Origin of the sequence: Streptomyces sp. NPDC046557, assembly GCF_040645975.1 — a bacterium.
GTDB lineage: Bacteria > Actinomycetota > Actinomycetes > Streptomycetales > Streptomycetaceae > Streptomyces.
The window spans coordinates 1-55,315 of the sequence record NZ_JBEYZH010000001.1; the positions used below are offsets into that span (position 1 = coordinate 1).

53 protein-coding genes and 1 pseudogene (1 of these 54 cut by a window edge) are annotated in these 55,315 nt (G+C 73.5%); 29 read left to right on the forward strand and 25 right to left on the reverse strand.

All coding sequences use genetic code 11. The features are described 5' to 3' along the window. Positions 1 to 117 precede the first annotated feature (117 nt). Entirely contained in the window at positions 118 to 714 is a 597-nt protein-coding gene (locus tag ABZ934_RS00005; protein ID WP_361306788.1) for a GNAT family N-acetyltransferase, read from the forward strand. 97 nt (positions 715 to 811) lie between these two features. On the opposite strand, the gene ABZ934_RS00010 is transcribed toward ABZ934_RS00005, so the two are convergent. After that, entirely contained in the window at positions 812 to 1,303 is a 492-nt protein-coding gene (locus ABZ934_RS00010) for a flavin reductase family protein (protein WP_361306790.1), read from the reverse strand. Between the two features lie 373 nt (positions 1,304 to 1,676). Between ABZ934_RS00010 and ABZ934_RS00015 the strand changes: the two genes are divergently transcribed. Next, positions 1,677 to 1,880, forward strand: coding sequence for a hypothetical protein (locus ABZ934_RS00015; RefSeq protein WP_361306792.1), 204 nt, complete (start codon positions 1,677 to 1,679; stop codon positions 1,878 to 1,880). Positions 1,881 to 1,958: 78 nt separating this feature from the next. Here the strand turns inward: ABZ934_RS00015 and ABZ934_RS00020 are convergent, their stop codons facing one another. Beyond that, positions 1,959 to 2,642 carry a DUF4230 domain-containing protein gene (locus ABZ934_RS00020; RefSeq protein ID WP_361306794.1) on the reverse strand — a complete coding sequence of 228 codons (684 nt, stop codon included), beginning with the start codon at positions 2,640 to 2,642 and terminating at the stop codon, positions 1,959 to 1,961. 188 nt (positions 2,643 to 2,830) lie between these two features. On the opposite strand from ABZ934_RS00020, the gene ABZ934_RS00025 reads away from it, so the two are divergent. Further along, complete coding sequence (locus ABZ934_RS00025) at positions 2,831 to 3,988, forward strand: aromatic acid exporter family protein (protein ID WP_361306796.1); 1,158 nt, start codon at positions 2,831 to 2,833, stop codon at positions 3,986 to 3,988. A 38-nt stretch (positions 3,989 to 4,026) separates the two neighbouring features. On the opposite strand, the gene ABZ934_RS00030 is transcribed toward ABZ934_RS00025, so the two are convergent. Continuing rightward, positions 4,027 to 4,989 (reverse strand): sensor histidine kinase, encoded by a 963-nt coding sequence (locus ABZ934_RS00030; protein WP_361306798.1) that lies wholly within the window; start codon positions 4,987 to 4,989, stop codon positions 4,027 to 4,029. Next, positions 4,986 to 5,765: an MEDS domain-containing protein gene (locus tag ABZ934_RS00035; protein ID WP_361306800.1), complete on the reverse strand. Its 780-nt coding sequence runs from the start codon at positions 5,763 to 5,765 to the stop codon at positions 4,986 to 4,988. The genes ABZ934_RS00030 and ABZ934_RS00035 overlap by 4 nt, the downstream gene beginning before the upstream one ends. Before the next feature lie 316 nt (positions 5,766 to 6,081). Here ABZ934_RS00035 and ABZ934_RS00040 point away from each other — a divergent pair, with 316 nt between their 5' ends. Together ABZ934_RS00040 and ABZ934_RS00045 are read left to right on the forward strand one after the other, a co-directional pair. Further along, positions 6,082 to 7,290 carry an MFS transporter gene (locus ABZ934_RS00040; RefSeq protein WP_361306801.1) on the forward strand — a complete coding sequence of 403 codons (1,209 nt, stop codon included), beginning with the start codon at positions 6,082 to 6,084 and terminating at the stop codon, positions 7,288 to 7,290. 110 nt (positions 7,291 to 7,400) lie between these two features. Continuing rightward, positions 7,401 to 9,653: an FUSC family protein gene (locus tag ABZ934_RS00045; RefSeq protein WP_361306802.1), complete on the forward strand. Its 2,253-nt coding sequence runs from the start codon at positions 7,401 to 7,403 to the stop codon at positions 9,651 to 9,653. Here the strand turns inward: ABZ934_RS00045 and ABZ934_RS00050 are convergent. Together ABZ934_RS00050 and ABZ934_RS00055 are read right to left on the reverse strand one after the other, a co-directional pair. Beyond that, positions 9,589 to 10,902, reverse strand: coding sequence for a sigma-70 family RNA polymerase sigma factor (locus ABZ934_RS00050; RefSeq protein WP_361306803.1), 1,314 nt, complete (start codon positions 10,900 to 10,902; stop codon positions 9,589 to 9,591). The two genes, ABZ934_RS00045 and ABZ934_RS00050, sit on opposite strands and share 65 nt — an antisense overlap. Continuing rightward, entirely contained in the window at positions 10,899 to 11,300 is a 402-nt protein-coding gene (locus ABZ934_RS00055; protein WP_361306805.1) for a YciI family protein, read from the reverse strand. The genes ABZ934_RS00050 and ABZ934_RS00055 overlap by 4 nt, the downstream gene beginning before the upstream one ends. A gap of 296 nt (positions 11,301 to 11,596) precedes the next feature. On the opposite strand from ABZ934_RS00055, the gene ABZ934_RS00060 reads away from it, so the two are divergent. Next, positions 11,597 to 11,836, forward strand: a complete 240-nt coding sequence (locus tag ABZ934_RS00060) for a hypothetical protein (protein WP_361306807.1) — start codon at positions 11,597 to 11,599, stop codon at positions 11,834 to 11,836. Positions 11,837 to 11,941: 105 nt separating this feature from the next. Here the strand turns inward: ABZ934_RS00060 and ABZ934_RS00065 are convergent, their stop codons facing one another. Further along, positions 11,942 to 12,925: an aldo/keto reductase gene (locus ABZ934_RS00065; protein ID WP_361306809.1), complete on the reverse strand. Its 984-nt coding sequence runs from the start codon at positions 12,923 to 12,925 to the stop codon at positions 11,942 to 11,944. A gap of 117 nt (positions 12,926 to 13,042) precedes the next feature. Here ABZ934_RS00065 and ABZ934_RS00070 point away from each other — a divergent pair, with 117 nt between their 5' ends. After that, positions 13,043 to 13,633, forward strand: coding sequence for a TetR family transcriptional regulator (locus ABZ934_RS00070; RefSeq protein WP_361306811.1), 591 nt, complete (start codon positions 13,043 to 13,045; stop codon positions 13,631 to 13,633). 53 nt (positions 13,634 to 13,686) lie between these two features. Next, positions 13,687 to 14,313 (forward strand): nucleoside/nucleotide kinase family protein, encoded by a 627-nt coding sequence (locus ABZ934_RS00075; RefSeq protein ID WP_361308624.1) that lies wholly within the window; start codon positions 13,687 to 13,689, stop codon positions 14,311 to 14,313. Positions 14,314 to 14,332: 19 nt separating this feature from the next. On the opposite strand, the gene ABZ934_RS00080 is transcribed toward ABZ934_RS00075, so the two are convergent. Together ABZ934_RS00080 and ABZ934_RS00085 are read right to left on the reverse strand one after the other, a co-directional pair. After that, positions 14,333 to 14,668: an STAS domain-containing protein gene (locus ABZ934_RS00080; RefSeq protein ID WP_361306813.1), complete on the reverse strand. Its 336-nt coding sequence runs from the start codon at positions 14,666 to 14,668 to the stop codon at positions 14,333 to 14,335. Then, a pseudogene (locus tag ABZ934_RS00085) lies at positions 14,665 to 14,865 on the reverse strand (histidine kinase); the annotation flags it as partial. The gene ABZ934_RS00080 and the pseudogene ABZ934_RS00085, both read right to left, overlap by 4 nt. 440 nt (positions 14,866 to 15,305) lie before the next feature. Between ABZ934_RS00085 and lanKC the strand changes: the two are divergent. From lanKC to ABZ934_RS00105, 4 genes are all read left to right on the forward strand, one after another. After that, positions 15,306 to 17,984 carry a class III lanthionine synthetase LanKC gene (lanKC, locus tag ABZ934_RS00090; protein WP_361306815.1) on the forward strand — a complete coding sequence of 893 codons (2,679 nt, stop codon included), beginning with the start codon at positions 15,306 to 15,308 and terminating at the stop codon, positions 17,982 to 17,984. Then, positions 17,981 to 18,115 (forward strand): SapB/AmfS family lanthipeptide, encoded by a 135-nt coding sequence (locus ABZ934_RS00095; protein WP_136215832.1) that lies wholly within the window; start codon positions 17,981 to 17,983, stop codon positions 18,113 to 18,115. Before lanKC ends, ABZ934_RS00095 begins: the two co-directional genes overlap by 4 nt. A gap of 74 nt (positions 18,116 to 18,189) precedes the next feature. After that, positions 18,190 to 20,010, forward strand: coding sequence for an ABC transporter ATP-binding protein (locus ABZ934_RS00100; protein ID WP_361306817.1), 1,821 nt, complete (start codon positions 18,190 to 18,192; stop codon positions 20,008 to 20,010). After that, positions 20,007 to 21,806, forward strand: coding sequence for an ABC transporter ATP-binding protein (locus ABZ934_RS00105; protein WP_361306819.1), 1,800 nt, complete (start codon positions 20,007 to 20,009; stop codon positions 21,804 to 21,806). Before ABZ934_RS00100 ends, ABZ934_RS00105 begins: the two co-directional genes overlap by 4 nt. A gap of 32 nt (positions 21,807 to 21,838) precedes the next feature. On the opposite strand, the gene ABZ934_RS00110 is transcribed toward ABZ934_RS00105, so the two are convergent. The 3 genes from ABZ934_RS00110 to ABZ934_RS00120 all read right to left on the reverse strand — a co-directional run bounded on the left by ABZ934_RS00110 (position 21,839) and on the right by ABZ934_RS00120 (position 23,730). Continuing rightward, the gene (locus ABZ934_RS00110) at positions 21,839 to 22,447 is read right to left on the reverse strand and encodes a response regulator transcription factor (protein WP_361306821.1); all 609 of its coding nucleotides are present in this window, start codon (positions 22,445 to 22,447) and stop codon (positions 21,839 to 21,841) included. A 324-nt stretch (positions 22,448 to 22,771) separates the two neighbouring features. Continuing rightward, positions 22,772 to 23,122 (reverse strand): PRC-barrel domain-containing protein, encoded by a 351-nt coding sequence (locus ABZ934_RS00115; protein WP_361306823.1) that lies wholly within the window; start codon positions 23,120 to 23,122, stop codon positions 22,772 to 22,774. A gap of 158 nt (positions 23,123 to 23,280) precedes the next feature. Further along, complete coding sequence (locus ABZ934_RS00120; protein WP_361306825.1) at positions 23,281 to 23,730, reverse strand: SRPBCC family protein; 450 nt, start codon at positions 23,728 to 23,730, stop codon at positions 23,281 to 23,283. A gap of 503 nt (positions 23,731 to 24,233) precedes the next feature. Here ABZ934_RS00120 and ABZ934_RS00125 point away from each other — a divergent pair. Beyond that, positions 24,234 to 24,950: a hypothetical protein gene (locus ABZ934_RS00125; RefSeq protein ID WP_361306827.1), complete on the forward strand. Its 717-nt coding sequence runs from the start codon at positions 24,234 to 24,236 to the stop codon at positions 24,948 to 24,950. Positions 24,951 to 24,993: 43 nt separating this feature from the next. Here the strand turns inward: ABZ934_RS00125 and glgX are convergent, their stop codons facing one another. Then, entirely contained in the window at positions 24,994 to 27,126 is a 2,133-nt protein-coding gene (gene glgX, locus ABZ934_RS00130) for a glycogen debranching protein GlgX (RefSeq protein ID WP_361306829.1), read from the reverse strand. 161 nt (positions 27,127 to 27,287) lie between these two features. Between glgX and ABZ934_RS00135 the strand changes: the two genes are divergently transcribed. The 7 genes from ABZ934_RS00135 to ABZ934_RS00165 all read left to right on the forward strand — a co-directional run bounded on the left by ABZ934_RS00135 (position 27,288) and on the right by ABZ934_RS00165 (position 34,745). Continuing rightward, positions 27,288 to 29,141 (forward strand): diacylglycerol kinase family protein, encoded by a 1,854-nt coding sequence (locus ABZ934_RS00135; RefSeq protein ID WP_361306831.1) that lies wholly within the window; start codon positions 27,288 to 27,290, stop codon positions 29,139 to 29,141. Positions 29,142 to 29,211: 70 nt separating this feature from the next. Then, positions 29,212 to 30,192 carry a YihY/virulence factor BrkB family protein gene (locus tag ABZ934_RS00140; protein WP_361306833.1) on the forward strand — a complete coding sequence of 327 codons (981 nt, stop codon included), beginning with the start codon at positions 29,212 to 29,214 and terminating at the stop codon, positions 30,190 to 30,192. Between the two features lie 82 nt (positions 30,193 to 30,274). Beyond that, positions 30,275 to 31,147, forward strand: a complete 873-nt coding sequence (locus ABZ934_RS00145; RefSeq protein ID WP_361306835.1) for a phosphatase PAP2 family protein — start codon at positions 30,275 to 30,277, stop codon at positions 31,145 to 31,147. A gap of 274 nt (positions 31,148 to 31,421) precedes the next feature. Continuing rightward, entirely contained in the window at positions 31,422 to 32,657 is a 1,236-nt protein-coding gene (locus ABZ934_RS00150; protein WP_361306837.1) for a globin domain-containing protein, read from the forward strand. A 37-nt stretch (positions 32,658 to 32,694) separates the two neighbouring features. Beyond that, positions 32,695 to 33,309 carry a pyridoxamine 5'-phosphate oxidase family protein gene (locus tag ABZ934_RS00155; protein ID WP_361308626.1) on the forward strand — a complete coding sequence of 205 codons (615 nt, stop codon included), beginning with the start codon at positions 32,695 to 32,697 and terminating at the stop codon, positions 33,307 to 33,309. 62 nt (positions 33,310 to 33,371) lie between these two features. Continuing rightward, positions 33,372 to 34,262: a YihY/virulence factor BrkB family protein gene (locus ABZ934_RS00160; protein WP_361306839.1), complete on the forward strand. Its 891-nt coding sequence runs from the start codon at positions 33,372 to 33,374 to the stop codon at positions 34,260 to 34,262. A gap of 30 nt (positions 34,263 to 34,292) precedes the next feature. After that, positions 34,293 to 34,745: a TrmO family methyltransferase gene (locus ABZ934_RS00165; protein ID WP_361306841.1), complete on the forward strand. Its 453-nt coding sequence runs from the start codon at positions 34,293 to 34,295 to the stop codon at positions 34,743 to 34,745. Positions 34,746 to 34,763: 18 nt separating this feature from the next. Here the strand turns inward: ABZ934_RS00165 and ABZ934_RS00170 are convergent, their stop codons facing one another. The 4 genes from ABZ934_RS00170 to ABZ934_RS00185 all read right to left on the reverse strand — a co-directional run bounded on the left by ABZ934_RS00170 (position 34,764) and on the right by ABZ934_RS00185 (position 39,555). Continuing rightward, a complete protein-coding gene (locus tag ABZ934_RS00170) occupies positions 34,764 to 35,732 on the reverse strand; it encodes an alpha/beta hydrolase (RefSeq protein ID WP_361306843.1) in 969 nt (322 codons plus the stop codon). A 30-nt stretch (positions 35,733 to 35,762) separates the two neighbouring features. Then, positions 35,763 to 37,397 (reverse strand): FAD-dependent monooxygenase, encoded by a 1,635-nt coding sequence (locus ABZ934_RS00175; RefSeq protein ID WP_361308628.1) that lies wholly within the window; start codon positions 37,395 to 37,397, stop codon positions 35,763 to 35,765. Between the two features lie 138 nt (positions 37,398 to 37,535). Then, entirely contained in the window at positions 37,536 to 38,132 is a 597-nt protein-coding gene (locus ABZ934_RS00180) for a putative glycolipid-binding domain-containing protein (RefSeq protein WP_361306845.1), read from the reverse strand. A gap of 25 nt (positions 38,133 to 38,157) precedes the next feature. Then, complete coding sequence (locus ABZ934_RS00185; RefSeq protein WP_361306847.1) at positions 38,158 to 39,555, reverse strand: LuxR C-terminal-related transcriptional regulator; 1,398 nt, start codon at positions 39,553 to 39,555, stop codon at positions 38,158 to 38,160. A gap of 142 nt (positions 39,556 to 39,697) precedes the next feature. Between ABZ934_RS00185 and ABZ934_RS00190 the strand changes: the two genes are divergently transcribed. The 7 genes from ABZ934_RS00190 to ABZ934_RS00220 all read left to right on the forward strand — a co-directional run bounded on the left by ABZ934_RS00190 (position 39,698) and on the right by ABZ934_RS00220 (position 45,431). After that, positions 39,698 to 40,612 (forward strand): NADP-dependent oxidoreductase, encoded by a 915-nt coding sequence (locus ABZ934_RS00190; protein ID WP_361306849.1) that lies wholly within the window; start codon positions 39,698 to 39,700, stop codon positions 40,610 to 40,612. A 98-nt stretch (positions 40,613 to 40,710) separates the two neighbouring features. Further along, positions 40,711 to 41,424 (forward strand): response regulator transcription factor, encoded by a 714-nt coding sequence (locus ABZ934_RS00195; protein WP_361306851.1) that lies wholly within the window; start codon positions 40,711 to 40,713, stop codon positions 41,422 to 41,424. Continuing rightward, the gene (locus tag ABZ934_RS00200; RefSeq protein ID WP_361306853.1) at positions 41,421 to 42,866 is read left to right on the forward strand and encodes a HAMP domain-containing sensor histidine kinase; all 1,446 of its coding nucleotides are present in this window, start codon (positions 41,421 to 41,423) and stop codon (positions 42,864 to 42,866) included. The genes ABZ934_RS00195 and ABZ934_RS00200 overlap by 4 nt, the downstream gene beginning before the upstream one ends. 133 nt (positions 42,867 to 42,999) lie before the next feature. Further along, a complete protein-coding gene (locus ABZ934_RS00205) occupies positions 43,000 to 43,419 on the forward strand; it encodes a hypothetical protein (RefSeq protein WP_361306855.1) in 420 nt (139 codons plus the stop codon). Then, entirely contained in the window at positions 43,416 to 43,622 is a 207-nt protein-coding gene (locus ABZ934_RS00210) for a hypothetical protein (RefSeq protein ID WP_361306857.1), read from the forward strand. The genes ABZ934_RS00205 and ABZ934_RS00210 overlap by 4 nt, the downstream gene beginning before the upstream one ends. Positions 43,623 to 43,743: 121 nt before the next feature. After that, positions 43,744 to 44,283, forward strand: coding sequence for a DoxX family membrane protein (locus ABZ934_RS00215; RefSeq protein WP_361306859.1), 540 nt, complete (start codon positions 43,744 to 43,746; stop codon positions 44,281 to 44,283). Positions 44,284 to 44,399: 116 nt separating this feature from the next. After that, positions 44,400 to 45,431: an AI-2E family transporter gene (locus ABZ934_RS00220; RefSeq protein WP_361306861.1), complete on the forward strand. Its 1,032-nt coding sequence runs from the start codon at positions 44,400 to 44,402 to the stop codon at positions 45,429 to 45,431. 84 nt (positions 45,432 to 45,515) lie between these two features. Here the strand turns inward: ABZ934_RS00220 and ABZ934_RS00225 are convergent, their stop codons facing one another. The 4 genes from ABZ934_RS00225 to ABZ934_RS00240 all read right to left on the reverse strand — a co-directional run bounded on the left by ABZ934_RS00225 (position 45,516) and on the right by ABZ934_RS00240 (position 49,312). Continuing rightward, complete coding sequence (locus ABZ934_RS00225) at positions 45,516 to 46,721, reverse strand: serine hydrolase domain-containing protein (protein WP_361306863.1); 1,206 nt, start codon at positions 46,719 to 46,721, stop codon at positions 45,516 to 45,518. Between the two features lie 95 nt (positions 46,722 to 46,816). After that, positions 46,817 to 47,656, reverse strand: coding sequence for a solute carrier family 23 protein (locus ABZ934_RS00230; RefSeq protein ID WP_361306865.1), 840 nt, complete (start codon positions 47,654 to 47,656; stop codon positions 46,817 to 46,819). A gap of 64 nt (positions 47,657 to 47,720) precedes the next feature. Then, entirely contained in the window at positions 47,721 to 48,188 is a 468-nt protein-coding gene (locus ABZ934_RS00235; protein WP_361306867.1) for a solute carrier family 23 protein, read from the reverse strand. After that, positions 48,185 to 49,312: an aryl-sulfate sulfotransferase gene (locus tag ABZ934_RS00240; protein ID WP_361306869.1), complete on the reverse strand. Its 1,128-nt coding sequence runs from the start codon at positions 49,310 to 49,312 to the stop codon at positions 48,185 to 48,187. Before ABZ934_RS00240 ends, ABZ934_RS00235 begins: the two co-directional genes overlap by 4 nt. 145 nt (positions 49,313 to 49,457) lie before the next feature. Between ABZ934_RS00240 and ABZ934_RS00245 the strand changes: the two genes are divergently transcribed. Beyond that, positions 49,458 to 50,024, forward strand: coding sequence for an XRE family transcriptional regulator (locus ABZ934_RS00245; protein WP_361306871.1), 567 nt, complete (start codon positions 49,458 to 49,460; stop codon positions 50,022 to 50,024). Positions 50,025 to 50,358: 334 nt separating this feature from the next. Further along, positions 50,359 to 51,780, forward strand: coding sequence for a nucleobase:cation symporter-2 family protein (locus tag ABZ934_RS00250; protein WP_361306873.1), 1,422 nt, complete (start codon positions 50,359 to 50,361; stop codon positions 51,778 to 51,780). Between the two features lie 88 nt (positions 51,781 to 51,868). Here ABZ934_RS00250 and ABZ934_RS00255 read toward each other — a convergent pair whose 3' ends face one another. The 4 genes from ABZ934_RS00255 to ABZ934_RS00270 all read right to left on the reverse strand — a co-directional run. Further along, a complete protein-coding gene (locus ABZ934_RS00255) occupies positions 51,869 to 52,588 on the reverse strand; it encodes a transcriptional regulator (RefSeq protein WP_361306875.1) in 720 nt (239 codons plus the stop codon). A 406-nt stretch (positions 52,589 to 52,994) separates the two neighbouring features. Continuing rightward, on the reverse strand, positions 52,995 to 53,258 hold the full coding sequence (locus ABZ934_RS00260) for a hypothetical protein (RefSeq protein WP_361306877.1): 264 nt from the start codon (positions 53,256 to 53,258) through the stop codon (positions 52,995 to 52,997). Positions 53,259 to 53,384: 126 nt separating this feature from the next. Further along, entirely contained in the window at positions 53,385 to 54,182 is a 798-nt protein-coding gene (locus tag ABZ934_RS00265; protein WP_361306879.1) for a hypothetical protein, read from the reverse strand. After that, positions 54,182 to 55,315, reverse strand: partial view of a VWA domain-containing protein gene (locus ABZ934_RS00270; protein WP_361306881.1) — the 3' portion only. It continues 141 nt past the right edge of the window; only the last 1,134 of its 1,275 coding nucleotides appear in the window; its start codon lies off the right edge, out of view; its stop codon occupies positions 54,182 to 54,184. The genes ABZ934_RS00265 and ABZ934_RS00270 overlap by 1 nt, the downstream gene beginning before the upstream one ends.

Consider the following 55,315-nt stretch of genomic DNA (forward strand, 5'->3'; position numbering starts at 1 on the left):
TCAGAACCGACGTCCCACTGATGCCCCCTCAGAACGCGGCGGTGGTCTGAGTGTTCGATCCCACGGAGGCCGGAGTCTTGGCGCGTGCGCCGCGATGCGGTACGGCATGATGCCGTGATGATCTCATCGATAGCCCCCGTGGTTCCGGCCGGCGGCATGAGCGGCGCCGACCAGCCGACCTTCCGACTCCCGAGCGGCTTCGTCCTGCGTCCCTGGCAACCCGACGACGCCGAGGTGCTGGTCGTCGCCGGCCGCGACCCGGAGGTACGGCAGTGGAACCGGACCGAGGACCTCACTGGGCGGACGGCGGGCGAGAAGATCGCACGGTGGCGGGAGGGTTGGCAGGCCGAGGTAGTCGCGATCTGGGCGGTCTGCGGGGCCGGCGGGGGCAGGCCCGTGGGGCTGATCGGCCTGGGGGACGTCGATCTCCGCGGTGGCGGCGCCGAGTTCCTGTACTGGCTCCTGCCCGCCGGGCGCGGTCACGGTGTCATGGTCGACGCGACGATCCGGATCAGCCGTTGGGCCGTGGACGAACTGGGATTGCACCGGCTGCGGATCACGCATTCCGTGGCCAACCCGGCGTCCTGCCGCGTCGCGACGAGGGCCGGCTTCCCCCTGGAGGGAGTGATGCGCAGCGCTCTGCTCCACGCGGACGGATGGCACGACGAGCACCTACACGCCCGGGTGCAGGGCGACCCCTGGCCCTCCGACTGACCCGCTGCAAAACGCGTGGGGAAGCGCGGCGTGAGCGGAGGGAAGCGCGGCGGGAGCGCCGCGCCGGCCCGGCGGTCAGGCGGGGTGGGCCCGGCGGTCAGGCGGGGTGGCCCGGTTCGAGGTCCTTCACGTCGCTGAGCCGGAGCAGTGCGGGTGTCCCCGTGACCGGCGGTGACTGCTCGGTGGGGGTCAGCAGGAAGCCCACGTGGTCACCGCCCTCGACGCGCTCCTCGATCCGCCCGACGAACCAGACGCAGGCATCCGTCAGCACCGGGCTGCCGTCGTCGCTCTCGTGCCAGGCGACCCGCTCGAACTTGTCCACGCGGTCGCCGGTCTCGCCGCCGAACCACTTCGCCAGCTCACGCTGCCCGCGCCTCAGCAGGTGCACCGTGAGGTGGGTCGCCCGGCGGGCCACCGCGTACGTGTGGTTGGCCGTGGACAGCCACACCATGTAGCGCGCCGGGTGGATCGAGCACTGCGAGGCGAAGCCGACCAGGCAGCCCGCGCGGTCGTCGCCCGCCGCCGTCGTGACCACGTACATGGGCACGTCCAGTACGTCGGTGAACGGATCCAGGTCCAGCTCCGCCATCGTGGCTCCTCACATCGTCGCGGCCCGGCCCGTCCGGGCTCGTCCCGGCATCCGGCGGCTACCCCGCCCCCGGGCGTCCAACCGCCCGCCCCTCCCCCCAACAGGTGGAGCACTTCGCCCGTCGGTGACATTGCGCCGAACGGCGGCAAGTCGCCGGCCCGCCGTCGCGAAGCGGGTAGCCCCCCGGACACGCGAACACCGGTGGCTCGGGGATCCCGGCACCGGGTCCGGCCCGGGCGGTCCGCTCGCGCGCAACCGGATCGCCGTCCACCGCCGCCGGGGGCTCGTCCATCCGACGCAGGGCGTGTTTCCGACGGGGCGGCAGGGGTGATTTCTGATGAGCACGTCAACCCCTCCCATCCAAGGAGTAGCCATGCGCATCCGCGCCGCAGTCACCACCCTCACCCTCGCCGCCACCATGGTCCTCGGGGGCGCCGCCACCGCGCTCGCCCACGACGACGACGACCACAACAGCGGCTCGGCGCACTACGGCGCCTGCCACCTGTCGGGTGCCATCATCCACGGCAACCCGGGCTTCGAGGGTGCCTGCGCGGGCGGCGCCATCGACTGGCACTGACCGTCCGAACGAGCCGCGTGGCCCGGAGTCCGCTCCGGGCCACGCGGTCGTGTGAACCGACGCCCGGGCGCCGGGCGTTCATCCATAGCCGACCGTCACCTTGTGGAATCCGAGCGAGCGCAGCAGGCCTTCCAGCATCGCCGTGGTGTTCTGCTCGGCGCGCGCGGCGAGGCCGCTGTCGCGGGCCGCCTCGGTGATGTGTTGTACGGCGAGCCGCTGTACGGCCTGTTCGCCGGCCGGGTTGTCGGAGAAGAAGTCGCCGAGCCGGTCCAGCAGGCCGCGTTGCTTCGACACCGCGTAGGAGCGGTTCGGGTCGAGGGCGGCCGGCCCGAGGGTCGCGTGCGGAAGCCGGATCGTGGCTTCGGTGCGGTCAGCGTTGACGGTGACGCTCCGCTCGCCGAGCCCGCCCAGTTCCACGTAGCCGCTGACCGCGCCCGCGCCGACGTACAGCGTGCGGGTGCCGCGGATGGCGTCCGGCAGGAAGGCCGCGTCCTTCTCCAGGTCGACCACCACCTGGAAGTTGCCGACGGCGCCCTCGTAACGGTGCATGTCCTGGATCGATTTGAGCAGCGCGGGGCCGGAGCGGTCCCGGGTGTCCTCGCCGAACAGACCGCCCAGGCCGGGGAACAGGCTGGTTCGTCCCACCACCACGACCAACGCCAGCAGCAGGGCGATCCCCCCGGCCACCAGGCCCCACCACGGCATCCTGCTCCGACGCGGCGGGGTGACCGACTGCTCGGGCGAACGCGAAGAGGTCTTCATGCCTCCCGTCTACCCCGTGAGCCCGTCCCCACCTCTGATCCCCACGCCCGTGTCACCCCAATGCGCCCGCGCCACAAGGGATTTGATCGGCGCCGTCACCCGGCGACCACCTCCGGGGCATGCGACCGGGCATTGCGGGCACATGCACACGATCCGACTCCGAAGAGGTGATGTGAGGTGATGCCCCCATGGCCGTGAGCAGTGGTCCGGCGGGACGGGCTTACGCGGCGGCGCGCCGGGCCGCCGCGTACGTCCGCAGCGGCGCCGTGTCGCCGGGCGCCGAGCGCGACGACCTGATCCGGCAGGCGAAGACGGTGGTGGCGGCGATGGTCGCCTGGGCCTTGGCGCACCGCCTCCTGCCGCCGACGGTCACCACGTTCGCGCCGTTCACCGCGATCGTCGCCCTCCAGGCGACGCTGTACCGCTCGGTGCGCGAATGCGTCCGGTATCTGGGGGCGATGGTGCTCGGCGCGGCGCTGGCCGCCGGGCTCGCCGCCGGCCTGGGCATCCACGCCTGGTCGTTCGGTCTGCTCGCCCTCTTCGCGCTCGTCGTCGGGCGGGTACGGCATCTGGGCTCCCAGGGGCTCCAGGTCGCGGTCGTCGGCTTCTTCGCCTTCACGGCCGGCCACGGCCGCATCGACTACATCGGCCATCTCGCCGGATCGGTCGCCCTCGGTGCGCTCTGCGGTCTGTCGGCGCACCTGCTGCTCGCGCCGGCCCGGCACGTCGGCCACCGCCGGCAGGCGGTGGCCGACCTCTACGGCGGGCTCCGGCAGGTGGTCACGGAGCTGGCGGCGACGACCGGTCGGGGCGATGCGCCGACCCGGGAGCAGGTCGTGCGGTGGCGGCGGGATTGTGAGCGGGTGGCGGCGGACGCGCCGCGCGTGCGGGCCTCCGTCGACGCGGAGGCCGAGAACAGCCGCCTCAATCCGCGCCGCGCGGACGGACGGGACCCGGACGCCCTGCCACGCGCCCAGGAGGCGGTCCAGGCGGCCGACCGGAGCGCCGCGCACCTGCGCTCCCTGCTGCGCAGCCTCTCCCACTCGCTCGACAGCGGTCATGACGCCCGTCTGCCGCGCCGGTTCCTGTCCGGGTACGGCGCCCTCCTGGACACGGTCGCGGCGGCGATGGCGGAGGTCGGCCGGCCCGCCCGGACCGATCTGCGGGAACTCGACGCGCTGGTCCGGGACGGGCTGTCCCTCGACGAGGACCTGGAGTACACCGTCCAGCAGGACCCCGGGGTGCCCGTCCCGGTGCGGACGCTGTGCGGCGCGCTCCTCACCGACGCCGGTCGCCTGCTCCACGAGCTCCGCGGAGCGCTGCCCGAACCGGCCCCCGCCTCCTGAGGAACGCGGGTGCGACCGGCACCGCCGGGGCGGTAACGCTACCGCGCCACGTCCATGTGGAGTCTGACGGTGGTTCCCCGCTCCGCCGTGGAACGGATCTCCACGAGGTCGCACAGCTGGTGGGCGAGCCACAGGCCCCGCCCGCCGATCTGGTCGGGGGCCGGCCTGCGCCGTCCGACCATCACGTCGGCGATGTGGCCGGAGTCGCGGAACTCGCAGAGGAACGTCGCCTCCTCGGCCCACGTGCGCAGGGTCCCACCGCCCCCGCCGTGCCGGATGCTGTTGGTCGCGATCTCGGTGACGGCCACGGCCAGCTTCGGCAGCCGCTCCGCGGACACTCCGGCGTCGGACGCGCACTGGGAGACCTTCGCCCGGATCGCCGCCAGGTCACCGTGCGTGTAGCTCATCTCCTGGTACGGGTCGCACGGATCGGCGAGCGCGTCGAAGGGGTACTCCCCGCCGACCACGTAGCCCTCGTTGCGTACGTACTGCCCGTCCTGGCGGATCAAGGGGTGGCAGCGGGACAGGGACAGCAGGGCGTCCCGGTCGCCGTCGCCGGCGTCGTAGGGGCAGAGCATCGACCAGGCGGGGCTCTGCGCGAACGCCCGGTTCAGGAGCCATTCGTGGTAGCGCATCTCGGAGAGTTGCGCGGCGCTGCGCGCCGTGCGCCAGGCGGTTTCGCCGATGCCCCGTACGGGCCGCCCGCCCTCGCCCCGCTCCCGCATCCACGCCTCCCAGACGGCGACGAGGCGGCCGGGGTTCGGTCCGATCGCCGAGGTGTCGACGAAGGTGACGGCGGGCTCGTCGGCGAGTTCGTCGCGCAGCAGGGACGTCTTGTCGGAGGGGACGGCGACCACCACCGCCTCCCCGCCGTCCAGGGCCTCGTGGATGAAGCCCAGGGTGCCGGACAGGAACTGCGCCTCCCCGTCGTAGGGGTACAGCTCGTGGCGGAACGGGACGCCCTCCCGTCCGGAGGGCAGCTGGGGCACGGTCTCGGTCATGCGGCCATCACCACCGGCACGCCGGGGGTCGCGTAGCCCGCCAGGTCCCAGCACAGGCGGACGGTGTCGTTGGCGCCTTCCACGATGATCCGGCGGTCCGGCAGGTGGCGGGCGGCGTCGACGAGCGCGTGCATTCCGGCGGCGTCGATCATCTCCAGGGTATCGAACCTGAGCCGCACCTTGGGGGTGTGTCGTACCGCTGCCCGTACCGCGGCGTTGAAAGCCGCCGCGCACTCCGAGTCGATCACTCCGTCTACGCTCCACCTGTCGGCGCCCGTGTTGAACATCCGGAAGGCCGGACGTTCCGCTCGGGTGCCCATCTCGTGCGGGTGCACACATGCCACCCGCTCCAGAGTAGGCGCGTCCCACAGTGACGGGCGGAACGCGCACACCACGATGGCGCCGCTCTCCGAGGCGAACTCGTCGAGCTTGAGCTCCTGGGCCAGCAGTTCCTCGGCGGCGTCGGCCGCCGTCGCGGGCATCCGCTCGGCCAGCACCCGCACGGAACGGAATCCTTCGCGGGCCGCGGTACGGGCCTCGCGGCGCACCGCGGCAAGGACCAGGTCGGCGTCGGCGGGACCGGGGAAGTCGAGGATCACGGAGGCGGGATACACGGCGTCGCGCGGGACACCCGAGGCGGCGCCGCCGGGGCCGACGACCACGAGCTTGTCCCCGTACAGGGCTCCGTCCGCCACGTAGGCCCGCGCGTCTGCGGCGAACGCCGTGGCGGGGTCCATGCGCCAGCAGACGTGGTCTCCGAGCTCGACCTCGTCCAAGGTAGCCAGTGCCCGCGCCGCTCTCACTCGTCCCCTTCCGGCCCTGCCGACCCGTCCGACCGACCCCGATGCGCCGGCCTCTTGGCCGTCACCGGGCCCCCGCCCCGATACGGCAGCCTACCGGCCGGTCCCGGGCGTCGGGAGGCCGTACCCGGCGGACCGCCGGCGAGGCGGTCCACGCCTTGCCACTGCCCGCGCCACCCGACGCCAACCGCCGGCGGGAGGGCGGACGGGGCGTGGGGCGTGGGCCGTGTGGCATGGGGCGTACGCGGGGTACGGGAGGCGGGCCGCGCCGGCGTGTTCGAGGGTGTTGTCCATGACACGGATCAGTACCCCCTCCCGTACCCGCCGCCCACGCCGGCTCGGCTACGTGGGCGCCGGGGCGGTGTTCGCCATCGGCATGGCCGGCACGACGCTGCCCACCCCGCTGTACGGGCTGTACCGGCAGGAGCTGGGGTTCTCGGAGCTGATGGTGACCTTGGTCTTCGCCGCCTACGCGGTCGGCGTGATCTTCACTCTCCTGGTGGCGGGCGGCTACTCCGACGACGCGGGACGCCGACCGGTCCTGTTCTACGCGCTGGGGCTGGGCGCCCTGAGCGCGGTCTGCTTCCTCCTGGAGGGCGGGCTTCCGCTGCTGTTCGCGGGCCGGGTGCTGTCCGGGTTCTCGGCCGGCCTGCTCAGTGGGGTGGGTACGGTCGCGGTGCTGGAACTCGCACCGCCGGAGCGCAAGGCGCGCGCCGGTCTGGTCGCGACCGCGGCCAACATGGGCGGGCTGGGCTGCGGCCCACTGCTCTCCGGGGTGCTGGCCGAGTACGCCCCCTCGCCGCTGGTGCTGCCCTTCGTCATCCATCTGGCCCTGCTGGCGGTCGCGGGCGCCGTGGTGCTGGCGCTGCCGGAGACGGTGGACGATGCCGATCGGTGGACGCGGCTGCGGCCCCGGGGCCTCTCGGTCCCGGCGTCGATCCGCGGGGTGTTCGTGCCGTGCGCGCTGGCGGCCTTCGCCGGATTCGCGCTGCTCGGGCTGTTCACCTCGCTGGCGCCGAGCTTCCTGGCCGAGACCCTTGGCGTGCACAACCTCGCGGTGGTGGGGCTCGTGGTCTTCTCGGTGTTCCTCGCTTCGACGGTGGGCCAGTGGCTGGTGGGCCACATGCCGGTGGCGCGGGCGCTGCCGTTGGGCTGCCTCATCCTGGTGGTCGGGCTGCTGCTGGTCGCCGCCTCGCTGTGGGCGGAGTCGCTCGCGCTGCTGGTGGCCGGGGCCGTGTGCGGCGGACTGGGGCAGGGTGTGGCCTTCCGGGCCGGGCTCAGCGCCGTGGGCGACGCGGCGCCGGCCGCGCACCGGGGCGCGACGATCTCCTCGTTCTTCGTGGTGGCCTATACGGGCATCTCGCTCCCGGTGGTGGGGGTCGGCGCCCTGACCCTGTGGCTGGGGCTGGTCGGCGCGGGGCTGACGTTCAGCGCGTGCGCGATCGTGGTGACCACCGCCACGGGCCTGTACCTGCTGCGGCACCAGCCCCCCTCGTCGTGAGGCGCGGGGTCACGGGGTCCCGAGGTCTGACACCGCCCTGCCGCCCGCCGGCGCCGTCGCCCGCTGGTGGGACCCTGAAACTGGGACCGCGAACGGCGGGCGGAGAGCACATGGGAATCCCCACGGATCCGGGCACCGGTACGGGTACCGGCACCGGTGCGACCCCGGAAGGCGGCGGCGCCACGGGAGGCGGCGGCGCCGGGCACCGGGCCTCCCGGGCGCTGACGGCGTTGCGTACCGGAACCGGCGCGCTGCCCGCCGCGGCCCGCCGGTCCGTGCGCGTCACCCTCGCCGCGTGCGCCGGCTTCTACACGTTCCTGTACCTCCTGGGCCTGCCGGTCCCCGCCACCTACGCGCTGTTCGCCGCGGTGGCGCTGGCCGTACTGTCCCGGATCCCGGGCACGGGACGGCAGCGGTCGGCGCAACTCCTGCGGGTGTTGCCGGTGGCGTGTGTGCTGGTCACCCTCGGCACGCTCCTCGCCGTGCGGACCTGGGCCGCCGTGGCCGGCATGCTCGTCATCGGGTTCTGCCTGGCCTTCGCGTCCGCCGCCGGACCGCGCCAGGCCGGGGCCTCGCCCGGGCTCCAGTTGCTCCTCATCCTGCCGTGCTTCCCCCCGTACGCCCCCGAGGATCTGGGCGAGCGCCTCGTCGGCACGGTCGCCGGTATCCTCCTGCTCACCCTCGCCGAGGCGTGGGTGCTGCCCGATCCGCCCGTGCCCTCCTACCGCGACCGGGTGGCCGGGGCGGCCGAGGTCGCGGCCCGGTGCGCGACCGTGCTCGCGGCGCCGCCCTACGTACTGTCCCGGGCGGCGGCGGACGAGGCCGTGGCCGCCGGTGACGCCCTGCGGCCGTCCCGCTGCCCGGAAGCGGAGCGGCCCGCCGGCCCGGGAGTCCGCGAGCGGGCGCTGGCCCACACCGGCCTCGCCGCGCGCACTCTTCTGGCCCGGTTGCACGCCCTGCCCGTCCTGTCGGCGGACGCCGCGCCCCTGACGCAGAGCCGCGGCCTGTTGCGGGGCGTGGCGGCGGCGGCGCGGGAGAGCGGCGCGCTGGTGACGGCCCTGTCCGCCGACCCGGCGCGCGCCCGCGAGCTCGACGGCGAGGCCGCGCTCGCCCTGGGGCGGGCGCGCGCCGGGGCGGCGGCCGCCCCGCCCCCGCTGCCGGTCGAGCGGCGCGGGCAGGCGGGCGTGCTGGAGGTGGCGGACGCCGCGCTGGTGCTGGGCGAGGCGGTGGACATCGTCGTCCGGGGGCACCACGCCGCCCACGAGCAGCGCGACGCGGGGCGTTTCTGGTACGCCCGACACCGGGCGCCCTATTTGTGGTGGCACCGGCTGGCCGCTCACGTGGGACCGAGGTCCGTGCACTTCCAGAACGCCGTACGGATCGCCCTCGCCCTCGCGGTCGCCCGGACGATCGCGGGGCTGGACACCTTGCCCCACGGCTTCTGGGCCATGCTGGCGGTGCTCAGCCTGACCCGCACCACCGCCGTCCAGACCCGCCACACCGTCCGCAGCGCCTTGATCGGCACCTGCCTGGGCGCGCTGGCGGCCGGCGCCGTCCTCACCCTGGGGGGCCCGGCCGGCACGGTGTACGCGTTCCTGCTGCCGCCCCTGATGCTCTTCGCCTTCGCCACCGGCCCGTTGCACGGCGTCGGGTGGGGGCAGGCGATGTTCACGAACGTGGTGGCGATGGTCTTCGCCCAACTGTCGCCCTCCGATTGGCATCTGGCCGAGTACCGGTTCCTTGACGTGCTCATCGGAAGCGGAATCGGTCTGGCATGCGCTCTGTTGGCGTGGCCGCGCGGTGCGCACGACGAGTTGGGCCGGGCCGTGGCCCGGTTGCTGCGGGCCGCCGCCGGGGAGGTCGCCGCCACCACCCGCGGCGCCGGCGGGCCCGCCGGACCCGAGAACGGCGACAACCCGGAGAACGCCGAGGTCCTGCGCGCGCTGACCCTCGCCGAGTCCGCGTACGCGCAGTACCAGGGCGAGGCCCAGCGGCCCGCCGGGCCGGGACCGGACTGGCACAGTGCGCTGATGGCCGGTCACCACGTCCTGTGGGGCGCCCGGCGGGTCCGCGCGTCGCCGGGCGGCGTGCCGCCCGCGCCGGTCGCGGAGCGGCGGCTGCGGGAGTACGGCGGGTGGGTGGCCGAGGGGTTCCGGACCGCGTCCGAGCGCTACGACGTGTCCCGGAGCGGCACCGCGCCGCCGGGGCGGTCCCCCGCGGGCGCCGGGCCCCAGGACGCGGACTCCTCCCTCGACGCTCCCCCGCGCTACTACACGGCGCTGGCCTGGCTCGACTCCCTCACCGCCGACTTGGTCCGCATGGCGGCGTCCCATCCGGCGCAGCGCCGGCCGCTCCCGCCGTGACGCCGTCGGCGGTGGCCGCGAGGCGGGCCGCCCGCAGGGTGAGGTAGTCCCGTTCGGGGAGGCTCGCCGTCCGCCGGGCGGCGGTGCGGTAGTCGGCGACGGCGGCCTCGTGGTCACCGGCCAGCTCGTGGAGGTGGCCGCGTACCGCGTACAGGCGGTGGTGGTCCCGTAGCGACGGGACGGCGGCGAGCAGGGCGAGTCCGGCGCGCGGGCCGTCGACCATCGCGGTCGCGACGGCCCGATTCAGGGTGATCAGCGGATTGTCGGACATTCGCTCCAGGACGCCGTACAGGGCGAGGATCTGCGGCCGGTCGGTCTCCCGCGCGGTCGGGGCCTCGTCGTGGACGGCTGCGATGGCCGCCTGTACCTGGTAGGGGCCGACCGGGCCCTTCGGGAGGGCCGCGGTGATCAGGGCGACGCCCTCGGCGATCGCGGCTGCGTCCCAGCGGGTGCGGTCCTGCTCGGCCAGGGGCACGAGCTCGCCACCGGGCCGGGTGCGGGCCGGACCCCGGGCGTCGGTGAGGAGCATCAGCGCGAGCAGTCCGGTGACCTCGCCGTCGTCCGGGAGCAGCGCGTGCACGGCCCTGGCCAGGCGGACGGCCTCCCGGGCGAGCTCGACGCGTCGCAGGTCGGGGCCGGCGCTGCTGGTGTAGCCCTCGTTGAAGATCAGATACAGCACGTGCAGCACCGCGTCCAGCCGCGCCGGCCACTCGTCGGCGCCCGGCATCCGGAACGGCACCCCCGAAGCCTTGATCTGCTGCTTGGCCCGGCTGATCCGCCGGCCCATGGTGGTCTCCGGCACCATGAAGGCGTGGGCGATCTCCCCCGTCGTCAGGCCGCCCACGGAGCGGAGGGTGAGCGCGATCGCCGAGGCGGGCGAGAGCGCCGGGTGACAGCACAGGAACAGCAGGGTGAGGGTGTCGTCGTGCGCGGCCCCCTCCTCGGCGTCCGCGGGCGGCGCGGCCTGCCGGTCGGCGGGCACGCGTGCGGCCACCAGGTCCTCGCGGCGGCGGCGCGCCTGCTCGCCGCGCACCTGCTCGGTCATCCGGCGGACGGCGACATGGATCAGCCAGCCGCGCGGGTTGTACGGCAGGCCCTCCTCGGGCCACTGGCGGGCGGCGTCGAGGAGGGCCTCCTGGACGGCGTCCTCGGCGGTCGCGAAGTCGCCGTAGCGGCGGGTGAGCACGCCGACGACCTGCGGCGCGAGCGAGCGCAGCAGGTCCTCGACGGTACGGTCGGGCGTGGTCACAGCTCGGCCGGCGGCGCCGACATCACCTGGCGCACCTCGATCGGCATGTGCAACGGCCGTCCGCCGGGCCCCGGTGCCGCGGAGACGTACGCGGCGATCTCGACGGCCCGCTCCTCGCTGTCGCAGTCGACGATCCACCAGCCGGCCAGGAACTCCTTCGTCTCCGGGAACGGTCCCTCGGTGATGACCGGCGTGCCGCCGGCGTGCGAGCGGACGATCCGCGCGGTCTCGGGCCCCGCCAGTCCCTGGGCGTCGACCAGCTCGCCGGCCTCGGCCAGCTTCCGGTTGGTCTCCTTCATGAAGTCGATGTGGGCCCGGAATTCCTCGGGCTTCCACTCGGCGATCCCCGGGAAGTCGACGGTCTTCTCGCTGAACTGCATGAGCAGCATGTACTTCATGGTCCGTGCCTCTTCTCTCAGGTGCACCGGCCCCCGCTCGGTCGGAGGGCCGCTCTCACGGGGAGGTAGAAGCAGATTGCGGCATTGCGACATCCCCGACGGGACACTCCCAAAAAAGTCGGCGGATGGGGGAAGTCGCCTCCATCGCGGCGTCGCCCTTGGCCGGGCGACCGGGCCGGCCCCATCGTCGCGTACCGCTGAGCGGGCCGGCGCGGGCGGTGCCAGGGTGGGACCTGTGGTCCCACGGGCGACCGTGGGGCCGGCCGAGCACTGCGCTGACAGCGAGGAGGCTGACGATGACCGAATCCGCGGCCGGCGGGTCCTATTCGAACGTGGTCGTGTCCCCCGTCATGGCGGGCAGCCCGCCGTTTCGGATCGTGCAGGTCTGCGGGGAGGTGGCGGGCCGGGCGCACGACGTGATCGACGTGATCCATCTGCTCCGGGCCGTCGGCATCCCGCACCCGGACCTCGACGACCCGTCGGTGGTGCGCTGGGAAGGCGGCGACAAGTTCACCTGGGGCGTGCGGGGCAAGTGACGGGAGAAGCCCACCGGCCCGGCGAGGGGGGCCTCGGTGACGGTGCTCCGGCCGTCTTGGACTCCGTCGGCGGGGCGAGGCCTGGGCGCCGTGCCAGGCGGCCGGTCAGCCGTTCAGCGCCGCCATCAGCTCCGGGGCGTAGCGGTCGCCCGAGACCGCGCCGTGCGGGGCGACGGCGTCGAGGGCGGCCAGGTCGGCGTCGGTGATCGTCACCGCGGTGGCGGCGACGTTCTCCTCCAGGTAGCGGCGCCGCTTGGTGCCGGGGATGGGCACCGCGCCCTGGCGCAGCGTCCAGGCGAGGGCGAGCTGCGAGGGGGTGACACCCTTCTCGGCCGCCAGGCGGCGCACCTGGGCGACGAGGGCCAGGTTGCGGTCGAAGTTCTCGCCCTGGAAGCGGGGGTCGGTGCGCCGGAAGTCGTCCGGCGCGAAGTCGTCCGGGCTGGTGACGGCGCCGGAGAGGAAGCCCCGGCCGAGCGGGGAGTACGCGACGAGGCCGATGCCGAGCTCGCGCAGGGTCTCCAGTACGCCGTCGTGCTCGATGCCGCGCTCGAAGAGGCTGTACTCGGTCTGTACGGCGGCCAGCGGGTGTACGGCGTGGGCGCGGGCGATGGTGGTCGGCGCGACCTCGCAGAGGCCGATGTGGCGCACCTTGCCGGCGGCCACCAGCTCGGCCATGGCGCCGACGCTCTCCTCGACGGGGACGGCCGGGTCGACGCGGTGCAGGTAGTACAGGTCGATGTGGTCGGTGCCCAGGTGACGCAGGGAGCGGTCGGCGGCGCGGCGGATGTACTCGGGAGTGCCGTTGTGGCCGCGGAATTCGCCGTGGTCGCTGAACTCGACGCCGGTCTTGGTGGCGACGACGGCCGCCTCCCGGCGGCCCTTGAGCGCCGTGCCGAGGAGCTGTTCGTTGATGAAGGGGCCATATCCCTCGGCGGTGTCGAGCAGCGTGACGCCCAGTTCGAGGGCCCGGTCGATCGTGGCGAGGGACTCGGTGTCGTCCGTGGCCCCGTAGTGGGCGCTCATGCCCATGAGGCCGAGGCCCTCGGCGCCGACGGTGAGTCCCTGGTTGCCCAACGTGCGCTTCTCCATGGTGTTCCCTCCTGCTCCCGCCGCTTCCGCCGGGCAAGTAACTAACTGGATAGTTCAAGCATGCGACACCGTCTCCACGATGTCAATAACCGGATAGTTACTTGCTAGCCTGGTGCCATGGCACGGGACTCCAGCGCAACCAAGGGACGGCTCCTCGACGCGGCCTTCGCCGAGTTCGCGGCGTACGGCATCGCCGGCGCCCGCGTCGACCGCATCGCGGAAGCCGCGCAGGCCAACAAGCGGCTCATCTACGTCTACTTCGGCAACAAGGAGGAGCTCTTCGACGCCGTCCTGCGGCGCGCGCTGGAGAGCGGTTCCGAGACGGTGCCCTTCGACGCCGAGGACCTGCCCGGCTACGCGGGCGCCGTCTTCGACCACCTCCTGGAGCGGCCCTCCCTGATGCGGCTCGTGGCATGGAAGCAACTGGAGCGTCCGGGCGTCACCGACGCCGAATCCGAGTCCTATCAGGACAAGATCGCGAAGGTGGCGGCGGCGCAGCGGGCCGGATTGATCGACGCCGGGCCGGACCCGGCCGACCTGCTGACCCTGGTGATGGGTCTGTCGCAGTCCTGGTTCGGCGCGGTGGGCGGCCCGGCGGCGGGCGCGTCGGACACCGGCTGGTCACCGGAGCGACTGGCCCGTCACCGGGGGGCGGTCGTCGAATCCGTCCGCCGGGTCACGGCGCCGGCGCCCGCCCCGGCACCCTGAGCGGCCCGGAGGCGGAGGTGGAGGCGGAGGTGGAGGCGGAGGTGGAGGCGGAGGTGGAGGCGGACGACATGGACACGACGGCGCTGGAGAGGCGGGCCCGCTCCCTCACGGCGACGGGCGAGCGGCGCGTCCTGGGCATCGCGGGGGCGCCGGGCGCGGGCAAATCCACGCTCGCGGAGCGCCTGGCCCGGGCGCTGGGACCGGCGGTGGCGGTGGTGGTTCCGATGGACGGTTTCCACCTGGCGCAAGCGGAGTTGGAGCGGCTGGGCCGCGCCGACCGCAAGGGCGCCCCCGACACCTTCGACGTGGCGGGCTACGTGGCCCTGCTCCGGCGGTTGCGCGAGCGGTCGGCCGACGCCGTGTACGCGCCGGCTTTCGACCGCGCCCTGGAGGAGCCCGTCGCCGGGAGCATCCGGGTGGAGCCCGGCGTACCGCTGGTGATCACGGAGGGCAACTACCTGCTGCACGGGACGGGGGCGTGGGCCGCGGTCAGGCCGTTGCTCGACGAGGCGTGGTTCCTGGCCCCCGACGACACGACGCGGGTGCGGCGGCTGGTCGAGCGCCATGTGCGGCACGGCAAGGACGAGGCCTACGCCCGGCGTTGGGTGGCCCGCTCCGACGAGGCGAACGCCCGTCTGATCGCCCCGGGGCGCGGCTCGGCGGACCTCGTCGTCGAGTGAGCCGCGCCCGTCCGGCGGGTCAGGGGCCGACGGGTGGCCCGAGGTCGACACGACGGAACACCTGGTCGAGTCCGACGATGCCGAGGACCCGGGTGATGTTGTCCGGCACGGCGGCGAGCGCCATGGCCGCGTCGGCGGCCCCAGCCCGGTTGTGGGCGGTGATCAAGGCACTGATGCCGCTGGAATCGCAGAATTCCAGGCCCCCCAGGTCCAGGACCAGCAGCTCGCCCGGGGCAAGGGTGAGCTCGTCCACCGCCTGGCGCAGGCGGGGCGCGGTGTCGAAGTCGAGGTCACCGGTGACTCGCAGTACCGGACCGGTGTCGGCGTCTCGGACGGTGATCATCAGCGGGCTCATGTCAGCTTGTCGCTCCGGGAGGGGGTCGGGGATGCGGGAACGCCGAGGGCGAGGAGGGCGGTGTCGTCGTCCAGCCCGTCGCCGAAACCGTCGAGCAGGCCGGTCAGGGCGCCGACCAGACCGTGCGGACCGACGCCGGGGTGCGCGGCGGCGAAGTCGCGCAGCGCCTCGTCACCGTACAGCTCGCGGCTCTCCCCCATGGTGCCGTCGAGCAGGGTGGAGAGGTAGCCGCAGGGCGCGGATTCGTAGAGGTCCTCCGCGCTGTCCTCCAACAGGGAGGTGAACACCGCGTCGGTGGCCGCCTTGTCGCCGGGCTGCTCGGCGCTGTGTCCCGTACAGGACATCAACGCGGTGTCCGGGCGAAGGCGAGCAGCCGAACCCGTGCGCGAGCATGACGACGGGGGCTCCTTCGGGTCCGCTCACCGTCACGTCGTTCCTGCGGAGGATGTCCATCCTCTTATCCTCCCATCCCGCCGCACGTCACCCGAGGGCGCCTCCCCGCACCGCCCGGCCGGGCCGGTGTGGCGGGCGGGCAACGCGTGCGTTCCGCACACCCCATCGGTGACAGCCGTGACTGTCGCCGCCCCCGCCCCGGGTGGCACGGTGGTTTTGCCGCCGTCCGACCGAGGGAGTACGGGTGAACAAGGGGTACGCCGCCTTCTGCGACGCAGACCGCTGGTTCTACGACGCGCCGTACCGGCGGGCCGAGGAGAGCTACCCGGCCGCGCTCGCCCCCGTCCCGGAGGGCTGGCGCTCGCACAGCACCGGCAGTTGGTACGCCCTGCGGCCGATCGGCCTCGAACTGCCCGCCCAGGGCTGGAAGATCCACGTGTCGGCCACCCTCGACAACGCCGAGTCCGTGCTGGCCCGGGTGTACGACTACTGCGTGGAGGGCGGCGTCGCCTTCAAGTTCGTACCGAGCCGGTACCTGCTGCACCTGCGCAACGCCAAGTACGCCGACCGCGCCGCCAGCGGCAAGTTCCTCACGGTGTACCCGGCCGACACCGAGGAGTGCCGCCGCATCGCCGAGGACCTGGACGGCCTGCTGTCCGGCGAGCCCGGCCCGTACATCCTCAGCGACCTGCGCTGGGGCGCGGGGCCCGTCCACCTGCGCTACGGGAGCTTCACCCTGCGGCACTGCTACGACGAGCGCGGCGAGGTCGTCCCGGCGATCGAGGCCCCCGACGGGCGCCTGGTGCCGGACCCGCGCGGCCCGGTGTTCCAACCGCCGGAGTGGGTCGAGCTGCCGCCCTTCCTGAAACCGCACCTCGACGCGCGCTCCGCGGTCGGCCTCGCCGGTCTCCCCTACACGGTGGAGCGGGCCCTGCACTTCTCCAACGGCGGGGGCGTCTACGCCGGGCGCGACACCCGCACCGGTGAGGCGGTGGTCCTCAAGGAGGGCCGGCCGTTCGCGGGGCTCGCCGCCGACGGGGCGGACGCGGTGGCCCGGCTGCACCGCGAGCGGTCGGCGTTGGAACGGCTGGCCGGACTGGACTGCGTACCCGCCGTCCGCGAGGCGTTCACCGTCGGCGACCACCACTTCCTGGTCATGCAGTACCTGGAGGGCAAGCCGCTCAATACCTACTTCGCCCGCAAGCACCCGCTGATCGAGGCGGACCCGACGCCGGAGGCGCTCGCCGACTACACCGCCTGGGCCCTGAAGATCCACGAGCGGGTCACCGAGGCCGTGGCGGCCGTACACGCCCGCGGGGTGGTCTTCAACGACCTGCACCTCTTCAACATCATGGTTTCCGAGGACGCTGCGGGTGAGCCGTCCGTCGCGCTGCTGGACTTCGAGGCGGCAGCGCACGTCGAGGAGGGGCTGCGCCAGACGGTGGCCAACCCGGCGTTCGTCGCCCCGCCCGATCGTCGCGGTTTCGCGGTGGACCGCTACGCCTTGGCGTGCCTGCGCCTCGCCCTGTTCCTCCCGCTGACGAGTCTGCTCGTACTGGACCGGGCGAAGGCCGTGCACCTGGCCGCCATCGCCGCCGAACGTTTCCCCCTACCGCCAGGGTTCCTGGACGAGGCCGTCGAGGAGATCCTCGCCGGGCCGGACGGGGAACCCGCCGGGGCGGCGCCGCGGGGCGACCTCGCGGCGGCGCCGGGCGGCCGGATACCCGCGCCCAGCGGGCCGTACCTCCCGGTGGAACCCGGGGACGGGGACGCCGCCCGCCGGTCCATGACGGCAGCCCTGCGCGCCTCGGCCACGCCGGAGCGGGCGGACCGCCTCTTCCCGGGTGACATCGCCCAGTTCACCACCGAGGGCGGCGGCGTCGGCTTCGGGTACGGCGCCGCAGGGGTGCTCTACGCGCTGGCGGAGACCGGGGCCGAGCCCTGGCCCGAAGCCGAGGAATGGTTGCTGGCCCGGGCCGCCGATCCCGGCTCGGGAACCCCGCTGGGCTTCTACGACGGCCTCGCGGGCACCGCCTGGACCCTGGACCGGCTCGGACACCGGGACCGGGCGCTCGCCCTGGCCGAGCAACTGCTGCGCCAGCCGTGGCAGGAGATCGGCCCGGACCTGCACAGCGGGCTCTCGGGCATCGGACTGGCGCTGGACGCGCTGGGCACGGCGACCGGCGAGGGCGAACTGCACACGGCCGCCCTGCGCTGCGCCGAACTCGTCGGGCGCTCGGCCCCGCGGCTGACCCGCGCGGGGCTGCTCCACGGCAACTCCGGTCCGGCGCTGCTCTTCCTGCGCCTCTACGAACGCACCCGCGACGAGGCGTACCTCGTACGCGCCGGGCACGCCCTGCACCGCGATCTCGATCGGTGCGTGACCAGTGCGTTCGGCACCCTCCAAGTCGACGAGGGGTGGCGCACGATGCCCTATCTCGGCGCCGGCAGCGTGGGCATCGGCATGGTGCTGGACGACTGGCTGGAGCATGCCGGGGACCCGCGCTTCGAGCAGGCGCGAGGCGAGATCGTGCGCGCCGCCCGGTCGAACTTCTACGCGCAGCCGGGCCTGTTCCGCGGCGCGGCCGGCATGGTGCTGCACCTGGCGCGGACCGGCACGCCCGACCCCGACGGCACCCGGGGCGACGACCTCCACCGCCAGGTAGCCGCATTGGCCCGGCACGCCGTGCCGTACCAAGGCCGGCTGGCCTTCCCCGGCGAGCAGTTGATGCGCCTGTCCATGGACTTGTCCACGGGCACGGCCGGCGTCCTGCTCGCCCTCGGCAGCGCGACGCCCGGCGGGCGCGCCCAGCTGCCGTTCCTCCCACCGCTGCGGCGCGCCGCGGCGGTCCCAGAGCCGGTCCCGCACCCCCGCGGGGCCGTGACCCCATCGCACCAACTCATCGAGAGGAACACGACATGACCCTTCTTGACCTGCAGTCGATGGAGACCGTGAAGGAAGAGACCACCGAGGCGGCCCTGCACGGCGGTGGCAGCCAGGCGAGCCTGCTGCTCTGCGGTGACAGCAGCCTGAGCCTCACGACCTGTCACTGATCAGGTAGCTTCCGGGCCCGGGCGGTTCACCGCCCGGGCCTGGAGCCATCTCCGGAGCCCCGGGAGGCCCGACGATGACCCCGCCCCCGCCGCCCGTTGCGGGCAAGGCGACGTCCGGACGCGGTGGCGACCGGGTACTGAAGGCGGCCGCCCGGCACAGCGTCGTGCGCATCGCCGCCGTGGGCGCGTGCTCCGTCGCCGCCGCCCTCGCGGCCCTCGTCGAACCCGCCGTGCTCGGCCACGCGCTCGATCTCCTGCTGCGGCGCGACCCGGCCGGCGGCTCCTGGACCCTGGGGTGCGCGGCCGTGATCACGGCCGAGATGTTCCTGGACGCGCTCACGACGCGGCTGACGGGGCAGGTCAACGGCCGCACCACCGCCTGGCTGCGCCGCAGGGGACTGGCCGCGCTGCTGCGCGCGTCCCCGCACCACGCGGGCCGCCACTCACCCGGCGACCTCACCGCGCGCCTGACCGCGCATGCCACGGAGGCCGGTACGGGGCCCGCCGCCGCCGCCTCGGGCGTCGCCTCGCTGCTGCCTCCGCTCGGTGGGCTCGTCGCGCTGTTCCTCATCGACACCTGGACGGCGCTCGCCTTCCTCGCCGGACTGCCGCCGCTGTTTTGGCTGTTGCGGTCGTTCGCCCGGGACTCGGGGTCCAGTGTGGCCCGGTACCAGGAGGTCCAACTGGGGATGGCGGCCCGACTCGTCGAGGCCCTCGACGGGGCCAGGACCATCGCCGCCGCCGGCACCGTCGGCCGCGAGCGCGCCCGTGTCCTACGCGACCTTCCCGAACTGGGCGCGCAGGGGCGGCGGATGTGGCGCGTCTACGGCGGCACGACCGCCCGGACCTCCGCCCTGATGCCGCTGCTGCTGTACGTGGTCCTCGGGGTGGGCGGGTCGCGGCTGCTCGCGGGGGCGCTGGGGGTCGGCGAACTCCTCGCCGCCGTGCGCTACGCCGGACTCGCCGCCGGGATCGGCGCGGTCACCGGCCGGGTCGCCGCCGTCGTACGCGCCCGGGCCGCCGCGGGCCGGACGGCGGCCGTCTTCGAACTTCCCGAACTTCGCTACGGCGTAAGCGAATTGCCCGGGTCGGGACCCGGCACGCTGGAGCTGTCCGGGGTCCGCGTGGTGCGCGACGGCCGGATCGTCCTGGACGGCATCGACATCGTGGTGCCGGGCGGCGCCACGCTCGCCGTGGTGGGCCGCTCCGGCGCGGGCAAGTCGCTGCTGGCGGCGGTGGCCGGTCGCCTCACCGACCCCGACTCCGGCCGCGTCCTGCTCGACGGGGTACCGCTGGAGGAGCTTTCGGCGGCGGCGCTGCGCCGGGGGGTGGGGCATGCCTTCGACCGGCCGGCGCTGCTCGGGGAGAGCGTCGCGGACGCCATCGCGTTCGGCCGGAGCCCCCGGCCGACGCGGGAGGAGGTGCGGAGCGCGGCGCGGGCCGCGGGGGCGGAGCCGTTCGTACGACGTCTGCCCGCCGGCTTCGACACGGTCCTCGGGAACGCGCCCCTGTCAGGCGGGGAGGTCCAACGCCTGGGCTTGGCCCGGGCGTTCGTACGAACGGGCCGACTGCTGGTGCTGGACGACGCCACCTCCAGCCTCGACACCCTGACCGCCCGCGAGGTCGAACGCGCCTTGGCGCGGCGGGTGGGGGGCGGGACGCGGGTCGTGGTCGCGCACCGGGTCTCCGCGGCCGCTCGGGCGGACCTGGTGGTGTGGCTGGAGGACGGCCGCGTCCGGGCCACCGGCGCCCACACCGACCTGTGGCGGGACCCGGCCTACCGGGCGGTCTTCGCAGGGGCCGGCACGGAGCGCGGGACCCGGACGGGGAGGCAGACGGGTAAGGAGGCGGACTCGGAGCCGGCTTCCGCCCCGGCCGCGGGGAGCCTTCCGTGAGCCGGCGCCCCGCGCCCCGGGGGCGGGTGGCACCCGACGCGCGGCGTTTCCTGCGCTCCCGCGTCCGGCCGCTGACCGCCCTCGCGCTCTGGTCACTGCTGGAGTCCGCGCACACCTTCCTCGGGGGCTACGGCGTCGCCCGCGCCCTGGACGACGGCTTCCTCGCGGGCCGGGCCGCGACCGGCGCGGCCTGGCTGGCGGCGGCCGGCGTCGGCGCCCTGCTCGGCGGCTTCGCCCTGCGCGGCGTGTTCACCGGGCTCGCGGAACTCGTGGAACCGCTGCGCGACGGGCTCGTACGCCGGGCCGTGGACCAGGCGTTGGCCGCGGCGGTCGCCGATCCCGCCCGGGCCGCCGACGCGCGGGCGGTGTCCCGGCTGACCCAACAGACCGAGATGGCCCGCGACTCCTTCGCCGGTCTGGTCCTGACGGCCCGCTCCTTCCTCTTCACCGCCGTCGGCGCGCTCGTGGGCATGGCGGCGCTCGCCCCCGTCCTGCTGCTGGTGGTGCTGCCGCCCCTGTTGCTGGGGCTGGCCGCCTTCGGCGCCACGCTGCGCCCGATGGCCGCCGTACAGCGGGAGGCGCTGGACACGGAGGAGGCCCTGGCCGCGCGGGTGGGGGAGGCGGCGGGCGCGCTGCGCGACATCGTGGCGTGCGGCGGCGGGGCGGCCGTGACCGCCGGGGTGGAGCCGCTGATCGCGGCCCAGGAACGGCTGACGGCCCGGCTCGCCGGATGGGGAGCGGTGCGTACCGTCGCACTCGGTGTGGCCGGCCGGGCGCCCGTCGTCGCGTTGCTGGTCGCCACGCCCTGGCTGCTCGGGCGCGGGATCACGGCGGGCGCGCTCGTCGGCGCCGTGACGTATCTCGTGCAGTCGCTGTTGCCCGCGCTCGACACCCTGATGGCCGCGCTCGGTTCGGCGGGGACGCGGCTGTTGGTCGTCCTGGACCGCTTCCGCACGCCCCCGGCGTGCGCGCCGCCCGGCCCACCGGTCGGCCCACCGGTCGGCCGGGTCGGCAGGGTGGCCCGCCTCGGCCGGGTCGCTGCTGCCCCGGGCGAGGGGGCCGGCGTGGCCGCCGAGTTGAGGGGGGTCGGCTTCGCCTACGGGCCCCACGCCCATCCCGTGCTCCACGGCCTCGACCTACGGGTGCGGCCCGGCGAGCACCTCGCGGTGGTCGGGCCGAGCGGCATCGGCAAGTCCACGCTCACCGCCCTGCTCGCCGGGCTGCTCACCCCCGACCGGGGCGAGGTCCTGGTCGCGGGGGTCCCCGCCCGGCCGGCCGCGGGGGGCGGCCCCGACCCGCGGCGGACGCTGTTGCCGCAGCAGGCGTACGTGTTCACCGGCACCGTGCGCGAGAACCTGACCCACCTCTGCCCGGGGCCGGTGCCCGATGCCCGCCTGGACACGGCCGTCACCGCCCTGCGGCTACGGGGGCTCGTCGACCGGCTGGGCGGGTACGACGCGGTCCTCGACCCCGCGCGGCTTTCCCAGGGCGAGCGGCAACTGTTGGCGCTCGGCGCGGCCTACCTCTCCCCCGCCCCGCTGCTCCTGCTCGACGAGGCCACCTGTCACCTGGATCCGCAGGCCGAGGAGCGGGCCGAGCGCGCCCTCGCCGCCCGTCCCGGCACCCTGATCGTGGTGGCCCACCGGATCTCGTCGGCCGCGCGCGCCGACCGGGTCCTCGTACTGGACGGGACCCGGGCGGTGTGCGGCACCCACGCGGAGCTCCCGGCGCGCTCGGCCCTCTACCGGGACCTGGTGGGCATGTGGGGCGCGGGAGAGTCCGTCATGCCCCGCTGAGCCCGCCCGTCCGGGACGCGGCCTGGACGGGTCTACACCCACCCCGCGCTTCGGGAGATGCGTATCGCGTCGATGCGGTTGCGCGCCCCGGTCTTGCGGGTCACGGCCGCCATGTAGTTGCGGACGGTCCCGCTGGCGAGGTGCAGGGCGCGGGCGATCTCGGCGACGGAGTCGCCCTGCGCGGCCCGGGCCAGGACGCTCAGCTCGCGCGGGCTGAGGGGGACCGGGTCCGCTTCCATGAACGCGGAGGCCAGCGCCGCGTCGATGAACCGCTCCCCCGCGGCCACCTTGCGGACGGCGTGGACCAGCCGGCCGGGCGAGCCGTCCTTGTCGACGTAGCCGAGGGCCTTGGCCTGGAAGGCGCGGCCGAGCGTGCCGGGCGTCCTGGCGGTCGCCAGGACGAGCAGGGGCGTGGGCGGGCCCAAGAGCCGCCCGGGGCGCGGGCCTTCGCCGGTGAGGGCGGCCGTCGCCCCCGGACAGTCGACGTCGACGACGGCCACGTCCGGGCGTAAGGATTCGGCCCGGCGGGCCGCCGTCCCCCATCCGGCGGCCGTGACGTCGAAATCGCCTTCGGATCTCAGCAGGGCGGCCAGGGCGGATCCGACGAGGCTGACGCTGTGCAGTACGAGGACCTTCGTCATGGTGACTCTCCGAACGTCGGTGGGAGCGGACGGTCAAGGCTTCATCAGCACCAAGCGGGTGCCCAGGTACCGGCCTCCGGAACATGACCACCGGGGGCACCCGTGGCCGCATGGCCGTAATGCGACGCCGCCCCGGGGGCCCGCGCACGGCATGTCGTACTTGTCGCCGCAGTCCACCGCCATCCGTGGCCGCCCCTGGCCGCGATGTGTCCGAATCCTTCGGGTGGCCGACGCGTGGACGAAAGGGGGGCTACCGAAACGCGGGCGGGCGGCGCCGGATGAACCGGTGCCGCCCGCCTGCTGGATGGGGGGAGAGCTGGTCAGTCAGCCGAGGAAGCCGCTGTAGTAGCCGCCCACCTGGCCTCGGTAGTCCTCGTCGTGGAGGTGCTTCTCCCGCTCGAACTCGGGAGCGTTCTTGATCTGCTCCTTCGTCCCGTCGACGTAGATCTTCTGTTCCTCGGGGTCGACGCGCGTGATGGTGCCGGCCGGCAGCAGGACTTCCCTGCCGAAGATCCACGGCCCGGTGTCGACCACGATGTAGGAGGAGCCGACCTCGTCCGAGTGCTTGTCCACCTTGCCGATGCTGCCGTCGAGGGCCTCGACCTTGTAGCCCGTCAGGTCCGCGCCCGGCGCTCGGCCGGAGGTCTCGCGGTAACCCCACACGTTCCCAGACATGCGCACATCTCCTTGATCGGTTCGTCGGCTCCGTTGCTCCGCCGACCTGTTCGAGAGGTACCGCAGGAGCGGGAGCCTCGTAACGACCCGCCTGCCCCGGCCCTCGGTTCCCACACACCCGGTCTTGTCCGCTCATCGGGCGGCGCCGGGGGGTGCGCTCAGACCCGGCCGCGCCAGGATCCGGTCTCGTGGCCGCGCGCCTCGATGTACTCCTTGAACCGCTTGAGGTCACCGGTGATCTGTCGCTTGACGAAGCCGAGCTTGTCGCCGACGTTCTCGGTGAACCCCTCCGGGTCGTAGTCGAGCTGGAGCATGACCTTGGTCTTGCTGTCGTCCAGGCGGTGGAAGGTGACCACACCGGCCTGCTTCACCTCTCCGCCGAGGGTCGTCCACGCGACCCGCTCGTCGGGGATCTGTTCGGTGATCTCCGCCTCGAACTCCCGCTGTGTCCCACCCACCTTGGTGACCCAGTGGGTCATGGTGTCGCTTCGCTGATCGATCCGCTCGACCCCCTCCATGAAGTGGGGGAACGTCTCGAACTGCGTCCACTGGTTGTACGCGGTACGGATGGGGACCTGGACCTCGATGGACTCTTCGACCTTGGACACGGTGAGCGCCTTCCTGATCTCGGCCGCCGCCGGCTTCACCGCCGGACGCACCGGGGAGTCCGTCTCCCGCCTCCGCCCGTGCCCCGATTCCACCGTCTCATCACCAGAAAAAAGGCTGCGTGTTCGGGGGTTTGGGCGCGGCCGGGCGGGTCATACGCGGGGATGTCGGTGAACGGGCGCCGTTCGATCGGCGTCGAAGCCGTCCACCGAGGACCGGTGGCCGCGCGCAGAGCCCCTCCCCCCGGTACGCGCGCGGTCCACGGGCCCTGCACCATGCTGCCGTCCCGCCACATCGGCCCCCCGGCCCCACCCCGGCTGCCTCCGCGCAGCGGCGCGGCCCGGGCAAGCCCCCGGCGGCCACTGCCCTCGCAGAGACCCCCGGGCCCGGACGGGGCGGCAGCCCCTCCGCCCTCCCGTGCCGCCCGCGCCACAGGTGTGACGACGTAATATGCTCCGCCTCCCGGGTCGTCGACCGGCCCCCACGGAGGAAGGCGGTTGTCGTCGTGTCCCGCACCAGAACCGATGCCCGTACCCGTCACCCGCGTCACGAGCGGCGCGGCGAAGGGAGGTTCCCCGCGGTCATCGCCACCTTGGCGGCGATCCTCCTCTACCTCGCGCTGCCGCAGCGGTTGTTGATCGCCCCGCGCTACGTGCTGCCGGCCCTGGAAGTGCTGTTGCTGCTTCCGTTGATCGCGATCAACCCGCGCCGGTTGACCCGTCAGACCAAGGCGTTCCGTCTCATGTCGCTGGTCTTGGTCCTGCTCATCGTGGCGAGCAATCTGATCGCCCTCGGCATCCTCGTCCACGAGTTGGTGTACGCCGGAGTCAACGACGGGCGGTCCCTGCTCGTGGCGGCGCTCCAGGTGTGGCTGACCAACGTCATCGCCTTCGGACTGGCCTACTGGGAGCTCGACCGGGGCGGTCCGGTCAGTCGTACCCAGGCCCCGCGCGAGGAGCTCCCACTGGCGGACTTCCGCTTCTCCCAGGACGAGAACGACGACGCCGTCCAAGAGGTGGCGGACGGTGCCAGCAAGGTCTCCGACTGGGTGCCCACCCTGATCGACTACCTGTACGTGTCCACCACCAACTCGACCGCGTTCAGCCCGACGGACACGATGCCCCTCTCCGCCCGCGCCAAGGTCCTGATGGCCGTCCAGAGCGTGGCGGCCCTGCTGACCTCGCTCCTGGTCATCGCCCGAGCCGTCAGCATCCTGCGTTGAGCGCAGCCGGCCGCCGCCCCGCCACGAACCCGTCACTGAGAGGTCATGCGTCGGGGGCGTGGTCCTCGTGGTCGCTGCGCAGGACGACCGTGCTGTGCGACTCCAGGCGCAGGGCGGCGCCCGGCTTCAGTTCCCGTTCGTCGGGGGTGTCCGTCGTCGCGGTGTCGAAGAGCAGCGTCCAGCGCGCGGCGAAGCGACTTCCGGGGAGGCGGAAGTCCACGGCGCTGTCCGAGCTGTTGAACATCAGCAGGAAGGAGTCGTCGGTGACCCGGTTGCCGTAGCGGTCGGGTTCGGTGATCGCCTCGCCGTTGAGGAACATGGTGAGGGCGCCGGCGTGCGGCCACGTCCAGTCGTCTTCCTCCATCGGTGAGGCGTCCGGGCGCAGCCATTCGACGTCCGCCGGGAGCCCCGTGTGACCGGCGGCCCGCCCGGAGAAGAAGCGTCGGCGGCGCAGGACGGGGTGGCGGCGGCGGAGGTGGATCAGTCGGGAGGTGAAGTCGAGGAGGCGTTCGCCGGGTTCGTCGAGGTCCCAGTCGATCCAGGCGGTGGGGTTGTCCTGGCAGTACGCGTTGTTGTTGCCGCCCTGGGTGCGACCGAGTTCGTCCCCGTGGCTGATCATCGGGATGCCCTGGGAGAGGATCAGCGTGGTCATCAGGTTGCGCTGCTGCCGTTCGCGCAGGGCCAGGACCCCGGGATCGTCCGTCTCGCCCTCCGCCCCGCAGTTCCAGGAGCGGTTGTCGTCCTCGCCGTCCCGACCGTCCTCGCCGTTCGCCTCGTTGTGTTTGCGGTCGTAGGAGACGAGGTCGCGGAGGGTGAACCCGTCGTGGGCGGTGACGAAGTTGACGCTGGCCAGGGGCCGGCGCCGGTCGTGTTCGTAGAGGTCGGCGGAGCCGGTGATGCGGGAGGCGAACTCCCCGAGCGTGCCTTCCCGGCAGCGCCAGTAGTCGCGGACGGCGTCGCGGTAGCGTCCGTTCCACTCCGACCACAGGGGAGGGAAGTTGCCGACCTGGTAACCGCCCTCGCCGAGGTCCCACGGTTCGGCGATGAGTTTGACGCGGCTGATGACGGGGTCCTGTTGGATGACGTCGAAGAAGGCGGAGAGCCGGTCCACCTCGTGGAACTGGCGGGCGAGGGTGGCGGCGAGGTCGAAGCGGAAACCGTCGACGTGCATCTCCTGGACCCAGTAGCGCAGCGAGTCCATGATGAGCTGGAGCACGTTCGGGTGGCGCATCAGCAGGCTGTTGCCGGTCCCGGTGGTGTCGTAGTACTGGGAGCGGTCCTCGTCGACCAGCCGGTAGTAGGCGGAGTTGTCGATGCCCTTGAAGGCCAGGACGGGTCCCTTGTCGTTGCCCTCCGCCGTGTGGTTGTAGACGACGTCGAGGATGACTTCGATGCCGGCCGCGTGGAGCGCCTTCACCATCTGCTTGAACTCGGTGACCTGTGCGCCGCCTCGGCCGCCGGTGGCGGCGTAGGCGTTGTGCGGGGCGAAGAAGCCGATGGTGTTGTAACCCCAGTAGTTGGACAGGCCCTTTTCGGCCAGGTGGCCGTCTTGGACGAACTGGTGCACGGGCATCAGTTCCAGGGCCGTCACCCCGAGGCCCGTCAGGTGGTCGAGGATGGCGGGGTGGGCGATGCCCGCGTACGTGCCGCGCAGTTCCTCGGGCAGGGCGGGATGGGTGCGGGTGAGGCCGCGCACGTGGCCTTCGTAGATGACGCTCTCGCCGTAGGCGTAGCCCGGCGGTTTGTCGTCGCCCCAGTCGAAGGCGCGGTCGGTGACCACCGACAGCATGGTGTGGCCCGCGCTGTCCAGGGTGTTCGGCTCGGCGCCGTTCGCGAAGCGGTGACCGTAGAGGGATTCGTGGTGGTCGAGGCGCCCGTCGATGGCGGTGGCGTACGGGTCCAGCAGCAGCTTGGCCGGATTGCAGCGGTGTCCGGCGGCCGGGTCGAACGGGCCGCGTACGCGGTAGCCGTACCGCTGACCGGGGCCCACGTCGGGCAGGTGGATGTGCCACGCGGACCGGTCGATCTCCGTCATCGGTACGCGGGTCTCGCGTCCGGCGTCGTCGAGCAGGACGAGGTCCACACCCTCGGCGACCTCGGAGAACAGTGCGAAGTTGGTTCCGGAGCCGTCGTACGTCGCTCCCAGGGGATACGGTTTGCCCGTCCATGTGCGCATGTGGCCACGCTACTGTCGCGGGCCGCCCGGGGCAGGACGGCCCGGCGGACGCGGGCCGACGTGTCCGGCCGCGGGTGCGGTGGGCGGGCGCGCCCGGGGCGGCCGGGAACCGACCACCCCCCGACGCGCATGAGCGGGCCGTCGCGGGTAACACGGCGTCAATGAGACCCGAATCCGGCGCGGCGGCCGTACGGCCCGGTCGCCTCTCCATACTGCTGTTGCTGCCGGTTCAGGCGGCCCTGATGGTGGGTGTGGGACTGCTGGTGACGGGGCCTCTGGCGGACCAGTGGCCGCTGGCGGCGGAGGACGGCGTCAACCGCGCCCTGGCCGCGCACCGCGGCGGCCTCGCGACACCGCTCTCCGGATGGCTGTCACAACTGGCGGGCACCCGCAGCATCATCACGCTGACCCTGCTCGTCGTGGTCACCCTCCTGGCCGTGTCACGGGGGCGGCGGCTGCGCGAGGCGCTCTTCCCCGCCGTGGCCGTCGCCGCGCAGTCGGCGGTGTTCCTCCTCGTGACCCTGGTCGTGCAACGGCCGCGTCCGGACGTACCGCACCTGGACGCCGCCCCGCCCACCTCCAGTTTTCCCTCCGGGCACGTGGGGGCGTCCGTGGCGCTGTTCGGGGGCCTGGCGGTCCTGGTGGCCGCCCGGCTGCGCGGCGACCGGCGGTGGGTACGGTACGTCGCGGTCGGGGTCCTGCTGCTGGTCCCGGTGGCCGTGGCGTGCTCCCGGGTGTACCGGGGCATGCACCATCCGTCCGATGTCGTGGGCGGACTGCTCAACGGAGCCTGCACACTGCTCGTCGTGACGCACGCGCTGCTGCTGCCGGGTCGACGGTCCGGGACCGCGGGGGCGGCCGGGGACGACCGGCTCCCGTCGGCCCCCGCCCCGTACGAGACCCCGTACGAGACGCCGTACGAGGCCACCCCCGAAGCCCCGCCCGAGACCCCGCGCAACACCGCGCACAGGAGGGCGGCCGACGACCCGGTCGCGCCCGCGACCGGTCCCGCCGGGGCGCGACGGGTCGTGGTGGTGCGTCACCCGCTCGGCTGCGGCGCGGACCAGGCCGAGCGGCTGCGCGTCGTCCTGGACCGCCACGGCTACGCCGATCAGGTGTGGACTTCGACGTCCGCGGAGCAGCCCGCCGGCGCGCTCGCCGGGCGGATCACCGGGGCGCGGACGGGGCTGGTGGTGGTCTGCGGCGGTGACGGCACCGTACGCGCCTGCGCCGACGTGGTGGCCGGCACCGGGATCCCCCTCGCGATCGTCCCGTGCGGCACCGGCAACCTGCTCGCGCGCAACCTGCGGCTCCCCGCCGATCCGGCGACCGCCCTGGAGGCGGCCCTGTCCGGCGAGACCGTCCGGATCGACGTGGCCCGCGTGTGGGGTGAGGCGCTGGAGCCCGGCCGGTTCACCGTCATGGCGGGAGCCGGCTTCGACGCCGCGATGGTGGCGGGCACCTCCGAGCGGGCCAAGGAGCGCCTCGGGTGGGTCGCGTACGTCCTCTCGGCGGTCCGCCACCTGGGGGACCCGCGGATGCGCCTGTCGATCAGGGTGGACGGAGGGCCTCAACAGGAGCGCCGGGCGCGGATGGTCGTCATCGGCAACGTCGGCACGTTGCAGGGCGGGTTGCCGCTGCTGCCCGACGCCCGCCCCGACAGCGGACGCCTGGAGGTGGTGCTGCTCGACCCTCGGGGCGCCCGCGGCTGGCTCGCCGCCGCCGGGCACCTCGGCTCGCACATGCTGCCCGGCCGGGCCACACGGACCGCAGGCGCGGCGGTGCGCGGCGCGGTGGCCGGCGGGGCACTGGAGTACTTCAGCGCGGTACGCGTCGACATCCGCTTCGCGCGCCCGCAGCCGCGCGAACTCGACGGCGATGTGGTGGGCGCCGGGACCCGGCTGACGGCCGAGGTCGAGCCGGGGGCGCTGCGGATCTGGCTGCCGCCGCGCCCGCGCCCCGTCGAGGCGCCCACGGCGACGGCCGAACCGGCCTCCTCCACCATCGGCGGTTGAGGCAGTCTCCTCCACCATCGGCGGCTGAAGCCGTCCTCGTTCCACACCGGTCACACAGGGGGTTGGGCACATGGGCACGGCGACGCAGGTACCGCAACGCGACGAAGTGGCGGCCCTGGAGGCGGCGCCGGAGGTGGAGGGCGAGGAGTTGTCGGCCGAGGAGGCATGGTCGACGCTGCGCCGGTACGGCGGCTGGAGTCTCGTACGGGACTCCTTCGTCCGGTTCCGGTACGCCGACGGGTTCAGCCACTCCAGGGCGCTGGCCCTCCAGACGGTGCTGTCGATCGTCCCGCTCGCCATCGCCCTCGTCGGCCTGTCCGGCGTGCTGCACACCGAGGACATCGGGCGGGTGGCGGAGCTGACGATCCGCCGGCTGGCGAGCGGGCCGAGCCAGGACGTCGTGGACGACGCGCTGGCGCGGAGCCACCACCGGGCCGGGGACGGGAGCCAGGTCGCCCTCTGGCTCGGCCTGCTGTTCTCGGTGGTGAACGTGACCACGAGCCTGTGCCAGGTCGAGCGGGGAGCCAACCGCATCTACGGCACGGAACGCGACCGGCCGTTCCTCTCGAAGTACACCCGAGGGCTGGTGATGTCCGTGCTGGCCGGGCTGCCGCTGGGGCTCAGCTTCGCGGTCACCGTCCTCGGGGCGGACCTGGGCCGGGCGGCGGCGGAGGTCTACCACCTCGGCGCCGGCACGGTCCACGTGTGGGAACTGCTGCGCCGGCCGGTCGGGATCCTGCTGGCGATCCTCGCCACCAGCGCCATCTTCCGCCTCTCCCCCCGCCGCACCCAGCCCGGCTACACCTGGCTGGCCTTCGGCGCCACGGTCTACCTGGTGCTGTGGCTGGTGGCGACGTGGGGGCTGAGCCTGTACGTGGGGGCCGGCGGCTCCTTCGCCACCGTGTACGGGCCGCTCAGCGCCTTCGTGTCCCTGCTGCTGTGGTCCTACCTCACGTCGATGGCCCTCTTCCTGGGCCTGGCCTTCGCCGCCCAACTGGAGGCCGTTCGGGCCGGGGTCAGGGACCCGGTCACCGAGGATCCCGGCGTCTGACCCCGCCGTCCGAACCCGGACAGGCGCCCCGGCAGGGCACGATGACAGATCCGACCAACTCCCGAAGGGAAGCACGAACACCATGGCGACACGCCCCATCCACCCCCGGCGACGCGTCGCCCGGCTCCTGTCCGGCCGTTTCGGGCCCGACGCCCGGTTCGGGGCGCGGCTGGTGACGACGGTCGCGGCCACCACGTTGGTGTCCGTGCCCTTCGCGGTCGCCCTGGTCCTGGTGGAGTCCCGGTGGGCGCCGTTGCAGCGGCTGGACGAGGGCGCCGCCGAGCGGCTCCACCGCACCGCACTGGACCATCCCGCGTGGGTGCGGGTGCTCGACTTCCTCACGCACGTGGTGTGGGACCCGGTGACGATGCGCCTGCTGGTGGCGGCGCTGGTGGTGTGGCTCCTGCTGCGCGGGGCGGTGCGCCTGGCACTGTGGGCGGCGGTCACCGCGACGGCGGGCGGCCTGCTGGGTCTGCTGGTGAAGAACGTGGTCGAGCGGACCCGGCCCCATCTGCCGGACCCCGTCTCCCAGGCGCCCGGCTTCTCCTTCCCCTCCGGCCACGCCATGACGGCCACCACCTCGTGCGCCGTTCTGCTGTTGGCCCTGCTGCCGCTGGTGCCGCATGCCTGGCGTCCGCTCCCGTGGGCGCTCGCGGTGGTGTCCGTCCTCGGGGTCGGCTACACCCGGGTGGCCCTGGGCGTGCACTGGGTCAGCGACGTGGTGGGGGGCTGGTTGCTGGGTCTGGCCGTGGTCACGGCGACCACCTTGGCCTTCGAGGCGTGGCGGGCGGAGGTCGGACGCGGTCGGACCACGCCCGCGCAGGGGTTGGAGCCGGAGATCGTGGCCGAACGTCCGGAACCGCCGGCGGGCGCGGCGGATGGCCGAAAAGATTCGGTGGACTCCCCGCGCATACCTCATGAGGGGCCGGGGCAATGCGACAAGAACCGGGGGTAAGTTCTAGCGGATACACCCCTTCCCTTGGTCGACGACCCCGATCGAAGATCATGGGCGGCACGGAACTAGTTCGTCCGCTTCGTTGACCAGGCACGCCTACCCGATGAGGATCCATGCGCTTCCGCTCCGACTCCCCCTCCCCCCACCCCATATGGAGATGTGGTGAAGGTTCCGGCCACGCGACCGCCCCGGAACCCGCCTGCTCCAGGGAGGACATCCACCGCTACGCCCGGCTGGGACCGGCCCGGAGGACGAGCGGGGGAGCGCTGGTCCCTTGAGGTTCCGGATCGGCCGTCCCGGCAGTACACCCGACCGAGAGCGCGCGGAGGAACGGGCATACGCCTCCGGCGACGCGGAACGCCCGTCCGCCGAGGCCCCCTTGTCGGAGCACGAGATACACCTGATCAAGTCATCGGCGGCGGCGGTCGCACCCGTGGCCGCGGAGATGACGGTGTACTTCTACGCCATCCTGTTCACCCGCCACCCCGAGGTGCGGCCCATGTTCCCGTCCGGGATGGACGCCCAGCGCGGTCGCCTCCTGCGCGCGCTCCTGCACATCGTGGACGTGGTCGACGACCCCGCGAACCTTGTCCGCTTCTGCGGGCACCTCGGCCGCGACCACCGCAAGTTCGGTACCCTCGCCGCGCACTTCCCCGCGGTGGGCGCGTGCCTGCTGGCCTCGCTCGCCCGCTACGCCGGCCCCGCCTGGACGCAGGACGTCGCCGACGCGTGGGCGAAGGCGTACGGCGTGGTCTCCCAGGTCATGATCGACGCCGCCGAGGAGGACGCGGCCGTGCGGCCCGCCGTCTGGCCCGCCACAGTGGTGCACCGGGTCCCGCGCGGGCACGGCATCGCCGAGGTCACGGTACGGCCCCACCTGCCCTACGACTACCAGGCCGGTCAGTACGTGAGCCTGGAGACCCCGTGGTGGCCGAAGCTGTGGCGCTACTACTCCCCCGCCAACGCGCCCCGCGCGGACGGCACCCTCACCTTCCACGTCCGGGCGGTGCCCGGCGGCTCGGTCAGCGACGCGCTGGTGCACCGGGCCGCGGTCGGCGACGTCGTACGCCTGGGCCCCCCGATGGGCGACATGGTGCTGGACGCGGCGGTCCACAGCGACCTGCTCTGCGTCGCCGGCGGTACGGGTTTGGCCCCCATCCGCGCCCTCGTCGAGGAGGTGGCCCGCCGAGGGGGACGCCATCAGGTGGACCTGTTCCTCGGTGCCCGCACCGGCGCCGAGCTGTACGGCGTCGACGACATGCTGCGCATGGCCCAGAAGTACCACTGGCTCACCCTCAGAGGCGCGGTCTCGCACGAGCACATCCCCGGCATCCGTGGATCGCTGCCGCAGGTACTGGCCGAATACGGACCGTGGTACCAGCACGACGTGTTCCTCAGCGGACCGGCACCAATGGTGGAATCCGCCAGCGAAACGCTCACCCGGCACGGTACGTTGCCCGACCGCATCCATCACGACCCGTTCGAGACTCCCGTCCTGTCGGCTCGCTGAACCGCTCCCCCGTCCCCCTCCCAGGAGAAGTCCCGTGATCTTCCCTCCACCGTCGTTCGGTTCGGCCGGTGAGCACCGGCTGCAGCAGCAGTTGGGTACGACCGAGCGCGCCGCCCGCTTCTACGACCAGCAGGTGCGCCCCCACCTCACGTCCGAGATGCGGGAGTTCATAGGCCGCCAGATCATGGTCTTCCTGGCGACCGCCGACTCCCGCGGGGAGTGCGACGCCAGCTTCCGCGCCGGGCCGCCCGGATTCGTCCACGTCATCGACGACCACACGCTCGCCTACCCGGAGTTCCGCGGGAACGGTGTGCTCGCCAGCGCCGGCAACATGAGCGAGAACCCCCACCTGGGCATGCTCTTCGTGGACTTCACCCACCACCACGTGGGGCTGCACGTCAACGGCGTCGCCCGGCTCTACGACGACGCCGACCTGCGCCGCGTCCACCCCGCCCTGCCCGTCGACGTCGCGCCGGGGCGCAGCCCCCACTTGTGGGTCCACCTCACGGTGGAGGAGGCGTACATCCACTGCTCGAAGTACATACCCCACTTGGAACCGGCCCCCCGTCCCGCCGGTCACGACGCGGGCCGCCCCAAGGACGCGGATTACTTCACCAAACGCCGTGCGCCCGTGTGGTCGAGCCTTTCGTAGTCCGGGAGGGGGCGCGCGGGCAGGGGGCGCATGGGCGCGGGCGTGAGGGGCACGAGCGCGCTGTGACATCGACTCCGCACAGCGAAGGGCGCCGTGGGCCGGCCCCCGCCGCCGTTCCCGCCCCCGCCGCGGCCGTCGCGGCGCGCGCCCGCAGGGCGCTGCGCGGTACCGCCGTACGGCTGTGGCACGACAACGTCGCGGACTCCGCGGCGGCCCTCACCTACTACGGCCTGCTCGCGCTGCTGCCCGCGCTCGTCGTCGCCGTCTCCCTGGTGGGGCTGCTCGGGGACGCGACGCGGCAGCGCCTCGTGTCCGACCTCACCTCCTACGCGCCTCCGCAGTCCGCCCAGGTGCTCCAGGACGCGCTGAACGGCCTGTCGGCGGCGCACACCTCGGTGTGGACCCTCGCGTTCGGCGGGGTGGTGAGCGCCCTGTGGTCCGCCTGCAGTTATCTCGCCGTGTTCCGCCGGGCCCTGCACACGATGCACCGGGTCCCCGACACCCGACCGCCGCTGCGCGCGGCGCACACGCTCCTCATCACCGCGTCCCTGCTCCTGTTGCTCCTCGTGGTCGGCGCCGTGGGTCTGGTCGCGTCCGGTCCGCTCGCCCACCGGATCGCCGCGGCCGGCGGGGTGGGCGTGCGGAGCCTGACGGTACTGCGCTGGCCGGTCCTGCTGGTGGTGGTCACCCTGCTGATTCTGGTCCTCTTCCGTACCGGGCCCGCGTGCACCCGCGGCATTCGGCGCGGGCTGCCGGGGGGAGTCCTGGCGGCGGCCCTGTGGCTCGGCGCGTCGTTCGCCTTCACCCTCTACACGCAACTGAACACCTACGGCCGCCTGTACGGCTCGCTGGCCGGGGTCATCGTCTTCGTGGTGTGGTTGTGGTTCGCCAACCTCGCGCTGCTGGCGGGGGCCCAGTTCAACAGGGAGTGGGAGCGCGCCCGCGCGGGGTGAAACCGCGGACGGAACAGTGCCCGGACCGAGGTGGTATCCGACCCGGTCGGCCGGGTCGTCGGCGGCCGGACCGATGTCCACGACGACGCGTGGGAGGGCGTGTCGGCGGTGATCCGGTTGGACGGGCGGTTCGGACCGGAGGCGCTCGCCCGGGCTGGACTCCTTCTCGCACCTGGAAGTCGTCTACCACTTCGACCGGGTCCCGGCCGACTAGGTGGAGATCGGGGCGCGCACCCGCGCGGCAACACCGACTGGCCACTGGTCGGCATCTTCGCCCGGCGCGGCAAGAACCGCCCCAACCTGCTCGGGGTCTCCCGCTGCCGACTGCTGCGCGTCGACGGGCTCGATGTCCACGTGCGGGGTCTCGACGCGGTGGACGGCACGCCCGTGCTCGACATCAAGCCCTACATGTCGGGGTTCGGGCCCCGGGGGGCCACCAGCCGGCCGGAGCGGGCGACGCAGATCATGCGCCGGTACTGCTGACGGGCGGAGGCGGGGTCGTCAGCCGCCGGGGGCCCGGTCCACGACCAGGCGGACGGCGGCCGTCGTGAGGTCCGGGTCGTGGAGCTGGACGTAGTGGTCGCTGCCCGTGGCGAGCAGGTGCGGGGTCTGCGGCGCCAGTGCCACGAGCGACCGCTGGGCCTCGGGCCAGGCCACTTCCAGGTGGGTCAGCAGCTGCTTCGGCATCGAGGGGGGCGCGGCGAAGGGTTCGGTCTTGCTGAGGACGGCGATCGGGACGTGTGGCAGCGGACCGGCCCGGTCGATGGCCGTCACCGCCCCGTCGATGTCGACCTGCTCGAACGCCGGGTCGGCGTCGTAGGGGGTGCCCGGGTGGCGCAGCCCACTCACGTAGTCGGCCCAGTCGGTGCCGAGGCCGCGCTTCAACGCCGGAGCCAGCGCGTCGACGAGGACGAGGCCGCGGGTCCGGTCCGGGTGCCGCTTCGCGTACAGCAGCGTGATCATCCCGCCGTAGGAGTGGCCGACCAGCACGTACGGTTCCGGGACCCGGCCCGCCGTCAGGAGGCGGTCGAGGTCGCGGACGGCGTCGGGGAGTTCGCGGGTGCCGGTCACCGGGCTGCTGCGGGTGGTGAGGGTGGGCGGATCGGTGTAGCGCAGGGTGCCGGGCCGGTCGTACAGACAGACCCTGGTGAAGGCCGCCACGCCCGGGAAGACCGCCGGCGCCTTCGGTACGGGCGGCGCGGTGTCGGTCATCGTCCAACCGTCGGACGCCTCGTGCAGGCCCGACACCAGGACGACGGTCGGCGTCCCGGTGCCCCGACAGCGCAGGTACACGGTGCGCCCACCACCGATGTCGACGTGCCGAACGGTGTCACCCCCGTCCGCGGAGGGGGCGGGGGCGCGGGCCGGGGTGGGGACGGGCGGCCGGGCGGTGGCGGGCGGCAGTCCCGCCCAGAGGGTCAGCGCGGCGGTGAGCGCCGCCAGGACGGCTGCGCGGGGGGCTCGTCGCATGTCTCGGACCTCCTTCCGGGCCGGCCCGGTCTACGGTGCGAAGACGCGCGAGAGGTACGAGCCGAGCCCGGGACCGCCCGGCGGGCACAGGCGGGCCCCCAGGTAGCCGTCGGGACGCACGACGAAGAGCGTGGGGTCCTCCCCCACCCCGTACAGCCGGGCGAACTCGCCCGCCCCGTCGCGGTAGACGGGGAAGGGGGCAGCCCCGCCCGCGTCGGTGGTGGCGAGCACCGCGCAGATGTTCACGCGGTCCGGCGCCAACTCGTGGACGACCTCGGTGACGTGCGCCACGTCGGGCACCTCGGGCCCCTTCCCGTAGAGCACCACGGTGTGTTCCCGGCCGCGCAGCACGTCGAAGAGGCGCAGCGGGTACGCGGCGATGGCGGTGCGGAGCCCACCGCAGTCCGGCGCGCGCTCGCCGGGCCGCGGGCCCGGCCCGGCCTCGGGCTCCGCCGGTTGGACGAGGGGGCTGTCCGGGTAGCCGACGAGGAGTTGCGCCTCACGCCGCAGCACGCTCATCGGGTCACCGCGGTCGGTGTGGATGCCGTGGGCGGCGTGCCGGACGGTGCGCCCGACGACCTCCAAGCCGACGGGCCGGCGCTCGGCGTCGTAGCTCGCGAGCAGGTCCGGGTCGGCGTCGCCGTCGACGGCCAGGGCCAGTTTCCACGCCAGGTTCCAGGCGTCCTGGATTCCGGTGTTCATGCCCTGCGCCCCCGTCGGCGGGTGGATGTGCGCGGCGTCCCCGGCGACGAAGACCCGCCCCCCGCCGTACCGGTTCACCAGCCGGTGGCTGATGCGGAACACGGAGGACCAGCGCAGCGCGGACGCGGTGGTGGGCCGGGGCGACAGCCGGTCCAGCACCTTCTGTACGTGGGCCAACTCGGGCGCCCGGCCGCCCTCCAGGCCGTGCGCCACCTCATCGGTGCCGGCCCGCGCCGCGGTGGAGAGCTCCGGCGCCACCAGCATCGACACGCGGTAGCGGCGCTCGCCCGGCAGCGGGATGCACACCAGCAGGTCGTCGACGGCGCCCTCGGCGTTGCGGTGTTCGCTGCGCACGCCGTACCCGTAGGGCATGTCCCAGTCGACCTCGATGTCGGCCAGCATGTACTCGTCGGGCAGGGCGCCGCCCTCGAAGGTCAGTCCGAGACCTTCGCGCACCAGGCTGTGCGCGCCGTCGCAGCCGACGAGGAAGCGCGTACGGACCTCCTCCTCGCCGTGCGGGGTGCGCAGCAGGCCGGTGACGCCCGTGGCGTCCTGGGTGAAGGAGACCAGTTCGGTCTCGCGCTCGATCGCGGTCCCGAACCGGTTCAGGTACTCCTCCAGGATGCGTTCGGTCTCGTACTGCGGCAGGGCGGCGAACCCGTACGGCACGTCGGGCGGCAGCGACAGCTCGATGCGGGTCTTCGCGACGCCGTTCTCGTACATGAGCTGCCCGCGCATCGGTACGGCGATGTCGAGGACGGCCTGGACGAGGCCCATCCGGTCCCAGACCTCCAGGGTGCGGGGCTGGATGCCGACGGCCTTCGCGTAGGGGAGCCTGGCCGGGAGCCGGTCGACGACGCGGCAGGAGGTCCCCCGGCGGCGCAGCTCGGCGGCGGCGGACAGACCGACCGGTCCGGCTCCCACCACCAGGACGTCCGCGGGTGCCGTGTCGTGGTACGCCATGGCGTTCTCCCGGGGGGTGTGGTCCGCCACGAAGGGTGCACCTCCATGGTGGCCCGGCGGTCCCGGAGCGGCCATCGCACGGACACCGCCCCCCCGCGCCGGCCGTCGGGCCCGGGCCGTGCGGTCGGGGCCGGGGAGTCAGGGCCGGGGGCCGGGCACGGCGGTGGCGAGCCCTGGGTAGTCCACGACCAGGCCGTCGGCGTCGAAGATGACGTCACTGCGGAAGTCGTCGGACTCGTAGCGGATCGTCCGGGCGCCGGTCGGGGCTTGCCCCAGCGGTGTGTACGTCTGCCGGTCCGCGCTCACCGCGAGGTCCGGCACGGAGACCCAGGCCATCAGGAAGTCGCGCGCGCCGGCGTCGGGCCGTCGATGGAGGTCGTGCCGGAGCACGGGCATGGTGTTGGTGAGCGGGCACAGGCCCAGGTCGCAGTCGAGGGCGCCGTCGAGGTCGGGTCGGGGCCCGCCGTCGCCGGTCCACCGTCCCTCGTCGTCGCGCCGCAGGTCCAGGCCGATCGTCGTGTCGTGGGTCTCGACGGTCACGGACAGGCGCCGGGTGACGTAGTCGGGGCCGGTCTCCAGCTCGTACGCCAGCCAGTAGGGCGCCGGTTCCAGCCCCACGGCCCGGCCCCGCGCGCGCAACCGCCCTCCGGCGAGCTCCGCCCACGCCGTGGTGTGTCCCCGCGAGGGCAGGATGTCCCAGGTCCGCACCAGAGCGTGCGTGTCGAGCCGCGCCATGGGGCGCAGTCTAAGGGCTGTCCGCTCACGCGACCGCGTGGAAGAGGGCCGCCGCCTCGCCGCGGGAGGCGACGCCGAGCTTCGTGAGGATCTTCGCGACGTGGAACTTGACCGTCGACTCGCTGATGTGGAGTTCCTGGGCGATGGCGCGGTTGCGGTGTCCTCGTGCGAGCCGGGTGAGGACTTCGAGTTCCCTCGCGCCCAGCGCTCCCAGTGGGTCGATCGCGCCGGCCGCGGGGGCGTCGGGGGTGGTCAGCGGGATGAGCGCGGTCACGGTGGTGCCCCAGCCGGGGACGGGGTCGATGTCGAGGCGTCCGCCGAGGACCTCCAGTCGGTCCGCGATCCGGGTGGGGCCCAGGCCGCAGTAGCTCATCCCGCCCGGGCCGTCGTCGCGTACGGTCACCCGCAGTTCCTGTCCGACGACCTGCCAGCCGACGTGGACGCGGGTGACGGGGTCCTGTTCGAGGACGGCGAGCAGCAGCTCGCGGGCGATGGCCCGCGCCGTGTGGGCGACGTCGGCGGGCACGCCGCGGGTGGAGTCGGGTGCGCCGAGCTCCAGTCGTACCGGGCTGTGGCGCAGCAGCGGGCGCAGCGAGTCCGCGAGCCGGGCGAACGCCTCGTCGACCCGTTCCTCCGCCATGGCCTGGTCCCGTTCGGCCTCGGCCCGCAGTTCGGCCAGTCCCGACACGGCGAGTTCGGTGGCGGTCGAACGCGCGGCCGCGTCGGGGAGGTTGCGGCTGCGCAGGACCCCGAGGAGGGCGGTCAGCGTGGCGCTGTGGCGGGCGCCCAGTTCGGCGATGACCCGGGCGCGGGTGTCGGCCGCGGCGCGGGACCGGGCGAGCGCGCCGGGCGCGGCCTCGGTGGACAGCCGGTCGAGGTGGCTGGTCACCAGGGTCCACAGCGCCTGGACCGCGGCGAGCGCCGCGGCGTCGGCGGGGGCCGCGCCCTCGTCCCGTACGAGGACCAGCAGCGCGCCCCGCTGCGTCGCGTCGGACATGACCGCGATGACGGGCCGGTCGGCCCCGGCGATGGTCGCCCTGCCCTGCCAGGGCCGTCCCGCGGCGCCGGCGAGGAACAGCGGCTCCATGTCCGCGGTGCCGATCCGGGTCGCGTACACCTCGTCGCCGAAGGACTTGAACGGCGAGTGGGCGCAGTGCGTGGACAGTTCGGCGGCGGCCCGGTGCGGCACCAGTGGGGTGAGGACCGCCGAGAGCCGGGGCAGGATCTCGCCCAACGGCTGCCTGATGACGTCGTATCCGGCGGCCAGCGCCACCAGCGTCGCCTCACCCGCCGCGAGCGCGGCGGCCGTTCCGGTGGTCGGGGGCACGGCGGTGGGGGGCGTGACCTCGGGGTGCGTGACCGTGGGTGGCACGACGGTGAGGGGCGGGGCGGTGAGGGGCGGGGCGGTCACGGTCGGCTCCATGCGGTCAGCGTAGTCGGAGCCACCCTGCCCGCCACTGGACTTTCGACCAGGTCGGACTGGCCCGAAGACGGGCCGGTTTCCCCTCCGTCCGGCCAGAGGCTTGAGCCATCGACCGACAAGCGGTCACAGCGGGGAGACTGACATGCAAGCGATCGTGTACGACGAGTTCGGCGGCCCGGAAGTCCTGCGTCACGAGGAGATCGACAAGCCGGAGCCGGGCCCCGGCGAGGTCCGGGTGAAGGTGGTGGCCGCCGGCGTCAATCCGCTGGACCACAAGCGGCGTTACGGCTGGGTCGAGGAGTTCTACCCGAGCGTGTTCCCAGTGGTCCCGGGGGTGGAGTTCGCCGGTGTCGTGGACGCGATCGGCGAGGGCGCCACCCATGTCGCCGTCGGTGACGAGGTCCTGGGGTGGACGCGGACTGGGGCGTACGCCGCGTACGCCATCGCCGACGACATCGTCCGCAAGCCGGCCGGGCTGTCCTTCGAGCGGGCCGCGTCGTTGCCGGTGGCCGGTGAGACCGCGCAGCGGGTGCTGGACCTGCTGCGGGTGAGGGCGGGCGAGACGCTGCTGGTGCACGGCGCCGCCGGAGTGGTCGGCTCGGTGGCGGTCCAGCTCGCGGTGGCCGCGGGGATCACCGTCATCGGCACGGCTTCGCTGCCCAACCACGACTTCCTGCGTTCCCTGGGAGCCGTCGCGGTCGAGTACGGGGACGGTCTCGGCGAGCGGGTACGGGTGGCCGCGCCGGACGGTGTGGACGCGGTGTTCGACGCGGCGGGCCAAGGCGTGCTGCCCCTCTCCATCGAGCTGGCGGGCGGCTCCGCGGAGCGCGTCGTCACCATCGCCGATCCGGACGCCGCCGCGCACGGGGTTCTCTTCACCGGCGGCGGTACGGACCCGGCCGCGATCCGCGCCGGTCTGGCCGAGCACGCCCGGCTGGCCGCCGAGGGCCGGCTGCGGGTGCGACTCGGTGAGGTGTTCGACCTGGCGGACGCCGCGAAGGCGCAGGAGCTGAGCCAGTCGGGTCACGCCCGCGGCAAGCTGCTGATCCGGCCCTGAGGCCGGCGGCCCGGCGCGGGCCCGGGTTCCGGCGCGGGCCCGGGTTCCGGGACCGGTCGGGGGCGTGAGAGGGTCGGGCCCGACAGGAGGTGGGCAAGGTGACCGGTGGGCCGTCCCGAGGGCTGGTGCTGGTGGCGGACGACGACGCGGCCATCCGCCGCTCGCTGGAGCGCGGGCTGCGGTTGAGCGGCTTCACGGTGCTCCTCGCCGAGGACGGTCCGGGCGCGCTGCGGGTGCTCGCCGACGGGAAGCCGGACGTGGTGGTCCTGGACGTGTCGATGCCCGGCCTGACCGGCACGGAGGTCTGCCGGGACCTGCGCGAGCGGGGCGACGAGACGCCCGTCCTCATGTTGTCGGCGCTCGACGAGCTGGCGGACCGGGTCGCCGGGTTGCAGGCCGGGGCCGACGACTACCTGGTGAAACCGTTCGCGCTGGAGGAACTGGTGCTGCGGCTGCACGCCCTGCTGCGGCGCCGGCCGGCCCAGGCTCCCTCGGACGTGCTGCGGGCCGGGCCGCTGGTGGTGGACGAGGCGACCCGCCAGGTGCGCCACGGTGCGGCCGAAGTCCACTTGACCAGGCGGGAGTTCGAACTGCTGGTGCAGTTCGTGCGCAACGCCGGGATCGTCCTCACCCGGGACACGTTGCTGGACCGGGTGTGGGGGTACGACTTCGAGGTGCGCACCGACGCCGTCGACACCTTCGTCAGCTACCTGCGGCGCAAGCTGGAGGAGGGCGGCCGGCCGCGGCTGATCCATACGGTGCGCGGGGTCGGCTTCGTCCTGCGCGTGCCGGACGGCCGGAGCGGGTCGTGAAGCTCGCCACCCGCATCGCGCTCTCGGTGACCGTGGTGGTGCCGCTGCTGGTGCTCGCGGCGGGGCTGCTCGTGCTCGGGCTGGTCACCCGGGACCTGCACCAACAGCAGGACTCCCGGCTGCGGGGCCGGGCCTCCGCCGTCCTCCCCGATGTCCGGACGCTGCTCGCGGCCGAGCTGAAGGGCCGGCCGAAGGTGGAGCAGAACCAGCACCGCAAGGTCCTGGGTGACGCCCTCGACGCGGGTATCCGGGTGCGGGCCGCGGACGGGACCGTCGTCCTGGAGGGCGGCCCCCAGCCCGCCGATCCGGCGCGGCTGCCCGTGGGGACGCCGGACGGGCCCGTGACGGTCCGCGCCAAGGGGCACGCCTGGCGGGTGTTGGCCGTCCCGGTGACGGGCACGGCGCCCGGGACGCTCTGGCTGGTCGCCCCCGCCTCCGCCGCGGACCCGCAACTCGTCGCCGTGCGCGGCCGGGTGCTACTCGTCGCGCTGTTGTCGGCTCCGGTGGCCGGGCTGATCGCGTACGGCCTGGCCGGGCGGGCCACCGCCTCGGTACGGCGGTTGAGCCGCCGGGCCGCCGCGCTCGATCCGCGCGCGGGCGCCGCTGCCTTCGCCACGGCGCCGGTGAACATCGCCGAGGTGGACGAACTCTCCTCGGCCATCGGCCAGTTGCTGGCCCGCTACGACGAGCAGGCGGTCCGGACGGAGCAGGCGCTGGAGACCGCCCGTTCGTTCTCCTCCGCCGCCTCGCACGAGCTGCGCACACCGCTGATGAGCATGCGGACGGACCTCGACGTGCTCGCGGCCCACCCCGACCTCTCCGCCGCCGAACGGGCCGAGGTGGTCCGGGACCTCAAAGCCGATCACGCCCGGTTGCTGGAGTTGCTGACGGCGCTGCGGATGCTGGCCCGGGGCGACCTGGTGGAGGCGTCCGCGTTCGGCCCGCTCGACCTGGCGGAGTTGGTGGACACCGCGCTGGGCGAAGCCGGGCGACGGCGTCCCGAAGCCCGGCTGGGCGCGGAACTCCCGGCCGAGTTGTGGGTGCGCGGTTGGGAGGCGGGGCTGCGCATCCTGCTCGACAACCTGCTGGGCAACGCCGTGACGCACGGACACCTGCCGGACGAGTCGCCCGAGGTCTCCGTCCGGCTGCGCGCGGAGGGCGGGTACGCGGTCCTGACCGTGGACGACGCGGGGCCCGGCGTCCCGCCCGAGGAGCGGGAAGCGGTCTTCCGGCGCTTCCACCACCGCCCGGGCAGCCCCGGCTCGGGGCTCGGGCTGACGCTGGTCGCCCAGCAGGTGGCGCTGCACGGGGGCACGGTCACCGTCGGGTCGGCGCCCGGCGGCGGGGGCGCGCGCTTCGAGGTGCGCCTGCCGTTGTCGGCCCCGGAGACCCCCGTTCCGCCGCTCCCCTCCCGCCGCGACTGGATCTCGCGCGGCGATTGAGGACGGCCGACCGGCCGCGGACCGAGGGCGACCGCCGGAGGACCCACAAGAAAACCACAAAGACCGCCCCTACCGTCCTGCTCGGCCGGTCCGTTCGAGGTTCCGGCCCAGTCCGTACGAAGGGGATACCATCATGCTCCACAGCCGTAGGACCGCCGCCACGATCGGCGCCGTCGCGCTGACCGGCGCCCTGTTCACCGCCGCTCCCGCGCAGGCCGACGCCGGCGCCCCGGCCGCCGGCGCGACGCCGAAGCCCTCGTCGAAGTCCGCGCCCAAGGGCGACGGCGCCAAGGCCGTCTGCAAGCGTCTGCCCAAGACCGAGGGCCGCGTCGACGCCGCGGTGACCCGGCTGAACGGTGACGCCACCGTCTCCGGCTCGATCGCCCGGCTGGAGCAGCGCGTCGCGAACGCCAAGTCCGAGGGTCACACCGAGATCTACACCTACCTCAACGACCGGCTGACCGCCCGCAAGAACCTGCTGCCCACGCTGCAGAAGCGGCAGACGGACCTCAAGGCGGTCAGCACCTGGTGCGCCGCGCAGAAGTCCAAGTGACCGGCCGCGCCGCCGCCGGCCTCGCCGCGCTGGCCGCCGGGGCGGCCCTGCTGCTGACCGGCTGCGGGCCGGGCGCGAGCGCCCAGCCCAAGGAGCCCCGGTCGGTGTCCGACGACGCCAAGGTCAAGGAGATGCGGGACAACCTGGACGCCGCCGACGCCGCCGCCTCCGAGGCGGACGCGGACGCCACCCAGAACAACTGAACAACTGGGCGGCTGGGCGGCTGGGCCATTCGGCTGCGGTGGCGCGCGCGGGCGGTGTGACCGGGTGAGGCTTGCGGTCAAAGTCTTCATCCGGTTCCACGCCTAGGGAAAGGTCCGGCCCATGCCGTTCTGCCATCGCAAGGACCTCGGGCTGCTGGCCCTGCGCCTCGGTACGGGTGGCGTACTCATGGCCCACGGCGCCCAGAAGCTCTTCGGCTGGTTCGGCGGGGGTGGCCTCGAAGGCACCGCCCGGGCGATGGAGCACATGGGGTTCGCCCCGGCGCGCCCCAGTGCCCTGGCCGCCGGGCTCGGCGAGGCCGGCGGCGGTGCGCTGCTCGCGCTGGGGCTGGCCACGCCCGCGGCGGGCGCCGCTGCGGCCGGCGCGATGGCGGGGGCCGTCTCCGTCCACGCGCCGGCCGGGTTCTTCGCCCAGGGCGGCGGTTTCGAGTACCCGGCCTTCCTCGGCTTCGTCGCGGCCGCGCTCGGCCTCGCCGGGCCGGGGGAGTTCTCCCTCGACCACTTCACGCGCCACCGGCTGGACCGGCCGGCCGTCCTGTTGCTGGCCTTCACCGTCAGCGCGGCCGCGGCGACCGTCGTCGTCACCCGTCGTAACGCGGCCGTGGCCGCCGCGGCCGACGAGGGCCCGGGCGCCGGCGCGTAATGTCCAGGCGATCGACAGCGCGCCCGGCACGCCGGGACACGGACGACACGCGCGCCCGAATCCGGTCCTCCGCCCGCAGGGCCCGCGGCCGCCGCCCCGTCCCCGGTCCGACGGCCGTGGCTCCGTTGCTCGTCACGGTGGCCGGGTACGCCTGGCGGATCCTGGTCCTCGCGGGCTTCGCCTACGGTGTCTTCGCCGTCCTCGGACGGTTCCACGAGGTCGCCGTCGCGGTCTTCCTCGGCTTGGTGGTGACGGCGATGCTGCGGCCCCTCGCCGACCTGCTGGCCCGGCGCGTTCCGCGACCGCTCGCCGTCGCCTGTGCCCTGATCGGCAGCATCATCCTCGTCCTGGGCGTGCTCGCGTTCGTCGGCGAGACCGTCGCCGGCGAATGGGACACGCTGGTGACCGAGTTCAAGGACGGCCTGGCTCGGATGCAGCCCTGGTTGGAGCGCCCGCCGCTGCGGCTGAACGCGCACGCGCTGAGCGATGCCCAGGCCCGGATCGGGGAGTACCTCTCCAGCCACCGCTCGGACATCCTGAACACCGCCGTCAGCGGGGCGGGGCGCTTCGTGGAGGTCCTGACGGTGGCCGCGCTGGCCCTGTTCTGCTCGGTGTTCTTCATCCACTCGGGCGACCGGCACTGGCAGTGGTTCTGCGACCAGCTCCCGGCCGGCGCGCGCCACCGGGTCGCCGTCGTCGGCCGTGCGTCGTGGCGCACCTTCACCGGCTACACCCGCGGCATCGTGCTGGTCGCCGGCACCAACGCCATTCTCGTCGGCGTCGCCCTGCTCGTCCTGCGCGTGCCGCTCGCGGTGCCGCTGGCCCTGCTGGAGTTCGTCGCGGCGTTCATCCCGCTCATCGGTTCGCCCGTCGCCCTCGCGGTCGCCGCGATCATCGCGCTGGCCACCCGGGGGCCGCTGATCGCCGGGCTGGTGATCGTGCTGATCGTGGTGATCGGCCAGATCGAAGGACATCTGCTGCACCCCCTGGTCATGAGCTGGGCCGTGCGTCTGCATCCGGTGATCGTGGCGCTGTCGGTGGTCGCGGGCGCGATCGCCGCCGGGGTGGTGGGGGCGGTGGTCGCCGTTCCGCTGGTTTCGGTCCTGTGGTCCGCCGTCCAGGCGCTGCGTGCCACGGCCCCGCCCTGACCTCAACGGCGGACGCGCGCGCCCGTCCCCGTCCTCCCCCGGACGGGTGATCGGGCGTACTCCCGGGGGATCCGGGCGGCGCTTTCAGTGCGTGGTCAGCGGGTGGTCCGGGGCGAGGATCCGTGCGATGCGGGAGGCGATCGTCTGGGCCGGGTTCTCCTCGGTGGCCTTGGGGCCTTGCGTCGTGCTGACGGCGATGGACAGCCGCTGCGCCGGGAGGTACGCCTGCACGGCCGCGTAGCCGCTGAACGACGGGTTCTGGACGATCCAGTCGTGGACGACGAGGACGCCGAACCCGAAGTGCTGGGCTGCGGTGTTCTTCAGGCAGACGTCGGCGGGGCAGGCGTCGGTCTTTCCGCCCAGTCCGACCGTGCCGGGGTCGAGCAGCGTCTTGAGGCCCTGCGCGGAGAGGAGTTCGCCGCTGCCGATGGCCCGGGCGGAGCGGGCGACGTCGCAGATGTCGCTGGTGAGGACCGCGCCGGCCGCCGTCGTCCAGGACGGGTTCCAGTAGCTCGACTCCTCGTAGACGCCGCGTTCGGAGGTGAAGGCGTGCAGCGCGGGGGCCGGGATGTCGGGGGTGAAGGAGTTCTGCGTCCCGTACAGCCCGAGCGGGGTCGTGATGCGTTCGGTCAGCAGCCGGTCCAGGCGCGTGCCGGTGATCTTCTCCAGGACGACGCCCAGGATCTGGAAGTTGGCGTGCGAGTAGCTCCAACTCGTGCCCGGCTTGTACCAGAGGGGATGGGCCGTGGCGATGCCCACGGTGTCGGAGAAGGACCAGTGCCGGAAGGGCGCGGCTTCGAGTTCGGTGAGGAACTTCTGGTCGGTGACGTAGTCGTGGAGGCCGGAGGTGGAACTGCCGAGCATCCGCAGGGTGATCTCGGAGGCGTGCGGCAGCGTGGGCAGCCAGCGTGAGACCGGGTCGTCCAGGCTCACCTTGCCCTCGTCGACGAGTTGGAGCAGGACGGTGGCCATGTACGCGATGGCGACGGAACCGGAGCGGAAGTGCATGGCGGGGTCGGCGGGGACGCCCGTCATCGACTCCCCCACGGCGCCGGTGACGACGTCGCGGTCACCGGATACCGCCTTGAAGATCACCGAGTTCAGGTGCAGGTCCTGCGCCGCCTGCCGGACGGCGGCCCTGATCCGGGCCGGCTGACCGCCCTCGGACTCCGGGGAGCCGACACACGGCTGCGGCGCACTCGCGGCGGCCGCCGTGGAGGGGATGCCGGTGGGGAGGATCGCGGCGACGATTCCGGCAACGCAGAGCAACGCCGTTCGGGTACGCCTCACGTTCCCCAGTATCTGCGGAAGGCCCCGACTCCGCCCTTTCACTCCATCGGGGCCTCCCGCCCGGTCCACCGGCAAGGCCATGAGGAGGCGGATACCTACGAGGCCCGGGCCCGCCGGGTCGGGTCGAACCGGCCGAAGAGCGCGTGGAGCAGTACGGCGGCGAGCGTGCCCGCCACCACCCCGCTGCCGAGGATCGTCCGGGCCCAGCCGGGGAACCCCTGGTAGAGGTCGGGCGCCACCACGGGCAGCAGACCGGCCGTCAGGGCCGGCGCGGCGACCGTCGCGTACGAGCTGTCACCCGAGCCCGGATCGGCCGCGGCCGGCAGCGCCCGCCCGAGCATGGTGACGCCCATGACGGCGATGATCCCGTAGATGACGAGGGCGGATCCGCCGACGACCGGCGGCGGGATCGCGGCCAGCAGCCGGGACAGCGGCGCCGGCAGACCCACCAGGACCAGCAGCACGCCCGCCCCCGCCGTGACGAACCGGCTGCGTACGCCCGTCAGGCGGCCGATGCCGATGTTCTCCGCACTGGTGACCAGCAGGGAGGTACCGAACAGGGCGCCGAAGACCGAGACGAGCGCATCGGCCCTGGCGACGCGCGGCACGTCGCGTCCGGGGTCGGACTGCCGGCCCACGGTCTGGCTGTTCAGGACGGTCTGTCCGGTGAACTCGGCGAGGGTGGTGAGGCTGAACACGAGCAGCGGCAGGGCGGCGAGCACGTCGAAGTGCGGGGCCCCGTACGGCAGGAGCCGCGGGAGCGCCGGCGTGCCGAGGCTGCCGCCGCCCGCCGGCGCGAAGGCGCCCAGCCCCGTGGCCAGCGCGATCAGGGCGCCCGCGCCCATGCCGAGCAGCACCGCCGTCTGGCGCCAGACCCCGCGCAGCACCAGGAGCAGCAGCACGGTGCAGCCGATGGTGGCGGCCGCCAGGATCACCGCCGAGGGGGAGGCGTACCCGGGGGCCCGCGCTGACCGGTGATCAGCTGGGCCGCGACGTGGATCATCGCGATGCGATCAAGAGCACGGTGGTGCCCATGACCAGCGGCGGGAAGAGCCGCACGATCCTGGCGTAGAAGGGCAGCACGGCGAACAACAGCGCCGCGGCGAGGAGGACGGAGCCGGTGGCGGTCGCGGGACCGTGGTCCTTGGCGATCTGGAGGAAGAGGGCGGTCGCCGCTCCGCCGGGCAGCATCACGAAGGGCAGCCGGGCGCCGATCCGCCAGAACCCCAGGGACTGGAGCAACGCGCCCGCTCCGCACAGCAGGAGGGTGGCGCTGAGCAGGGACGCCGTGCGGGCGGCGTCGAGTCCGAGGGCCTGGCCGGTCAGGAACGTGGTGGAGACGGGGGCGGCGATCATCGCCAGGACGTGCTGCGCGGACAGCGGCAGCAGCCGGCGCAGCGGGAGCCGCTCGTCCACCGGCGGCACCGGCTCCTTCGGGCGGGACTCCAGGGTGTCGGGGGCGCTCACGACGTGGTCTCCGCGTTCAGCCACGGCAGCTCGCGCGCGGAGTAACGGTAGGCGCGGAAGACGGCGTTGGGCTCCGAGGGGAACAGGCCGCGCACCTCGGATTCACGGTATCCGCCGAAGTACGGGACCACGTACTCCCAGCACAGGTAGCCCTCTGGGGTCACTTCGAAGAGCCTGCCGGACGGCGAGTCCGTGACAAGCGTGTTGCCGCCCGGCAGGCGCTGCGCGCTGCCCATGAACGGGGCGAAGAACGCCTCGCGCGCCGGGTCGTGGTACTCCCAGACGACTTTGCCCGACGACCGCTCGATCTCGATGACGCGTGAGTACGGCACGTCCGCGTGGGGGCGGAAGACGCCGTTGTCGAAGACGAGCAGGTTCCCGTTGGCGAGTTCGGTCGGCGCGTGCTGCTGGGAGACGACGCCCGGCTCGGTGCGCCACAGGATCTCGCCCGTCTCCCGGCTGATGACGACGACCGCGGACACGCTGCGCAGGCCGGCCAGGATGTTGCCGTCGGCGAGCGGTGCGACGCTGTTGATCAGGGGCCAGTGCTCGCGCGAGTAGGCGGGGTGGAGGGCGTACTCCTCGCGGTCGAGGTGTTCGGCGGCGCTCCACGCCCAGGTCACCGCGCCGTCGGCGTCGACCTCGCGGATGGTGTCGGCCCACACGGTGGCGTCCGCCTCGGAACCGGGTACGCCGCCGCGCACGCTCTCGGCGTCGGCGCCGCGCAACGGTTCGAGCGCGGTGTAGAGGAGGCGGCCGTCGCCGAGGTGGTGGGCGTCGTGGTGCTGGAGCGGGTCCCGGAATTCGCGCAGGATCGTGCCGTCCGGGGCGGCTTCGAGCATCACGCCGCCCCGGTACTTGTGCCACATGGGGAAGAGGGCCGGCTCGTCGGGGAGTACGCCGCTGTAGGCGAGGTTCCCGTTGGCGAGGATGCGGGCGTGCCGGCCGGGGCGGTACGGGAGCTTCCACTGGTGGACGACCGTGCCGTGGGGGTCGATCAGGTACACCTCGCCGGTGCCGGTGAGCGGGGCGAAGAGGGTGTAGCCGCCTTCCGAGACGTCGGGGTCGAGCGCGATGAGACCGGTGCCCCGGCGGCGGCGGAAGTTCTGGTCGACTGCGGACATTGGGTCCTCCTGTGAAACTTTCTTTGATGACACCAACTGGGTTAGAAGGTAGCGGGGAAGTGTTGCGGCACTGTGACGGCCGTGCGAAGCCGCTCGCGGACTGCGAGAAGATGATCGGCGGAACGCAGCCGAACCGAGGAGCCACGTGACAGACGAAGCCCCCGCCCCACGGATCGGGGCGGGCATCCGCCGGCGGCGCAGGAGCCTCGACCTGACCCTGGCCGAGGTGGCCGCGTCGACCGGCCTCTCCTCCCCGTTCCTCAGCCAGGTCGAGAACGACCGGGCCCGCCCCAGCATGCGCTCGCTCCAACTCATCGCGGACGCCTTGGAGACGACCGCGGTCCAGCTGATGGCCGCCGCCGAAAGCCCGCGCCGGATGGACATCGTGCGCGCCGACGCCGATCCCGGGCTGGACCCGGCCGCCCGGGTCCGTCCGCTGGTGCGCGGCCACCACCAGATGCACGCCCTGGAGTTCACCGGGGGCCACGACGCGGACCGGGCGTTCGAGCACCGCAACGACGAGCTGATGTACGTCGCCGACGGCACGGTGGAGGTCGAGGCCGACGGCCGCACCCACCACCTGGGCCGGGGCGACACCCTCTACCTGACGGGCGGGATCCGCCACCGCTGGCGCGCGCTGGAACCGGGCACGCGGGTGCTGCTCGTCGCCGTCGCCGATCACATCGAGGCCACCCCGGACCCCCGCGCCTGACCGGTCAGGGCACCGGCCGGACCGCCTCGGGGACCGGGTCGCCGGCAGGGCGCCCGCGGGCGGCCGGAGGTTACTCGCGAGGAAAGCCCACATGTGGCTATGGTGAGCGCCCTCGGTCGAACCCTCCTTCGGATCGCAAGGAGAACCGCGCCTTTGTGCGCCGATCGAAGGGCGTCCTGCCAATCCAGGGCCCATATTCGAGTGCAGAGCGACGTGTGTCGGCAACACCGCCCGACGTCGGCTCGGTACGAGCCGACCTGCCCTCGCCCCGTCACCCCCGGGGCTGGAGGGCGGCGGTCTTCTCATTCACCTACCTCGCGAAGGCAAGGCAGAGATGGCACGAGTCACCCGACAGTCCTCCCGGCAGCAGCAGACGCATCCCGTCGACGAGTTGCTGCCGTTCCCTCAACTCGCCCTGTACGGCTTCCAGCACGTCCTCGCGTTCTACGCGGCGGCCGTCATCGTTCCCGTCCTCCTCGGCAGCGCCCTCGGGCTCTCCCGCGCGGAACTCGTCCACCTCATCAACGCGGACCTGCTGACCTGCGGCATCGCCACGATCATCCAGGCGCTCGGCGTCTGGAAGATAGGCGCGCGGCTGCCGCTGGTCCAAGGCGTCACCTTCACCGCCGTCTCCCCCATGATCGCCATCGGCCTCGGAGCGGGCGGCGGCACCGCCGGCCTGCTCGTCGTGTACGGCGCGGTGATCACGGCGGGCATCGCGACGTTCCTGTTCGCGCCGGTGTTCAGCAAGCTGGTGCCGTACTTCCCGCCCGTCGTCATCGGCACGATCCTCACGATCATCGGCATCACCCTCATCCCGGTGGCCCTCCAGGACGCGGCCGGCGGCGCGCGGCTGATCGGCACCCCCGCGTACGGGGAGCCGAAGAACCTCGCCTACGCCCTGGGCACCCTCCTCTTCATCCTGGCCATGGCCCGCATCGGCAAGCCGTTCCTCAGCAGCGTCGCCGTGCTGCTCGGCCTCGTCGGGGGCACCGCCGTCGCCTGGCTGTTCGGGGACGCCGACTTCTCGGCGGTGGGCGACACCGACTGGTTCGGGGTCACCACCCCCTTCCACTACGGCATGCCCCGGTTCGAACCGCTGCCGATGATCGCCATGCTCGTCGTCATGCTGATCACGATGGTGGAGACCACCGGGGACGTGTACGCCATCGGCGAGATCACCCGCAAGCGGGTCGACACCGACACGGTCGCCAGGGCGCTGCGGGCCGACGGTGCCGCGACGGTGCTCGGCGGCATCCTCAACTCCTTCCCGTACGTGGCGTTCGCCGAGAACATCGGCCTGGTGCGCATGTCCAAGGTGATGAGCCGGTACGTGGTCGTCGCGGCCGGGGTGTTCATGTGCGTGCTGGGGCTGCTGCCGAAGGCGGGCAGCCTGGTCGCCTCGATCCCCAACCCGGTGCTCGGCGGGGCCGCGCTGTCCATGTTCGGCATGGTGGCGGCGGTCGGCATCCAGATCCTGGGGAAGGTCGACCTGCGCGAGGAGCGCAACGCGCTGATCCTGGCCGTCAGTCTGGGGGCCGCGCTGTTGCCGACCACGGTGGCGCCGTTCTTCGAGCGCATGCCGGACAACGTCCGGGCCGTGCTCGACAGCGGCATCACCCTGGGCGCGCTGTCGGCGATCTCCCTGAACCTGTTGTTCAACGTCTTCACCAGCCGCTCCACGATGGAGATCGACTGGGACGACATCGAGGACGACGGCGTCGTCGAGCCGCGTTACGCGGCGGGCGCCGGCTGAGTCGGTACGACCGAAGGCGCCCGGCCGGGGTGGACCTGTGGGTCCGTCCCGCGCCCGCGCCCGGGTCGACGGCGGTGGCAGCGGCGGCTCAGCGGTCGAGCGTCAGCGGTGACGCCTCGCCCGCCTCGCCGATCAACTCCCAGAAGTGGTCCACGAGTCGGCGCAGGTACGCCGACCGCTCGGCGGCGATCTCCTTGAGCCGGGCGTCGTCGTTGCGGGCCACGAGGTGCCCCATGTAGCGCTCGGCGAAGTCCGAGAACTCCGCGTGCATCGTGCGCAGCGCGTCGCCCACGCTCGTCACGTCGACCACGACGATCTCCGCCACCGGGCCCACGTACGCCTTCCACCGCCCCTCGATCGCCGTGCGCAGGAGGCCGGCCAGTTCGTCGACCCGGCCCATGATGCCGGTGAGGGCGCGCAGTGACAGGCCCAGCGCTTCGACCAGCGCTCGGGTCTGCCAGGTGTCCCCGTGCCACTGCCGCCCGGCTTCCGCCGCACGGTACTCCTCGGGGTCCATGCCTATGCGGTAGGCCAGCCGTTCCACGGTGAGTTGGCGGGCGAGGCGGAATTCGGCGAGGGTGCGCGGCGCGACTCCCATCAGCGTCGTGGTGTCGCACCACAGGGCGTTGGCGAGCGCGAAGAGCTGCTGGTCGGTCGGGGCGTAGGAGCCCAACTCCCAGGCGGCGACCAGTTCGGGGTGGACGGGGGTTCCGCAGGCCGCCATCGACTGCGCCACCTGGGCGGTCGTCAGGCCCACGCGTTCGCGTGCGGAGCGGGCCTCTGCGGGGGAGAACGGAGTGCTGTACACGTACAAGACACCTCGCAACGCCCTCGGAGCGCGAAGCGTTCGAGGGGAGACGGATCGGTGGATGAACATCCAGGAGCGGGCACACTAACAGACGTTCCGTCGGTACGATCGCCCATACCCCTTGGATATGAAGGCGGGAAGCGCGTTCCGGAAATGATCTTCGGAAATCGCCCCAGGGGCCGGGGAGCACCCCGAACTTGCGGTCCGACGCACTGTCCACCGCGGCGCACCCGGGCACGCGTTTGGGCCACGACGGCAGGTCCGCCGTTCACCACGGCTCGCGCATCATCGGTCTTCACGACCGGAAGGAGTCCTACCGCATGTCAGCCGTTGACCGGACGGTGGGCGTCACCCGAACCGGACGCCCCGTGCGGCCGGCTCAGGCGGCTCAGGCGGCTCAGGCGGCTCAGGCGGCGATGGTCTCGCGCACCGCGCCCAGCGCCTCGTCGAGGGTCGGTGCGATCAGCTCGTGGCCGGTGAACCCGTCGTCGGTACCCGGGTCGACGGTCCAGCCCCACCCGGAGGAGTCGTCGCCGTCGATGGTGGCCGTGTGCTCGCCGCTCGTCACCGTGATGGCCAAATTCCCGGCCGGGAAGGTGGTCACGTCGGCGTGCGCCCGCTCGCCGAGGATGCGGCGGACGGCGTCACGTGCGGTCTCTGCGGTGGTCATGAGCGGGCCCTCCTCGCAGGCGGCGGGTACCGGTACACCTCCAGTACACCCCGCGCGGCGCCCGAGGGCAGCGGAAGAAGGGCGAGAAGGGGCCGCCTCGGCGTGGTGCCGTGGCGGCCCCTCCCGTCAGCCCCGGGCGGCGGGGCGCCCGGAGCCGCGGGTGAGGCGGTATCCGGTGATCGCGGCGAGGCCGCCGAGCAGTCCCCCTGCCGCGGTCCAGATCCAACGGTCGGACCACCAGCCGCCGGACCAGCCGTCCTCCGGTTCCGTCCCGGCGACGGCGGTCGCGGTCTGGCGCGCCGCGGTGCTGCCCGGGACCAGCGGCGCGGCCAGGGCCCCGTCCACCGCGTAGGCGCCGCCCAGGTCCTTCGCGTCCGCCCGCACCTCGGCCCGTACGGGTTGGCCGAGGTCCTCCTGGGCCAGGTCCACGACCGTCAGGCGTAGGTAGTAGGTGCCGGGCAGCGGGTCGTCGGACCACGTGTCGGCGCCGGTGCGGACCGGGCGGAGCGTGCAGGACAGCTCCAGCGTGGCGCTCTCCTTGGGCGCCGGCGCGGCCTGGACGCCGTACATGCACGGTTGGCGGCGCCGCAGTCCGTCGTAGACGTCGATCCGCCAGGTCGAGGTGGCGTGCCGGGAGGCGGCCGGGGGCAGCGCCACCTTGGCGCGTACGGTGCCGCGCTGACCGGCGTCGAGCGGGAACGACCAGTAGAGGTAGTCACCCGTGGAGGCGTCGGCGGTCGCGGCTTGGCCGACTCCCACCGGGGTCGCGGTACGGAAGGCGGTGCCTGCCTCGGTCGGTCCCGACGCTCCGGCCGCGGAACCGCTCGGCTTCGGCGAGGGGCTGTCGGCCAGGGCGGCGCCCGCCGGACCGAGCAGACCGGCGCCGGTCAGCAGGGCGGCGGTCAGTACGCGTACGGTACGCATCAGTTGGTCCTCCAGACCGAGATACGCCAGCGGGAGATCCAGCCCCAGACCAGACCGGCGACGAGACCGGTGAGGACCAGCACACCGAGCAGCCACCAGCCCCGACCGAGACCGAAGGCCGCCGCGTCGGACGCGTGGTCCGGGCCGTCCACCAGGTCGATGGTCAGTTCCAGCGGCATGCCCGGGGTCGTCTTCACCGACGCGGGCGCGGAGAACGAGTTGCTCACCTGGAGGCAGACGGTCTCGGGGGCCGTTTCGGCGTTGCCGTCCGCGTCGTCGTGCACGGCCTTCGGGTAGCGCAGACCGGTGGAGATCAGGTCGGTACGTCCGTCGCCCGCCTCGGAGCCGCGGACGATCTCCCGTCCGTGCGCGGTCGACGCGCGCAGCATCACGCCGTAGTCGTTGTTGACGGCGCGGTCCGCGCCGAGGCTCACCGACGCGCGCAACTCCTGGCCGGGTTTGACGTCGACCTTGTACCAGCGGTGCTCGCCGAAGGTCTCGCGGTCGCTGTAGAGTCCCGCGCCCAACTTCGGCGCGTTCCGGCACTCCTTGGCTCCCTGGGCGGCGACCGGGGTGACGACGGGGGCCGCCGCCCGGTCGACGAGTTGCCGCACGCGGCCGGAGAGTTCTTCCTTGTGCTGTACGGAGGTGTAGGTGCCGCCGGTGGCCTCGGCGATGCAGACGAGCTGGTCGCGCGTCTTCGCGTCGGGGACGAGTCCGAGGGTGTCGATGGTCAGGTGGATGCCCTGGGCTGCGATGTCCCGGGCCACCTCGCACGGGTCGAGCGGGGCGCAGGTGTCCTCGCCGTCCGTGATGAGTACGATCCGCCGGGTGGCGTCACCGCCCTTGAGGTCGTCGGCGGCGCCCAGCAGGGCCGGGCCGATCGGCGTCCACCCGGTGGGGGCGAGGGTGGCCACCGCGGTCTTGGCCTCGGTCCGGTTGAGCGGGCCGACGGGGTAGAGGGCCTTGGTGTCCTTGCAGCCGACGTTCCGGTCGTCGCCGGGGTAGGTGGCGCCGAGGGTCCTTATGCCGAGCCGTACTTCGTCGGGTACGGCGTCGAGCACCTCGTTGAACGCCTGCTTCGCCGCGGACATCCGGGACTGGCCGTCGATGTCGGTGGCCCGCATGGATCC

Bases quoted from the DNA above. Each gene is read 5' to 3' on its own strand.
- ABZ934_RS00005 (WP_361306788.1), top strand. From the start codon at position 118: ATGATCTCATCGATAGCCCCCGTGGTTCCGGCCGGCGGCATGAGCGGC.
- ABZ934_RS00010 (WP_361306790.1), bottom strand. From the start codon at position 1,303: ATGGCGGAGCTGGACCTGGATCCGTTCACCGACGTACTGGACGTGCCC.
- ABZ934_RS00015 (WP_361306792.1), top strand. From the start codon at position 1,677: ATGCGCATCCGCGCCGCAGTCACCACCCTCACCCTCGCCGCCACCATG.
- ABZ934_RS00020 (WP_361306794.1), bottom strand. From the start codon at position 2,642: ATGAAGACCTCTTCGCGTTCGCCCGAGCAGTCGGTCACCCCGCCGCGT.
- ABZ934_RS00025 (WP_361306796.1), top strand. From the start codon at position 2,831: ATGGCCGTGAGCAGTGGTCCGGCGGGACGGGCTTACGCGGCGGCGCGC.
- ABZ934_RS00030 (WP_361306798.1), bottom strand. From the start codon at position 4,989: ATGACCGAGACCGTGCCCCAGCTGCCCTCCGGACGGGAGGGCGTCCCG.
- ABZ934_RS00040 (WP_361306801.1), top strand. From the start codon at position 6,082: ATGACACGGATCAGTACCCCCTCCCGTACCCGCCGCCCACGCCGGCTC.
- ABZ934_RS00045 (WP_361306802.1), top strand. From the start codon at position 7,401: ATGGGAATCCCCACGGATCCGGGCACCGGTACGGGTACCGGCACCGGT.
- ABZ934_RS00055 (WP_361306805.1), bottom strand. From the start codon at position 11,300: ATGAAGTACATGCTGCTCATGCAGTTCAGCGAGAAGACCGTCGACTTC.
- ABZ934_RS00060 (WP_361306807.1), top strand. From the start codon at position 11,597: ATGACCGAATCCGCGGCCGGCGGGTCCTATTCGAACGTGGTCGTGTCC.
- ABZ934_RS00065 (WP_361306809.1), bottom strand. From the start codon at position 12,925: ATGGAGAAGCGCACGTTGGGCAACCAGGGACTCACCGTCGGCGCCGAG.
- ABZ934_RS00070 (WP_361306811.1), top strand. From the start codon at position 13,043: ATGGCACGGGACTCCAGCGCAACCAAGGGACGGCTCCTCGACGCGGCC.
- ABZ934_RS00080 (WP_361306813.1), bottom strand. From the start codon at position 14,668: ATGAGCCCGCTGATGATCACCGTCCGAGACGCCGACACCGGTCCGGTA.
- ABZ934_RS00095 (WP_136215832.1), top strand. From the start codon at position 17,981: ATGACCCTTCTTGACCTGCAGTCGATGGAGACCGTGAAGGAAGAGACC.
- ABZ934_RS00100 (WP_361306817.1), top strand. From the start codon at position 18,190: ATGACCCCGCCCCCGCCGCCCGTTGCGGGCAAGGCGACGTCCGGACGC.
- ABZ934_RS00110 (WP_361306821.1), bottom strand. From the start codon at position 22,447: ATGACGAAGGTCCTCGTACTGCACAGCGTCAGCCTCGTCGGATCCGCC.
- ABZ934_RS00115 (WP_361306823.1), bottom strand. From the start codon at position 23,122: ATGTCTGGGAACGTGTGGGGTTACCGCGAGACCTCCGGCCGAGCGCCG.
- glgX (WP_361306829.1), bottom strand. From the start codon at position 27,126: ATGCGCACATGGACGGGCAAACCGTATCCCCTGGGAGCGACGTACGAC.
- ABZ934_RS00135 (WP_361306831.1), top strand. From the start codon at position 27,288: ATGAGACCCGAATCCGGCGCGGCGGCCGTACGGCCCGGTCGCCTCTCC.
- ABZ934_RS00140 (WP_361306833.1), top strand. From the start codon at position 29,212: ATGGGCACGGCGACGCAGGTACCGCAACGCGACGAAGTGGCGGCCCTG.
- ABZ934_RS00145 (WP_361306835.1), top strand. From the start codon at position 30,275: ATGGCGACACGCCCCATCCACCCCCGGCGACGCGTCGCCCGGCTCCTG.
- ABZ934_RS00170 (WP_361306843.1), bottom strand. From the start codon at position 35,732: ATGCGACGAGCCCCCCGCGCAGCCGTCCTGGCGGCGCTCACCGCCGCG.
- ABZ934_RS00175 (WP_361308628.1), bottom strand. From the start codon at position 37,397: ATGGCGTACCACGACACGGCACCCGCGGACGTCCTGGTGGTGGGAGCC.
- ABZ934_RS00180 (WP_361306845.1), bottom strand. From the start codon at position 38,132: ATGGCGCGGCTCGACACGCACGCTCTGGTGCGGACCTGGGACATCCTG.
- ABZ934_RS00185 (WP_361306847.1), bottom strand. From the start codon at position 39,555: ATGGAGCCGACCGTGACCGCCCCGCCCCTCACCGCCCCGCCCCTCACC.
- ABZ934_RS00190 (WP_361306849.1), top strand. From the start codon at position 39,698: ATGCAAGCGATCGTGTACGACGAGTTCGGCGGCCCGGAAGTCCTGCGT.
- ABZ934_RS00205 (WP_361306855.1), top strand. From the start codon at position 43,000: ATGCTCCACAGCCGTAGGACCGCCGCCACGATCGGCGCCGTCGCGCTG.
- ABZ934_RS00215 (WP_361306859.1), top strand. From the start codon at position 43,744: ATGCCGTTCTGCCATCGCAAGGACCTCGGGCTGCTGGCCCTGCGCCTC.
- ABZ934_RS00240 (WP_361306869.1), bottom strand. From the start codon at position 49,312: ATGTCCGCAGTCGACCAGAACTTCCGCCGCCGCCGGGGCACCGGTCTC.
- ABZ934_RS00250 (WP_361306873.1), top strand. From the start codon at position 50,359: ATGGCACGAGTCACCCGACAGTCCTCCCGGCAGCAGCAGACGCATCCC.
- ABZ934_RS00260 (WP_361306877.1), bottom strand. From the start codon at position 53,258: ATGACCACCGCAGAGACCGCACGTGACGCCGTCCGCCGCATCCTCGGC.
- ABZ934_RS00265 (WP_361306879.1), bottom strand. From the start codon at position 54,182: ATGCGTACCGTACGCGTACTGACCGCCGCCCTGCTGACCGGCGCCGGT.